The 54,270-nt window shown below is 68.0% G+C and carries 56 protein-coding genes and 1 riboswitch (1 of these 57 cut by a window edge); of the genes, 26 read left to right on the forward strand and 30 right to left on the reverse strand.

All coding sequences use genetic code 11. The annotated features are described in order from the left end of the window. The first annotated feature begins 25 nt into the window (after nt 1–25). Entirely contained in the window at nt 26–478 is a 453-nt protein-coding gene (locus tag S2M10_RS17890) for a hypothetical protein (RefSeq protein WP_168847235.1), read from the forward strand. Nucleotides 479–547: 69 nt separating this feature from the next. Here S2M10_RS17890 and S2M10_RS17895 read toward each other — a convergent pair whose 3' ends face one another. Continuing rightward, nucleotides 548–2,398 carry a cache domain-containing protein gene (locus tag S2M10_RS17895; RefSeq protein ID WP_247650901.1) on the reverse strand — a complete coding sequence of 617 codons (1,851 nt, stop codon included), beginning with the start codon at nt 2,396–2,398 and terminating at the stop codon, nt 548–550. A 179-nt stretch (nt 2,399–2,577) separates the two neighbouring features. Between S2M10_RS17895 and S2M10_RS17900 the strand changes: the two genes are divergently transcribed. From S2M10_RS17900 to S2M10_RS17910, 3 genes are read left to right on the forward strand one after another with little or no spacing between them, the layout of a single operon-like run. Continuing rightward, entirely contained in the window at nt 2,578–3,021 is a 444-nt protein-coding gene (locus S2M10_RS17900) for a GFA family protein (protein WP_168847237.1), read from the forward strand. Next, on the forward strand, nt 3,002–3,763 hold the full coding sequence (locus S2M10_RS17905) for an alpha/beta hydrolase (protein WP_168847238.1): 762 nt from the start codon (nt 3,002–3,004) through the stop codon (nt 3,761–3,763). Before S2M10_RS17900 ends, S2M10_RS17905 begins: the two co-directional genes overlap by 20 nt. 58 nt (nt 3,764–3,821) lie before the next feature. After that, on the forward strand, nt 3,822–5,648 hold the full coding sequence (locus tag S2M10_RS17910) for a M2 family metallopeptidase (RefSeq protein ID WP_168847239.1): 1,827 nt from the start codon (nt 3,822–3,824) through the stop codon (nt 5,646–5,648). 40 nt (nt 5,649–5,688) lie between these two features. On the opposite strand, the gene S2M10_RS17915 is transcribed toward S2M10_RS17910, so the two are convergent. From S2M10_RS17915 to serS, 4 genes are read right to left on the reverse strand one after another with little or no spacing between them, the layout of a single operon-like run. Beyond that, nucleotides 5,689–5,829: a hypothetical protein gene (locus tag S2M10_RS17915; RefSeq protein WP_164521717.1), complete on the reverse strand. Its 141-nt coding sequence runs from the start codon at nt 5,827–5,829 to the stop codon at nt 5,689–5,691. Nucleotides 5,830–5,873: 44 nt separating this feature from the next. Beyond that, the gene (locus tag S2M10_RS17920; protein WP_168847240.1) at nt 5,874–6,221 is read right to left on the reverse strand and encodes a DMT family protein; all 348 of its coding nucleotides are present in this window, start codon (nt 6,219–6,221) and stop codon (nt 5,874–5,876) included. A 6-nt stretch (nt 6,222–6,227) separates the two neighbouring features. Continuing rightward, a complete protein-coding gene (gene surE / locus S2M10_RS17925; RefSeq protein ID WP_168847241.1) occupies nt 6,228–6,995 on the reverse strand; it encodes a 5'/3'-nucleotidase SurE in 768 nt (255 codons plus the stop codon). After that, nucleotides 6,995–8,275, reverse strand: coding sequence for a serine--tRNA ligase (serS, locus tag S2M10_RS17930; protein ID WP_168847242.1), 1,281 nt, complete (start codon nt 8,273–8,275; stop codon nt 6,995–6,997). The genes surE and serS overlap by 1 nt, the downstream gene beginning before the upstream one ends. Before the next feature lie 94 nt (nt 8,276–8,369). On the opposite strand from serS, the gene S2M10_RS17935 reads away from it, so the two are divergent. The 3 genes from S2M10_RS17935 to S2M10_RS17945 all read left to right on the forward strand — a co-directional run bounded on the left by S2M10_RS17935 (nt 8,370) and on the right by S2M10_RS17945 (nt 10,095). Then, nucleotides 8,370–8,825: a host attachment family protein gene (locus S2M10_RS17935; protein ID WP_168847243.1), complete on the forward strand. Its 456-nt coding sequence runs from the start codon at nt 8,370–8,372 to the stop codon at nt 8,823–8,825. A 313-nt stretch (nt 8,826–9,138) separates the two neighbouring features. Further along, nucleotides 9,139–9,606, forward strand: coding sequence for an RNA polymerase-binding protein DksA (gene dksA, locus S2M10_RS17940; RefSeq protein ID WP_168847244.1), 468 nt, complete (start codon nt 9,139–9,141; stop codon nt 9,604–9,606). 114 nt (nt 9,607–9,720) lie between these two features. Continuing rightward, the gene (locus S2M10_RS17945; protein ID WP_168847245.1) at nt 9,721–10,095 is read left to right on the forward strand and encodes a PilZ domain-containing protein; all 375 of its coding nucleotides are present in this window, start codon (nt 9,721–9,723) and stop codon (nt 10,093–10,095) included. A 155-nt stretch (nt 10,096–10,250) separates the two neighbouring features. Here S2M10_RS17945 and S2M10_RS17950 read toward each other — a convergent pair whose 3' ends face one another. Next, a complete protein-coding gene (locus S2M10_RS17950; protein WP_168847246.1) occupies nt 10,251–10,403 on the reverse strand; it encodes a YdcH family protein in 153 nt (50 codons plus the stop codon). 162 nt (nt 10,404–10,565) lie between these two features. Here S2M10_RS17950 and S2M10_RS17955 point away from each other — a divergent pair, with 162 nt between their 5' ends. Further along, on the forward strand, nt 10,566–10,763 hold the full coding sequence (locus S2M10_RS17955; RefSeq protein ID WP_168847247.1) for a DUF465 domain-containing protein: 198 nt from the start codon (nt 10,566–10,568) through the stop codon (nt 10,761–10,763). Nucleotides 10,764–10,836: 73 nt separating this feature from the next. Then, nucleotides 10,837–11,298 carry a DUF1465 family protein gene (locus S2M10_RS17960; protein ID WP_168847248.1) on the forward strand — a complete coding sequence of 154 codons (462 nt, stop codon included), beginning with the start codon at nt 10,837–10,839 and terminating at the stop codon, nt 11,296–11,298. A gap of 4 nt (nt 11,299–11,302) precedes the next feature. Here the strand turns inward: S2M10_RS17960 and S2M10_RS17965 are convergent, their stop codons facing one another. From S2M10_RS17965 to S2M10_RS17980, 4 genes are all read right to left on the reverse strand, one after another. Then, a complete protein-coding gene (locus tag S2M10_RS17965) occupies nt 11,303–12,247 on the reverse strand; it encodes a nitronate monooxygenase family protein (protein WP_168847249.1) in 945 nt (314 codons plus the stop codon). A 114-nt stretch (nt 12,248–12,361) separates the two neighbouring features. Beyond that, the gene (locus S2M10_RS17970) at nt 12,362–12,886 is read right to left on the reverse strand and encodes a gamma carbonic anhydrase family protein (RefSeq protein WP_168847250.1); all 525 of its coding nucleotides are present in this window, start codon (nt 12,884–12,886) and stop codon (nt 12,362–12,364) included. Nucleotides 12,887–12,890: 4 nt separating this feature from the next. Next, a complete protein-coding gene (locus S2M10_RS17975; protein ID WP_168847251.1) occupies nt 12,891–13,121 on the reverse strand; it encodes a hypothetical protein in 231 nt (76 codons plus the stop codon). A 126-nt stretch (nt 13,122–13,247) separates the two neighbouring features. Next, nucleotides 13,248–14,708: an altronate dehydratase family protein gene (locus S2M10_RS17980; protein ID WP_168847252.1), complete on the reverse strand. Its 1,461-nt coding sequence runs from the start codon at nt 14,706–14,708 to the stop codon at nt 13,248–13,250. Between the two features lie 206 nt (nt 14,709–14,914). Between S2M10_RS17980 and S2M10_RS17985 the strand changes: the two genes are divergently transcribed. From S2M10_RS17985 to S2M10_RS17995, 3 genes are all read left to right on the forward strand, one after another. Further along, nucleotides 14,915–15,802 carry a GGDEF domain-containing protein gene (locus S2M10_RS17985; RefSeq protein ID WP_247650895.1) on the forward strand — a complete coding sequence of 296 codons (888 nt, stop codon included), beginning with the start codon at nt 14,915–14,917 and terminating at the stop codon, nt 15,800–15,802. Continuing rightward, nucleotides 15,799–16,311: a GAF domain-containing protein gene (locus S2M10_RS17990; RefSeq protein WP_168847254.1), complete on the forward strand. Its 513-nt coding sequence runs from the start codon at nt 15,799–15,801 to the stop codon at nt 16,309–16,311. The genes S2M10_RS17985 and S2M10_RS17990 overlap by 4 nt, the downstream gene beginning before the upstream one ends. A 92-nt stretch (nt 16,312–16,403) precedes the next feature. Beyond that, on the forward strand, nt 16,404–17,423 hold the full coding sequence (locus S2M10_RS17995; RefSeq protein WP_168847255.1) for an oxidoreductase: 1,020 nt from the start codon (nt 16,404–16,406) through the stop codon (nt 17,421–17,423). Between the two features lie 41 nt (nt 17,424–17,464). On the opposite strand, the gene S2M10_RS18000 is transcribed toward S2M10_RS17995, so the two are convergent. Further along, nucleotides 17,465–19,684 carry a glycoside hydrolase family 3 C-terminal domain-containing protein gene (locus tag S2M10_RS18000; protein WP_168847256.1) on the reverse strand — a complete coding sequence of 740 codons (2,220 nt, stop codon included), beginning with the start codon at nt 19,682–19,684 and terminating at the stop codon, nt 17,465–17,467. Nucleotides 19,685–19,787: 103 nt separating this feature from the next. Then, the gene (locus S2M10_RS18005) at nt 19,788–22,049 is read right to left on the reverse strand and encodes an FdhF/YdeP family oxidoreductase (protein ID WP_168847257.1); all 2,262 of its coding nucleotides are present in this window, start codon (nt 22,047–22,049) and stop codon (nt 19,788–19,790) included. 65 nt (nt 22,050–22,114) lie between these two features. On the opposite strand from S2M10_RS18005, the gene fdhD reads away from it, so the two are divergent. From fdhD to S2M10_RS18020, 3 genes are all read left to right on the forward strand, one after another. Next, nucleotides 22,115–22,864: a formate dehydrogenase accessory sulfurtransferase FdhD gene (fdhD, locus tag S2M10_RS18010; protein ID WP_168847258.1), complete on the forward strand. Its 750-nt coding sequence runs from the start codon at nt 22,115–22,117 to the stop codon at nt 22,862–22,864. After that, entirely contained in the window at nt 22,861–23,391 is a 531-nt protein-coding gene (locus S2M10_RS18015; protein WP_168847259.1) for a molybdenum cofactor guanylyltransferase, read from the forward strand. Before fdhD ends, S2M10_RS18015 begins: the two co-directional genes overlap by 4 nt. Before the next feature lie 73 nt (nt 23,392–23,464). After that, nucleotides 23,465–25,066 carry a response regulator gene (locus S2M10_RS18020; protein ID WP_168847260.1) on the forward strand — a complete coding sequence of 534 codons (1,602 nt, stop codon included), beginning with the start codon at nt 23,465–23,467 and terminating at the stop codon, nt 25,064–25,066. 6 nt (nt 25,067–25,072) lie between these two features. Here the strand turns inward: S2M10_RS18020 and S2M10_RS18025 are convergent, their stop codons facing one another. After that, a complete protein-coding gene (locus S2M10_RS18025) occupies nt 25,073–27,124 on the reverse strand; it encodes an NAD(+) synthase (RefSeq protein WP_168847261.1) in 2,052 nt (683 codons plus the stop codon). Between the two features lie 190 nt (nt 27,125–27,314). After that, nucleotides 27,315–28,034, reverse strand: coding sequence for a murein L,D-transpeptidase catalytic domain family protein (locus tag S2M10_RS18030; RefSeq protein WP_168847262.1), 720 nt, complete (start codon nt 28,032–28,034; stop codon nt 27,315–27,317). Between the two features lie 263 nt (nt 28,035–28,297). On the opposite strand from S2M10_RS18030, the gene S2M10_RS18035 reads away from it, so the two are divergent. From S2M10_RS18035 to mtnA, 4 genes are read left to right on the forward strand one after another with little or no spacing between them, the layout of a single operon-like run. Further along, the gene (locus S2M10_RS18035; RefSeq protein WP_168847263.1) at nt 28,298–28,924 is read left to right on the forward strand and encodes a methylthioribulose 1-phosphate dehydratase; all 627 of its coding nucleotides are present in this window, start codon (nt 28,298–28,300) and stop codon (nt 28,922–28,924) included. Next, a complete protein-coding gene (locus tag S2M10_RS18040) occupies nt 28,921–29,469 on the forward strand; it encodes a cupin domain-containing protein (RefSeq protein WP_168847264.1) in 549 nt (182 codons plus the stop codon). The genes S2M10_RS18035 and S2M10_RS18040 overlap by 4 nt, the downstream gene beginning before the upstream one ends. Before the next feature lie 23 nt (nt 29,470–29,492). Then, nucleotides 29,493–30,125, forward strand: a complete 633-nt coding sequence (mtnC, locus tag S2M10_RS18045; protein ID WP_168847265.1) for an acireductone synthase — start codon at nt 29,493–29,495, stop codon at nt 30,123–30,125. Then, complete coding sequence (mtnA, locus tag S2M10_RS18050) at nt 30,122–31,168, forward strand: S-methyl-5-thioribose-1-phosphate isomerase (protein ID WP_168847266.1); 1,047 nt, start codon at nt 30,122–30,124, stop codon at nt 31,166–31,168. Before mtnC ends, mtnA begins: the two co-directional genes overlap by 4 nt. A gap of 4 nt (nt 31,169–31,172) precedes the next feature. On the opposite strand, the gene S2M10_RS18055 is transcribed toward mtnA, so the two are convergent. Beyond that, the gene (locus S2M10_RS18055; protein WP_168847267.1) at nt 31,173–32,327 is read right to left on the reverse strand and encodes an aminotransferase; all 1,155 of its coding nucleotides are present in this window, start codon (nt 32,325–32,327) and stop codon (nt 31,173–31,175) included. Between the two features lie 99 nt (nt 32,328–32,426). Between S2M10_RS18055 and S2M10_RS18060 the strand changes: the two genes are divergently transcribed. From S2M10_RS18060 to S2M10_RS18070, 3 genes are all read left to right on the forward strand, one after another. Next, a complete protein-coding gene (locus tag S2M10_RS18060; RefSeq protein ID WP_168847268.1) occupies nt 32,427–32,666 on the forward strand; it encodes a hypothetical protein in 240 nt (79 codons plus the stop codon). A 515-nt stretch (nt 32,667–33,181) separates the two neighbouring features. Then, entirely contained in the window at nt 33,182–35,044 is a 1,863-nt protein-coding gene (locus S2M10_RS18065; protein WP_168847269.1) for a methyl-accepting chemotaxis protein, read from the forward strand. 107 nt (nt 35,045–35,151) lie between these two features. After that, on the forward strand, nt 35,152–36,195 hold the full coding sequence (locus S2M10_RS18070) for a DUF2332 family protein (protein ID WP_247650896.1): 1,044 nt from the start codon (nt 35,152–35,154) through the stop codon (nt 36,193–36,195). Here S2M10_RS18070 and pncB read toward each other — a convergent pair. From pncB to S2M10_RS18140, 14 genes are all read right to left on the reverse strand, one after another. Continuing rightward, on the reverse strand, nt 36,192–37,496 hold the full coding sequence (gene pncB / locus S2M10_RS18075) for a nicotinate phosphoribosyltransferase (protein WP_168847270.1): 1,305 nt from the start codon (nt 37,494–37,496) through the stop codon (nt 36,192–36,194). The two genes, S2M10_RS18070 and pncB, sit on opposite strands and share 4 nt — an antisense overlap. A 9-nt stretch (nt 37,497–37,505) precedes the next feature. After that, the gene (locus tag S2M10_RS18080; protein ID WP_168847271.1) at nt 37,506–38,903 is read right to left on the reverse strand and encodes an efflux transporter outer membrane subunit; all 1,398 of its coding nucleotides are present in this window, start codon (nt 38,901–38,903) and stop codon (nt 37,506–37,508) included. Nucleotides 38,904–38,905: 2 nt separating this feature from the next. After that, nucleotides 38,906–39,838 (reverse strand): HlyD family secretion protein, encoded by a 933-nt coding sequence (locus tag S2M10_RS18085; RefSeq protein ID WP_168847272.1) that lies wholly within the window; start codon nt 39,836–39,838, stop codon nt 38,906–38,908. Next, nucleotides 39,835–40,050, reverse strand: coding sequence for a DUF1656 domain-containing protein (locus S2M10_RS18090; RefSeq protein WP_168847273.1), 216 nt, complete (start codon nt 40,048–40,050; stop codon nt 39,835–39,837). The genes S2M10_RS18085 and S2M10_RS18090 overlap by 4 nt, the downstream gene beginning before the upstream one ends. Further along, nucleotides 40,047–42,092: an FUSC family protein gene (locus S2M10_RS18095; RefSeq protein WP_168847274.1), complete on the reverse strand. Its 2,046-nt coding sequence runs from the start codon at nt 42,090–42,092 to the stop codon at nt 40,047–40,049. Before S2M10_RS18095 ends, S2M10_RS18090 begins: the two co-directional genes overlap by 4 nt. Then, complete coding sequence (locus S2M10_RS18100; RefSeq protein ID WP_247650897.1) at nt 42,089–42,541, reverse strand: MarR family transcriptional regulator; 453 nt, start codon at nt 42,539–42,541, stop codon at nt 42,089–42,091. The genes S2M10_RS18095 and S2M10_RS18100 overlap by 4 nt, the downstream gene beginning before the upstream one ends. 159 nt (nt 42,542–42,700) lie before the next feature. Next, on the reverse strand, nt 42,701–43,207 hold the full coding sequence (gene cobU, locus S2M10_RS18105) for a bifunctional adenosylcobinamide kinase/adenosylcobinamide-phosphate guanylyltransferase (protein WP_168847275.1): 507 nt from the start codon (nt 43,205–43,207) through the stop codon (nt 42,701–42,703). Then, nucleotides 43,204–44,661, reverse strand: a complete 1,458-nt coding sequence (locus tag S2M10_RS18110; protein ID WP_168847276.1) for a cobyric acid synthase — start codon at nt 44,659–44,661, stop codon at nt 43,204–43,206. The genes cobU and S2M10_RS18110 overlap by 4 nt, the downstream gene beginning before the upstream one ends. Further along, on the reverse strand, nt 44,649–45,581 hold the full coding sequence (gene cbiB / locus S2M10_RS18115) for an adenosylcobinamide-phosphate synthase CbiB (protein ID WP_168847277.1): 933 nt from the start codon (nt 45,579–45,581) through the stop codon (nt 44,649–44,651). Before cbiB ends, S2M10_RS18110 begins: the two co-directional genes overlap by 13 nt. Then, nucleotides 45,574–46,551: an aminotransferase class I/II-fold pyridoxal phosphate-dependent enzyme gene (locus tag S2M10_RS18120; RefSeq protein ID WP_168847278.1), complete on the reverse strand. Its 978-nt coding sequence runs from the start codon at nt 46,549–46,551 to the stop codon at nt 45,574–45,576. Before S2M10_RS18120 ends, cbiB begins: the two co-directional genes overlap by 8 nt. After that, entirely contained in the window at nt 46,548–47,270 is a 723-nt protein-coding gene (locus tag S2M10_RS18125; protein ID WP_168847279.1) for an adenosylcobinamide-GDP ribazoletransferase, read from the reverse strand. Before S2M10_RS18125 ends, S2M10_RS18120 begins: the two co-directional genes overlap by 4 nt. Continuing rightward, a complete protein-coding gene (locus tag S2M10_RS18130) occupies nt 47,267–47,833 on the reverse strand; it encodes a histidine phosphatase family protein (RefSeq protein ID WP_168847280.1) in 567 nt (188 codons plus the stop codon). The genes S2M10_RS18125 and S2M10_RS18130 overlap by 4 nt, the downstream gene beginning before the upstream one ends. Beyond that, on the reverse strand, nt 47,830–48,846 hold the full coding sequence (cobT, locus tag S2M10_RS18135) for a nicotinate-nucleotide--dimethylbenzimidazole phosphoribosyltransferase (protein ID WP_211091124.1): 1,017 nt from the start codon (nt 48,844–48,846) through the stop codon (nt 47,830–47,832). Before cobT ends, S2M10_RS18130 begins: the two co-directional genes overlap by 4 nt. A 158-nt stretch (nt 48,847–49,004) precedes the next feature. Continuing rightward, a riboswitch (cobalamin riboswitch) is annotated at nt 49,005–49,205 on the reverse strand. A gap of 55 nt (nt 49,206–49,260) precedes the next feature. Beyond that, the gene (locus tag S2M10_RS18140) at nt 49,261–49,626 is read right to left on the reverse strand and encodes a hypothetical protein (protein ID WP_168847281.1); all 366 of its coding nucleotides are present in this window, start codon (nt 49,624–49,626) and stop codon (nt 49,261–49,263) included. Nucleotides 49,627–49,841: 215 nt separating this feature from the next. Between S2M10_RS18140 and S2M10_RS18145 the strand changes: the two genes are divergently transcribed. The 4 genes from S2M10_RS18145 to S2M10_RS18160 all read left to right on the forward strand — a co-directional run bounded on the left by S2M10_RS18145 (nt 49,842) and on the right by S2M10_RS18160 (nt 54,200). Beyond that, the gene (locus S2M10_RS18145; protein WP_168847282.1) at nt 49,842–50,573 is read left to right on the forward strand and encodes a response regulator transcription factor; all 732 of its coding nucleotides are present in this window, start codon (nt 49,842–49,844) and stop codon (nt 50,571–50,573) included. Next, nucleotides 50,570–51,880, forward strand: a complete 1,311-nt coding sequence (locus S2M10_RS18150; protein ID WP_168847283.1) for an ATP-binding protein — start codon at nt 50,570–50,572, stop codon at nt 51,878–51,880. The genes S2M10_RS18145 and S2M10_RS18150 overlap by 4 nt, the downstream gene beginning before the upstream one ends. A gap of 116 nt (nt 51,881–51,996) precedes the next feature. Further along, nucleotides 51,997–52,692, forward strand: coding sequence for a carbonic anhydrase (locus S2M10_RS18155; protein WP_168847284.1), 696 nt, complete (start codon nt 51,997–51,999; stop codon nt 52,690–52,692). Further along, nucleotides 52,689–54,200 (forward strand): SulP family inorganic anion transporter, encoded by a 1,512-nt coding sequence (locus tag S2M10_RS18160; RefSeq protein WP_168847285.1) that lies wholly within the window; start codon nt 52,689–52,691, stop codon nt 54,198–54,200. The genes S2M10_RS18155 and S2M10_RS18160 overlap by 4 nt, the downstream gene beginning before the upstream one ends. 60 nt (nt 54,201–54,260) lie before the next feature. Here S2M10_RS18160 and S2M10_RS18165 read toward each other — a convergent pair whose 3' ends face one another. Beyond that, a protein-coding gene (locus S2M10_RS18165) for a potassium transporter Kup (protein ID WP_168847336.1) crosses the window boundary here: on the reverse strand, nt 54,261–54,270 show its 3' portion. Its footprint extends 1,880 nt past the window's final position; 10 of the gene's 1,890 nt are visible here — the last part of the coding sequence; the start codon falls outside the window, past its right edge — the gene reads right to left on this strand; it ends in the stop codon at nt 54,261–54,263.

Raw genomic sequence — 54,270 nt, forward strand, 5'->3', positions numbered from 1 at the left:
GCCATCGCCGGTGTCGGAGAGGCTGATGCAGCAATGGCGGTACGTAGGATGGATAACGCTCGCGTGCTTCGGGTCGGCCTGCGCGCCCAAGCCGGAAACCGTGGAACAGTGCGCCAGGCGCTTTACCAAACTGTCTGACGACATGCCGGTCTCGGCGGGGCCGGTGCATGGCAGCTATGTGTACGATCTGGCGCGCATGAATCGTGAAAGGATCAACCGGCTGATCAGCGATGGTGTGGGCGGCCATCGGCCACCCATGGTGGTGTACGCGACCCACGATACACGACGGTCGCTGCGCGCGTTCGGCACCGCGCCCGTAGAACGAGACGTCATCGTCTTTCTCGCGCAATCCACGGTTCTTCTCCACGCCGCCAGCGGCGTGCAGACCTCGGCCAAGGCGGCAATCGAAACCGGGTGCAAGTTACTGCCCGGTGCCCGGCTCGAGCATGTCGCGCTGACGGCGGCGCGTACGCGCTAGCGGCGGACGGGGAAACAGATGCCGGCCGAGCCTTGGGCCCAAGCGGAACGAAGGCTCGGATCGGAGAAGTCAGAAGCTCGCCCAGTCGTCCCCGTCGGCCATTGCCTGCACCGGCACCGCGCGGGTAGCCCCGTGCGTCCCCGCGGCGCCGGCGTGCGAGGGCAGCACGGGGCGACGTAGCGGGGCCTGCTGTCCGCCGGTGCGGAAGGTCGAGGCATGCGCATCGAGGCGGGCGACCTGATCGGTGAGCTGGCGCGCGGCTGCCGAGGTTTCCTCGACCATCGCCGCATTCTGCTGCGTCGCCCGATCCATTTCGCTGATCGCGGTGCTGATCTCCCGGATCGCGCTGGACTGGGCGCGGTTGTCTGCCGCCATGCTGCTGAGCAGTTGATGGACTTCGCCGACCGTATCGACGATCGCCGCGAGCGCATTGTCGACCCGCTCGACCGCGCCGCGCGCCACCACGACCTCGGATTGAGTGACGGTAAGCTGGTCGCGCGCGCGCTTCGCCTCTTCCTCGGCGCGCATCGCCAGCGCGGAGACGAGGTCCGCGACGACCGCGAAGCCCCGACCGGCCTCGCCCGCACGACCGGCTTCCACGGCTGCGTTCATCGCGAGAACGCGGGTCTGGAAGGCAATCTTGTCGAGGCCCTCGATGACGCTGTCGATGCCCTTGGCGCTGTCCGAAACACGGGTCATTGCCTGCACCGCCTCGTCGGCGGTCGAGCGACCCGAGCCGACCACGCCGATCGCCTGGTCTGCGCGTTCCACCGTCACGCCCGCGGCGGTGGCGGTGGCATCGATGCGCTGGTTCATCTGGGTGATCGCGGCCGCGGTCTCTTCCAGGCTCGCTGCATTGGCTTCGGTGCGGCGCGCGAGATCCTCGGAGGCGCTGGCGATTTCCTGCGAGCCGGTGCGGATCGAGGCGGTGCCCTCCAGCACCGTGCCGATCAGTTCGCGCAGGCTGCCGATCGCGGTGCGGAAATGAGTGGCGAGCTTCTCGTAATCGGCCGGGAAGTCGTGCCCGATATCGGCGGTGAGATCACCTCCGGCGACCTTTGCCAGTGCCTGGCCGAGCGAATCCATCGCATGTTCGCGCTCCGCCTGGGCCTGGCGGTCGCGGGTTTCGGCCTGCTGACGGGCGATCTCGGAAGTGCGGAAATGCTGCAGCGCCTGCGACATCGCGCCGATCTCGTCGGTGGCGGCATGAGCAGGAATGGCGATGTCGACCTTGCCGGCAGCGAGGGCGCGCATCGCTTCGGTCATCTGCACCATCGGTGAGAACATGCGGCGGCCGGCATACCAGGCGGCGCCAGCGACGAGCAGCGAGATGACGGCCGCGGACAGCGCCAGCGTCCAGCGCGTGCCGCCGATCGCGCCCATTACGTCGCTTTCCGGGATGCCGACGAACAGGATGCCGATCGTCTTGCCCGAAGCATCCTTGATCGGATCATAGGCGGTGAAGAACTGCTTGCCGAGAATGTCGGCCTTGCCGCGATAGGTCTGGCCCTTGCCGAGCACCGTCTCGTACGCGGCGTTGCGGGCGAGCGGCGTGCCGACCGCGCGGCTGCCATCAGGCTTCGTCACGTTGGTGGTCACGCGCATGTCGCCGCGGAAGATGGTCGCGGTGCCGCCGACAAGGCGCTTCACTTCATCGACCGGCGCGTCCCAGGCGTTGAGCTTGCGGTTGCCCACATAGAGGTCATCGCCGTCCAGTCGGAAGTCCCGGCCATACTGATGCAGCACGCTCCAGGCCACGCGCATGTTCACCTCCTGCCGCTCCGCCGCCGTCTGCGCTGCGCGCTGGGTGAGCGCGCGGTCCGCAACGAAGAACGTCGCGATCGCGAGCAGCAGCATGCCGCCGATGGTCAGGATCGTCGTCTTCGAGGCGAGCGGGAGGTTGTTGAATCGCTTGAGCATATTCATCCTGTGACAATGGCCCCGCGACGACTGGCGCGCCTTCAATGCGGTAATCTCCGCATTCATTATAGGGCGGTTGCGGCCCGGGCGGCGGTGGCGCGTTCCCGCATGCGGACAAGTACGGAGGTCGTGCGTTGCGTAGAGGCGGCGCAATCCGCGAAGCGAAAGGATGCGAGGCGATGGGCGAGGACGTCACCGGAGGATGCCAATGTGGGCGGATCCGCTATCGTGTGCGGCTCACGGACGACACTGCCTATCTCTGCCATTGCCGCATGTGCCAGCGCGCGACCGGCGGGGTTTCCATCGCATTCAAGGGCGTGGCCAAGGCGGACGTCATCTGGGAGCGCCAGCCCGACCGCTATCGCTCCTCGCCGATCGCCGAGCGCGGGTTCTGCCGGGAGTGCGGCACGCCGCTGACCTTCGAATTCCTCGACGGCGCAACCATCGACCTGACGATCGGCAGCTTCGATGCGCCGGGCCGCTTCCAGCCGTGCCACCATTATGCAGTGGAGAGCATGCACGAACAGTGGCTCGACACGACCGCACTGCCCCGATACCGGATCGAGGACAACCCGAACGTCGTTAACCGATGGATGGACGCACTTGGCCGACTACCCGACTGAAACGCACCGCTTCGCCAGCTTCGACGGGCAGGAGATCGCCTGGACCGAGATGGGGGAGGGGCGGCCCGTGGTGCTGATCCACGGCTATTTCTCCAACGCCGAGGTCAACTGGATCAAATATGGCCATGCGGGGAAGCTCGCCGCGCGCGGGCGCCGCGTGATCATGCCGGACCTGCGCGCGCATGGGCACAGCGCCAAGCCGCACGATCCCGCCGCCTATCCGCCCGATGTGCTGATGCGCGACAATTTCGCGCTGATCACGCATCTGGGCCTCACCGACTATGATCTGGGCGGCTATTCGCTAGGTGCACGCACCGTGGTGCGGATGCTCGCCAATGGGGCCCGGCCGGACAAGGTGGTGCTCTCCGGCATGGGGCTGGACGGGCTGGTCGCGACCCAGGGGCGCGGCGCCTATTTCCACCGCGTGCTGACCAATCTCGGCAGCTTCGCGCGCGGCAGCTCCGAATGGCTGACCGAGGCGTTTCTCAAGACCACCAAGGGCGATCCGGTCGCGCTGCTGCGCATCCTCGACACCTTTGTCGACACGCCACGCGACGACATCGCGGCGATCCACCAGCCGACCGCGGTGATTTCGGGCGCCGAGGATTATGACAATGGCTCGGCAAAGGAAGTCGCGGACCTGCTGCCCTATGGCCTGTTCGTCGAAATCCCGGGCAATCACATGAGCGCGGTGACCCGGCCGGAGCTGGGTGACGCGATCGCGGAGTTCCTCGCCGGTTGACGCGGGCAGGGAAGGCGCGGCAGGGTCTCGCCTTTCTTGATTCCGGGGACTTAGCATCATGATCCGTACCGGCCTTTCGCTCGCGGCGCTCGCCGCGATGCTGGCGGCGCCCGCCCAGTCGCAGACCAGCACGACGCCCGCCGCCGCGCCGACCGCAGCCGAGGCCGCGGCCTTCCTGACCCGCGCCCAGCAGGAAATGGCGGCGTTCACGCTCGTCTCCTCGCGCGTTGCCTGGGTGAACGCGACCTACATCACCGACGATACCGATGCGCTCGCTGCCGACTACGGCGCCAAGGGCACCGAAATGGCGGTCCGCTTCGCGCTCGACGCCGCGCGGCTCCAGAAGGCGCCCGGCCTCACGCCCGAGCAGCAGCGCCAGCTGACCATGCTCCGCGCCGCGCTGGTGCTCCCCGCGCCGACGACGCCGGGCGCTGCCCAGCAGCTCAGCGACCTCTCGACCAAGCTCGGGTCCTTCTACGCCAAGGGCAAGGGCACGCTGGGCGGCAAGCCGATCAACGGGAGCGACATCGAAGCCGCGATGGGCGACAGCCGCGACCCCAATGCGCTCAAGGAGATGTGGGTCAGCTGGCACGACAATGTCGGCGCACCGATGCGGCCCGACTATACCAAGCTCGTCGGCATTGCCAACCAGGGCGCGAAGGAGCTCGGCTTCGCCGACACCGGCGCGCTGTGGCGCTCGGGCTATGACATGCCCCCGGCCGAATTCGCGGCGATGACCGACAAATTGTGGAACGAGGTGAAGCCGCTCTACGTCGCGCTTCACACCTATGTCCGCCGCAAGCTCAACGAGAAATACGGCGATGCGGTGCAGGCCAGGACCGGCCCTATCCGCGCCGACCTGCTCGGCAACATGTGGGCGCAGGAATGGGGCAACATCTACGATGTGGTCGCGCCCAAGGGGGCCGGCGACCTCGGCTATGACGTGGGCGAGCTGCTCAAGGCAAAGCAGTACGACTGGAAGAAGATGGTTCAGACCGGCGAGGGCTTCTACTCCTCGCTCGGCTTCGCGGCGCTGCCGGGGACGTTCTGGGAGCGCTCGATGTTCCTCAAGCCCGCCGACCGCGAAGTGCTGTGCCACGCCTCGGCCTGGGACATCGACGAGAAGGACGACATTCGCATCAAGATGTGCATCAAGGTGAATTCGGACGATTTCGTCACGATTCACCACGAGCTCGGCCACAATTACTATCAGCGCGCCTACAAGGCGCAGCCGGCACTATACCGCAACGGCGCGAATGACGGCTTCCACGAGGCGATCGGCGATTTCGTCGCACTTTCGATCACGCCCGAATATCTGGTGCAGATCGGCCTGCTCGACCGGGCCCAGGTGCCGAGCGCCGACAAGGATATCGGCCTGCTGCTCCGCCAGGCGATGGACAAGGTGGCGTTCCTGCCGTTCGGCCTGCTGGTCGACAAATATCGCTGGCAGATCTTCGACGGCACCATTCCCGCCAACCAGTATGAGGCGGGCTGGAACAAGCTGCGCCTGCAATATCAGGGGATCGTGCCGCCGGTGGCGCGCGACGAGACCAGGTTCGATGCGGGCGCCAAATATCACGTGGCGGGCAGCGTGCCCTATACGCGCTACTTCCTCGCGCGGCTGCTCCAGTTCCAGTTCTACAAGGCGGCGTGCGACCAGTCGGGCTGGAAGGGTCCGCTGCATCGCTGCAGCTTCTATGGCAACAAGGAAGTCGGCGCGCGGCTGAACAAGATGCTCGAGATGGGCGCCTCCAAGCCCTGGCCGGATGCGCTGCAGACCTTCACCGGCAGCCGCGAAATCTCGGGCAAGGCGATGGTCGAATATTTCGCGCCGCTGAAGACGTGGCTCGACGAGCAGAACAAGGGCCAGCCGCAGGGCTGGTGATCGGAGGCGGGCGGCATCCTCTCCGGATGCCGCCCGAGCTTCACGCTTCCGGATCCTGATCCGGGATCATGTTCTCGTCGGCAATCTCGGCATTCCATTCGGCCGAGCTGTCGGTGCCGTCCGGCTGATGGGCGGTCCCGGGCTGGGTGTCGGGGGTTTCGCGGGTCGGTTCGGGGTTCATGGCGCTCTCCTTGTCGAGGAGAAACGCCCCGGCGGCGCGCGGGTTCAGCTCGGCGTGCGGAACAGGAAGAACGCGCCCGCCGCGATCAGCGCGAAGCCGATCAGGTGGTTCAGCGTGATCCGCTGCCCCAGATACAGCACCGAGAAGGCGGCGAAGACGGTGAGGGTGATCACCTCCTGCATGCCCTTTAGCTGTGCGGCCGAATAGACCGCGCTGCCCAGCCGGTTGGCCGGGACCGCGAAGCAATATTCGACAAAGGCGATGCCCCAGCTGGACACGATCACCAGCAGCAGCGGCGCGCTCTTGTATTTCAGGTGGCCGTACCAGGCGAAGGTCATGAACAGGTTCGAGACGAACAGCAGCCCGATCGGCAGCAGGCGATCTACCGACATCGCCGCTCAGGCCGAATAGGCCCCGCGCAGCCGATCCATCGACTCGCGGTGGGTGAGATCGAGATGCAGCGGCGTGACGGTGACGAACCCCGCCTCGATCGCGTCCAGATCGGTATCGGGCGCCGCCTGGTGCGGCATCCGCCCCATCGCCAGCCAGTAATAGGGAAAGCCGCGCGGATCGAGCCGCTTGTCGAGCGCGACCCGGCCATAGTCGCGAAAGCCCTGAGAGACGACCTTGATCCCCTGCACGGCGTCGGCCGCGATCGGCGGGAAGTTGATGTTGACCAGCGTGCGCGGCTCCATCGCGACATCGAGCAGCGGCCGCAGCGCGCGCTCGCCCCAGGCCTCGGCAGTGTCGAACGGCACCGCGTCGCCCATGCCGCTGCGCGCATAGCGCTGGCTGAGCGCGATCGAGCGGATGCCCGCCAGCGCGCCCTCCATCGCCGCCGAGACGGTGCCGGAATAGCTGACGTCCTCGGCAAGATTGCCGCCGCGGTTGACGCCCGACAGGATCAGGTCGGGCTTGGCATCGGCCATCACCTCGGCGAGCGCGAACATCACGCAATCGGTCGGCGTGCCCTTCACCGCATAGCGGTTGTCGGCGTGGCGGCGAACGCGGAACGGCTCGGTGAGCGTCAGCGAGCGGCCCTTGCCCGATTGCTCCTCCGCCGGGGCGACGACGGTGATGTCGTCGGACAGCGTCCGCGCGATCCGCTCCAGCACGGCCAGGCCACGCGCGTGATAGCCGTCGTCGTTGGTGAGAAGGATCCGCATCAGCCGCGCGGTTCGAGCAGGGTGAGCCCGCCCAGATAGGGCTGGAGCACCGAAGGGACCGCCACCGCGCCATTCTCCTGCTGGTAATTTTCCAGCACCGCGACCAGCGTGCGGCCCACAGCGAGGCCCGAGCCGTTGAGCGTGTGGACGAAGCGCGTGCCCTTCTCGCCCTCGGGGCGATAGCGCGCGTTCATCCGCCGCGCCTGGAAGTCGGCGCAGGTCGAGCAGGACGAGATCTCGCGGTAGCGGTCCTGACCCGGCAGCCACACTTCGAGGTCATAGGTGCGTGCGGCGGTGAAGCCCATGTCGCCGCTGCACAGCTTCATCCGGCGGAAGGCGAGGCCGAGCCTGGTCAGCACGTCCTCGGCCGCGTCGGTCATCCGCTCATGCTCGGCTTCGGACTGGTCGGGGGTGGTGATCGACACCATCTCGACCTTCTCGAACTGGTGCTGGCGGATGAAGCCGCGCGTATCGCGCCCGGCCGCACCGGCTTCCGAGCGGAAGCAGGCGGTGAGCGCGGTGAGGCGGAGCGGGAGTTCCTCCTCGCTCAGGATCTTCTCGCGCACCGCGTTGGTGAGGCTCACCTCGGCGGTGGGGATCAGCCAGCGGCCGTCGGTAGTCTGGAACAGGTCCTCCGCGAACTTGGGCAGCTGGCCGGTGCCGAACAGCGCCTCGTCGCGCACCAGCAGCGGCGGCACGCATTCCTCATAGCCATAGCTGCCGGTCAGCGTGTCGAGCATGAACTGGCCGAGCGCGCGGTGCAGCCGGGCGGCGGTGCCGCGCACGAAGGTGAAGCGGGCGCCGGACATCGCCGCGCCGGTCTCGAAGTCGAGGCCGAGCGCCGGGCCGATCGCATCATGCTCCTTCGGCGTAAAGGCGAACGCGGGAACGGTGCCGCGCTCGTGCACGAACACATTGTCATTCTCGTCCGAACCGAGCGCCACGTCCGGATAGGGCAGGTTGGGCAGGGCGGCGAGCCGGCCTTCCAGGTCCTCGCCCACCGCCTTTTCCTCGGCCTCCAGCGCCGGCATCCGCTCCTTGAGCGCGGCCACTTCCGCCATCAGCGCGGCGGCGGTCTCCTCGTCCTTCTTCGCCTTGGCGGCGCCGATCGCCTTGGAGGCTTCGTTGCGGCGGGCCTGCCCCGCCTGCAGCTCGGTCACCAGCGCGCGGCGGCGCTCGTCCAGCGCCAGCAGCGCCTCCGATTGCGGCTCCAGGCCGCGCTTGGCCAGGCCCTGGTCGAAGGCTTCGGGATGTTCGCGGAGGAAGCGGATATCGTGCATGGCGCGAACCTATGGCCGGGGCCCGTGCCCCGCGCAACCCCGCCGCCTCCCACCCGTTGGTTGCTTCCAACCGAACAGCGAGAAGGAGAGCGCGATGCTGGTTCCCCATGATGCGATGGTGGTGGTCGCCGATGGCCGCAAGCTGCTGATGCTGCGCAACCAGGGCGACACAGAGTATCTGAACCTCGAAGTGGTGCGCAAGGAACTCCACCCGAATCCCAAGGACTCCGATCAGAAGACCGATTCGTCGGGCGCAGCGTCGTCCACCCGCGGCGGCGGGCAGTTTGCCCCCGCCGGCGGAACGATGGGCGAGACCGATTTCCACCAGCTGGAAGAGGATCGCTTCGCCGCCGAAGTTGCCGGTATGTTGAAAGAGGCGGCACTCCGCAACAGCTTCGAGTCGCTGATCATCGTCGCCCCGCCGAAGACGCTGGGCGAAATGCGCAAACATTATCACAGCAGCGTCAGCGAGCGGCTGAAGGGCGAATTGGCCAAGGACCTGACCGATCATCCCGTGCCCGACATCGAAAAGGCGCTGCAGGCGGCGTGAACCCGGCGGCGGGCGGGGTATGCCGCCCCGCCCGCCGTCGCTGTCCGAAATAGTTGTTGTGAACGCCGCATCTTGTTCGAATTCAGGACAAGGATCGTTGCGGGACAGCCGCGCCGGTACATCTGTCTCGACCCGAAACTGAAAAAGGTGCAAGCGGTTCAGGCGGGGCTAATTTCTACCGAACTATAGGGAATTCCCGCCAAAAAGCTTTCGCGGCATTGGCTTGTTAACGGCTGCTTGCGAAAGTATAGCGCCTGCGGGCAATGCGGTTTCCTGGCGGCACGCCACCGGGGGACTGGTGTGGAGAGTGGGAATGGCAACTGTTTTGGGCCGTTTTGACGAGCACGATAAAAGCGTTCCTCCGGCCGCGAATGACGGCGACGACGGATACCGGCCGAGCGACGACGAACCCTTCATGAACCCGCGGCAGCAGGAATATTTCCGCGGGAAGTTGAATGCCTGGAAGGACGCGATCTATCGCGAGGCGGCGGGCACGCTGAACCAGCTGCAGTCCGAGCCGCTGCGCGAGGCGGACCTTACCGACCGTGCCTCCAGCGAAACCGACTGGTCGATCGAATTGCGTACGCGCGATCGCCAGCGCAAGCTGATCGCCAAGATCGATGCGGCGCTCCGCCGGATCGAGGAAGGCGAATATGGCTATTGCGAAGTGACGGGTGAGCCGATCCCGCTCGGGCGCCTCGAAGCACGTCCTACCGCGACGATGACGGTCGAGGCGCAGGAGCGGCACGAGCGCAACGAGAAGATCAGCCGGGACGAGTGAAAACTACGTCGGAATCCGCTCCGGCATTTTACCAGGGCGGATTCCGGTTAATCCTTTCGTTAAGAGTTGTTGGTCTACTCCCTTCGGGTGCGAATCCGCGTTTGAGAGCCAACAATGGACCAGCAGTCTTACATCCCCGACAGCACGCTTTCCGCCGATGATTTCGCGGGCAAGCGCAGCGGTGTCCGCGACAGCCTGTTGCTGACCGCACAGTTTCGTGTGGATAGCGAGGACGTCGGCACCGTACGGGTCCGCAATCTTTCCGCGGGCGGGCTGATGGCGGAATATAGCGGCCCGGTAGGGCTGCGTACGCCTGTAGAAGTGGAAGTTCGCGGGGTCGGCTGGGTCAAGGGCAAGATCGCCTGGGCCGCTGAAGGACGTGTGGGCGTGGCGTTCGATAACGAGATCGATCCCAAGCTGGCGCGAAAGCCGGTGGGCGGCGGCACCCAGACCCCCGCCTATGTGAAGCCGATCTTTACACGCCGCTGAGCGACGGGGCGGAATTTTCGAACGGGAAGAAGGGGAGCGGCGGCGGCCGGCCTGGAGCGTGCCTTGGCCCTTCCGTCGCTGCCCGAACCGGGCCCGCGCAACAGGTTGGGTCGCGCGAGTCCAAGTTCAGGCCAAATAATCTGTGGATGATACGGCTAGCGCTGCATCTCTTCCTTGACGCGCAGTTTCTCTTTCTTCAATTGCGCTAACAGCATCTGGTCGGGGAGGGGGCGTTGCGTTTCGGTGGCGATTCGCTGGTCCAGCTGTGAATGCTTGGCGCTAAGTGCCGAAAGATGCCCGGTGTGCATGAAGCAGTCCTCCTACAATGACTCTGAGGGGCTCCAACTACATCATGTTTTGCCGCCGATGTCGCGTGCAGAATCATCACTGATCGACAGATTGCGGAAAAGCCGCGATGGTTCGTGCGGCAGGGTACGGACCGCTGAGTCGGGCGCAATTGAGGGCAGGGAATGGACGAGAGCGAGATCCGGCGGCGGCTGGAGCCACTGCGTGCCGAACATCGCGACCTGGACGCTGCCATCGCCGCTCTGGTTGAAAGCGGCCAGGGTGATCAGCTGCAGATTGCGCGGCTGAAGAAGCGCAAGTTGAAGCTTCGCGACGAGATTTCCCTGCTGGAGGATCAGTTGATCCCGGACATCATCGCTTGATCGTTTCGTTTTGTTGCACTGCTGCGCAATTCGGGCATTTCGCCGCACCTGCTCCTGTGGCAGCTAGAAGGGCATGAAGGGTCAGGACGCCATCACCTTGCATCGCCGACTGGTCGACTCGCTGTATGTCGAGGCGATGGTGCTGGCGGATGAGGCGCGCGGCTATTTCGACCAGCTGGGGCGCGATGAGCGCGATGCCTTGGCGGCATTGAGCCGGGTGGCCTTTTCCTGTGAATCGCTCAAGGTGACGACGCGGCTGATGCACGTGATCGCCTGGCTGCTCACCCAGCGCGCGGTCGACGCGGGGGAACTGCAGGTGGACGACGCGCGCGCCCCCGGGCGCCGGCTGGGCCCGGCACCCGAAACCGACGCCGCGCTGCTGGAGGACATGCCGATCCAGGCGGTAGCCATTGTGCGGGCCAGCATGGATCTTTACCGCCGCGTCGCCCGGCTGGATTCCGCGTTCGACGTGCCGGTCGTGGCGGTGCCGAGCCCGGCGCGCCGCATGCTCGATCGGCTCGCCGGCGCCTTCTGAACGGTCAGAGCGCCAGGCGGGCCCGCGCCGCCGCATATTCCTCGCGCATGCGCTCGATGCGGGCGCCCGCCGGCTCGATGGCATGGACGGCGCCGATGCCCTGGCCGGATCCCCAGATGTCCTTCCACGCCTTGGCGCCACCGAAATTCATCGCGCTCGGATCGCTTTCAGGAAGGTTTTCCGGATCGAGCCCGGCGTTGACGATCGAGGCGCGGAGATAGTTGCCGTGCACGCCGGTGAAGAGGTTGGAGTAGACGATGTCCTCCGCCCGACCATCGACGATCGCCTGCTTATAGGCCTGAACCGCGTTCGCCTCCTCGGTGGCGATGAAGGGCGAGCCGATATAGGCGAGGTCGGCGCCCATGGCCTGGGCCGCCAGCACGGCGCCGCCGGTGGCAATCGAGCCCGAAAGCGCGACCGGCCCGTCAAACCATGCGCGGACTTCCTGGACAAGCGCGAACGGGCTCAGCCGTCCGGCATGGCCCCCGGCGCCCGTCGCGACCAGGATCAGCCCATCCGCGCCCTTTTCGATCGCCTTGTGCGCGAACCGATCGTCAATTACGTCGTGCAGCGTGATCCCGCCCCAGCTATGCACCGCGTCGTTCAGTTCCGGTCGCGCGCCCAGCGAGGTGATCACGATCGGCACCTTCCACTTGGCGCAGCTCGCGACATCCTCTTCCAGCCGCGGGTTGGAGCGGTGGACGATCTGGTTGACCGCGAACGGCGCCGCGGGGGTGTCCGGATGGTCGCGATCCCAGGCCGCCAGTTCCTCGGTGATCTGGTGCAGCCATTCGTCGAGCTGGCTCTGCGGCCGCGCGTTAAGCGCGGGGAACGAGCCGACGATGCCTGCCTTGCACTGGGCGATCACCAGTTCTGGGCAGGAAATGATGAACAGCGGCGAGCCGATGACGGGAAGCCGCAGACGATCGAAGAGTGCCGGTAGCGCCATGGCTGCCAGTGATACCGCAGCTACGAAGCGTGTCTAGGCAGGGGACGCCGACGCTACGGCAACGGACGGCGGGTCAGGCAGCGGCGCACGACTCGAAATCGGAAATGCCGCGACTCAGTCGATTCGCGTGAGACCCGCGGCATATTCACGCTGCTTGGCGGCGTAGAGCGCGGCGCTTGCGCGGAGCATCGCGCGCTGTGCCGCGTCGAGCGGGCGCACCGCCCGCGCCGGGCTGCCGACGATCAGATGGCCTGCCGGAAATTCCTTGCCCTCGGTGACGAGCGCGCCGGCACCGACCAGGCATTCGGCCCCGATCACCGCGCGATTGAGGATGATGGCGCCCATGCCGATCAGCGTGCCGTCGCCGATCGTGCAGCCGTGGAGCACCGCGCGGTGCCCCACCGTGACCTCCTCGCCGATCGTCAGCGGGGCGCGGGGATCCGAATGGAGCACGGCGCCTTCCTGGATGTTGCTGCGTGCGCCGATCCGGATCGGCGTGTTGTCCGCGCGCACCACGGCGCCGAACCAGATGCTCGCGCCGGCCCCCAACTGCACGTCGGCGATCAGGTCGGCGCTGGGTGCGACCCACGCATCGGCAGCAAGCTGCGGGGCCTTCCCGCCAAAGGCATAGAGCGGCATGTGGTTAGAGCGTGAAGCTTTCGAAGCCTGCGGGGAGCGGCATCTGCATGCCCAGTGCCAGCGCGAGGGCGACGGCGCCGAGGAGCAGCGCCAGCGTGGACGAAAGCGAGAACAGGCCCCAGCCGACCAGCGTCACGATCGGAGCGTCGGCGCGCTGCTCGCGACGGTTCCGCTGCATCGTCAGCAGCACGAAGCCGGCAGCCATTGCGTACATGAACACGAAGAATTCAGCCATCATACCCACCCGATCTCTGCTCGCTTGCAGGGCTAAGCCTTTCAGCTTCCAGCATCAATCCAGGGGAATTGCGGATCGCCGCGATGCAGCAAGGACTCGCCGCATTTTTTGGGAACCAATTGCGCCTTAGAGCGTGACCCCGCGCTTCCAGATCGCGATTTCGCGTTCTCCGTTGCGTTCCGCCGCCGTGACGCTGCCGGATGCGATCGCGACGATGCGATCGAGCAGGGCGTCGCTGGCCGCGTCCATGCCCTCCGCAAGCACCTGGCCGGCATCGAAATCGATCCAGCCCGGCTTGCGCGCGGCAAGATCGCTGTTGGAGGCGATCTTCACGGTCGGCACCGGGAAGCCTAGCGGGGTGCCGCGGCCGGTGGTGAACAGGATCACCGTCGCCCCGGCGGCTGCAAGCGCCGTGCTCGAGACGGCGTCGTTTCCCGGCGCTTCGAGGAGTGCCAGCCCGCGATGCCCGACGCGCTCACCATAGCCAAGGACGTCGGTGATGGTGGCATGCCCGGCCTTTTGCACCGCGCCCAGCGACTTTTCCTCCAGCGTGGTGATGCCGCCGGCCAGATTGCCCGGGGAGGGGTTCTCCGACACCGGTTCGCCATGCCGGGTGAAATAGGCCTTGAAGCCGTTGACGAGGCCGACGATGCGAGTGAACACGGCTTCGCTTTCCGCGCGCGCCATCAGAAGCTGTTCGGCACCGAAAATTTCCGGAATCTCGGTAAGGATGGCCGTGCCGCCGGCGGCCGTGACCGCGTCGCTCATGCGTCCGACCAGGGGGTTGGCGGTCAATCCTGAAAATCCGTCTGAGCCGCCGCACTTCACCCCAAGCACCAGCTGCGAAAGCGGTTCGGCTGTTCGCACGGATTGTTCAGCGACGGCGACAAGTTCCTCAACAAGGGCGATTCCCTCCTCGACTTCGTCGCCGGCGGACTGGGCGCCGATCGTTCGGAGATTAGGGTGCGAAATACCCGCAAGCATGTCCCGCATCTGATTGGATTCGCAGCCAAGACCCACGAGCAAGACGCCGCCGGCATTGGGGTGGTTGGCCAATGCGGTGAGGATCGCGCGGGTTCCCCGAAGATCGTCGCCCAATTGCGAGCAGCCAAAGGGATGCGCGAAGGCATGGATGCCGTCGATTCGCCCGGCCAGGCGCTGCGCCGCCCGTTCCGCGATCTTCTCGGCCGTCCGGCCAACGCAGCCGACCGTCGGCAGGATCCAGATTTCGTTGCGCGTGCCGACCCGGCCGTCCGGGCGGCGATAGCCGAGAAAGCTTGCTGGCCGGGCAGCGCCCGCGGCTTCCAGCGCGGGACGATAGGTATAGCTGCCGCTCGTTTCCAGGGCGGTGCCGACATTGTGGGTGTGGACATGCTCGCCCGGCGCGATCGGGCGCGTCGCGCGGCCGATCGGGAAGCCGAACTTGTGGACCGCGTCGCCCGCCGCGATCGGCCGCAGCGCGACCTTGTGCCCCTGCGGCACGTCGCTCACCACGGTGACGCCAAGCGCTTCCTCTCCGGCCTGGAGGGGACGGAGCGCGGTCGCCACGGGGTCGCGCGGGTCGATCTGGAACAAAGCTGCGGTCATCGGCATCGGTATAGGCCCGCTCGGCGGCGGCTCCTAGAGGGCGCCGCTGCCGGCTCATGAGGGTCGACTGTAGTTTTCCGGAGCGGCGAGTTGCGGCTGCTTGTGTTTCGGGAGCGTTAAGCCATTGGGGCGTACGGGGGAATCTGGCAGTGGGGGAGATGGATCGCGTGATGGCACCGCCGCCGCAATCGGCCTTGATCAAGGCGATGATGCGAAGTTTCCGATGGACGATGCGGCTGCACACCGCACAAGCGTGGATCGTGGTCTGCGTGGCCCTGTTCATGACCGTGTTCGCCGACTGGATCAGCGGGCCCAGGGTTTCGCTCACCATCGGCTATCTGTTCGTTGACGTTCTCGCCGCGTGGACGCTGCGCGAACGTGCCGGCATCGCCATCGTGGTGTTGTCGATCGCGCTTGGCTCCGCGGTGAACGGGTTCGGCACGGTACCCGCGGCGGACCAGAGCGGCCTGTCGACCACCGTGGCCATCTGGAACACCACGACTCGCGCGGCCAGCGCGATGATGATCGTGGTGATGGTGGCGACGCTGCGGCACACGATCGACGGCGAGCTGTGGCGCGCCTCCACCGACTATCTCACGCGATCGCTGAACGGCGGCGCGTTTCGCAGCAGGCTCGAGCGCGTGGCGCAGATCGGCCGCCGCCGGGGTTCTACCTTGTTGCTGCTGTACATGGATCTGGACGGCTTCAAGGCGGTCAATGATCGGCATGGCCATGCCGCGGGGGACATGGTGCTGCGGCGCTTCGCCGACGAGGCGCGGGCGCGCATGCGACCCGACGACCTGTTCGCCCGGCTGGGCGGCGACGAGTTCTGCGCCTTTCTCGCGATCGAACGCGGCGTGGCGCCCGAGCAGGTGGCCGAGAGCCTGCATGCCCGGCTGAGCGAGGCGCTGCGCTCGACGGGCCATGCCGTCACCTGCAGCATGGGTGCGGTGGTGATCGACCCGGCGGTCGCGCACGATACCGAGCGGATGATAGCACTGGCGGACGAGGCGATGCTGGAAGTGAAGCGCAACGGCAAGAACGCAATTCGCATCGCCTTCGATGCGCCGGACCTGGTGCGGCGGGCAGCATGACGCTGCATTTCTTCTCCGCCGCCTTCAGGCCCGAGGACGAGAGCGATCGCCAGCGCGCAGTCGATCGGCTGCCCTCGATTCCGGCCGACGACCCGGTGTTGCAGATGCTGCTCGGCGCGACGTGCGAGCTGCTGCGGACGCCGATCGCGATGGTTACGGTAAGCGATGGCGACATCCAGCGGATTATCGGCGCGGTGGGAATCGAGCCGGGATCCCTGCCGCGATCGGTGGCCTTCTGTTCCCATACCATCACCGCCGCCGAGGGGTTTTTGAGCGTGCCGGATCTTCGCGCCGATCCGCGTTTTCGCGCGAACCCACTGGTGCGTGGCGGACCGCAGGCGCGACATTATACCGGCGCGGCAGTGCGGATCGGGTCCTTCCCGATCGGGGCGCTTTGCGGCATCGATCTGCGGCCGCATGGCCCCGCCTCGTTCCGGCAGCGATCGGAACTGCACCGGCTGGCGAGCGCCGTGGCCGATCGCATCGAGGCAACGCAGCGAATGCATTGAGGCGCGGGATTTTTGCGCGGCGCGCGTGGGCGTCGCTTGGAAACGAAGCCGGTTGCCGGTAGGCCGCAGCCTCACGGCAACGGGAGACCCGCATGATCCGCACCGGCCTTATCGGCTTCGGCCTAGGCGGCACCGCCTTTCACGCACCCCTGATCGACGCGATCGACGGGCTCGAGCTTGCCGCCATCGGCACCTCGCGCCGGGACGCGGTGGCGGCGGCCTACCCGCAGGTTCGGGCCGTGACGGCCGAGGCCCTGATCGCCGATCCCGAGATCGAACTGGTGGTGGTGTCCACGCCCAACCCGACGCATTTCAGCCTGGCGCAGGCGGCGTTGGCGGCGGGCAAGCATGTCGTGGTCGACAAGCCGCTGACCCCGACCACGGCCGAAGCCGAGACGCTGATCGCGACGGCCAGGACGCGGGGGCGGTTGCTCGTGCCCTTCCACAATCGCCGCTGGGACAGCGATTTCCTTGCTGTGCAGGCGCTGGTCGGCAGCGGCAGGCTGGGCGAGATCCTGCTGTTCGAGGCGCATTGGGACCGGTTCCGTCCCGAACTGTCCCAGGCCTGGAAGGAAGCGGACGGGGCGGGGCAGTTGCTCGATCTGGGCCCGCACATGCTCGACCAGGCGCTGGTGCTGTTCGGCATGCCGGAGGCGGTGCAGGGCGATGTCGTCGGCCAGCGCGGCAACAGTCCGGTCGACGATTACTTCACGCTCACCCTGTTCTACGGAGCGCGGCGGGTGGTGCTGGCAAGCTCGCGGATGATCGCGGCGGCGCGGCCGCGCTTCGCGCTGCACGGACGCGGCGGCAGCTTCGTCAAATACGGGCTGGATCCGCAAGAGGCGGCGATGCGCGCCGGCGGATCGGTGCAGGATCCGCGTCATGGACTGGAAGATCCGGCGCAGCACGGCGTGCTGACGCTACCGGACGGCTCGACCGACACCATCGCGTCGGAGCGGGGTGATTACCGACGCTTCTATGCCGGGGTGGCTGCGGCAATCCGCGAGGGCGCGGCACCGCCGGTGGCGGCCGCCGATGCGCTGGCCGGACTCCGGCTGATCGAATTGGCCCGTCAGAGCGCGGCCGAGGGGCGCCGTCTCCCGGTCGGATAAGGGCGTCCCCGCACGCCTGTGCCGGCGTGCGGGGGCTCCGATCAGGGATGCCAGCTGACCGGCAGCGTCCGCGCGGGCACGCTGACGGTGGTGGTGGCGACGATGTCCTCGGACGACTGGCCGAGCAATATCTTGTAGCTGCCGCCGGCGATCTTCCACTGGTGCGCCGCACCGTCGAACATGGCGAGCAGGCGCGGATCCACGGTCACCGTCACCGTTTTCGACGCGCCCGGCGCCAGCGTCACCTTCTGGAAGGCACCCAGCCGCTTCGGCGCTTCCCAGCCCGCGCCCGAGACATAGACCTGTGCCACGTCCGCGCCGGCGCGGGTTCCGGTATTGCGCAGGGTGAAGGTCACGGTCACCCGGCCCTTGGGCGCGCTGGCCTTCAGGCCGGAATAGGCGAAGCGGGTGTAGGAGAGGCCATGGCCGAATGCGAATTGCGGCTTGTCGCCCTTCGCATCATACCATTTATAGCCGACCGCTGCGCCCTCCGCGTAGCGCGTCTCGCCTTCGTTCGGCGCGCTGGGCTTGGGCAGCTGGGAGACGCTGCGCGGAAAGCTGGCGGGCAGGTGGCCCGAGGGGTTCACCTTGCCGGTGAGCACATTGGCGATCGCCTCGCCGCCGGCCGTCCCCGAATACCAGGCCTCGAGGATCGCGGCCGTCTTGTCGGCCCAGGGGGTGAGCACCGGCCCGCCGGTTTCCAGCACCACCACCGTCTTGGCGTTGGCACCGGCGACCGCCTCGATCAGCGCGTCCTGGTTGTCCGTGAGGCTGAGCGACACGTCGAACGCCTCGCCCGCCCACTGGGTGGCGAAGATCAGCGCGACATCGGCCTGCCTGGCGGCAGCGGCTGCAGCGGCAGGATCCTTGCCGTCCACATAGCTGATCTGCGCGCCCGGCAGCTGGCGGCGCAGCGCCTCCAGCGGCGAGGAGGGATGGTACATCACCGGCCCCGGCCAGACCTGCGGCTCGAGACCCGGCACGGCATTGCCGCCGACCGGGTAGACCAGCGACGAGCCGCCGCCCGCCAGCACGCCCTTGTCGGCACGTCCGCCGATGACGACGATTCGCCTGGCGCTGGCCACCAGCGGCAGCACATCGCCCTTGTTCTGGAGAAGGACGATGCCCGCTTCGGCATCCGCCCGGGTCACGTCTGCATGCGCCTTCAGCATCGCCGGGGGGAGATCCAGCGGCGCGGCGGTGATCGGGTGATCGAACAGGCCGTTCGCGAACATCGAACGGAGGATGCGGTGTGCCATCTCGTCGAGGCGCGCCTTGCTCACCTCACCCTTGGCGATCGCGGCCTTGAGCGGCTCGCGGAAATAGGGCTGCTCGTCGAACGGCCAGCCGGATTGCTGCTCGAGGCCGGCATTGGCGGCGGCGACGGTGGAGTGGGTGGCACCCCAGTCCGACATCACGAAGCCCTTCCAGCCCCAGTCGCGGCGCAGCACATCGGTCAGCAGCCAGGGCTGCTCGCAGGCCCAGAGCCCGTCGACCTTGTTGTAGCTGCACATCACCGAGCCGGGATCACCCTTCTCGATGGCGATGTTGAAGGCGAGCAGATCGCTCATCCGCGCGGCGGTGCGATCCAGCACCGCGTTCATCTTGTTACGATCGGTCTCCTGGTCGTTGATCGCATAATGCTTGACCGTGGAGATGACGTGGCTCGACTGGATGCCCGCAATCTGCGCGCCGACCATCGTGCCGGCCAGCAGCGGATCCTCGCCGCCATATTCGAAATTGCGGCCGTTGCGAGGCTCGCGCATCAGGTTGACGCCGCCGGCGAGCATCACGTTGAAGCCCGAGGCACGCGCCTCCGCGCCGATCATCGCGCCGCCCTCGAACGCGAGCGCGGGATCCCAGGTCGCGGCGGTGGCGATGCCGGCGGGAAGCGAGGTGCGGCCGCGCTTGCGCTCGGCCCCGCCCTGGGTCGCGACGCCCACGCCGGCATCGGTCTGCCACTGGGCCGGGATGCCAAGGCGCGGAATGCCGGGAATATAGCCCGCCGAGCCGGGGCGGGCTTCCGCCGGAGTCTTGAAGTTTTTCGGCGCGAAATCGGTGCCGAACAGGCCGAACACCAGAGTGAGCTTCTCGTCCTCGGTCATCTGCGCGAGAATCGCTTTGGCGCGCGCATCGGGCGAGAGCTTGGCGTTGGTCCAGGGGCGCGAAGCCTGCTGCTGGGCAAGTGCGGGTGCGGTAATGGCGGTGGTTGCGGCAAGCGCCAGCAGCGGCGCGGCAAGGGCCAGGGTGTGTCGCTTCATGTCGTCCTCTCCTCCCGGATCGTTTGTCAACGTTGTCGTCGACTAAGCACAAGCACGGCCGCCGACAAGAGCCGGCGACCGTGTTTGTTGCCCGCGCGTTATATCAGGCGAGGATGCGGACCGGCACCGATTTCGCCGCGGGCGTCTTGGAGGCGCTGTCGTGGTGGCGGAGCGCGATCAGCGGGTTGAGCTCGGGATAATAGCCGGCAATGCAGCCGTCGGGCAGGTTGAAGGGCAGCACTTCCAGATTCGCGACCCGGCGGTCGACACCGTCCGAATCATCGCCCACCAGCGACACCCGCTGGCCTTCCTTCAGGCCGGCGCGCTCCATCTCCCTGGGGTTGATCAGCAGCACGTCCCGCTTGCCCTCGATGCCGCGCAGGCGATCCGAATAGCCATAGACGGTGGTGTTGAACTGATCGTTCGAGCGCAGCGTCATCAGCCGGTACACGCCCTCGGCATCGGCGAAGCCGGTGGCGTTGAGGTGGCTCGGCACGGTGAACTCGGCCTTGCCGCTCTTCGTCTGCCAGTCGCGCTCGCGCGCGGCGTTGCCCTTGAAGAAGCCGCCCGGGGTGAACAGCCGCTGGTTGAAGTCCTTGAACTTGTCCGGATAGGTCGTCTCGATCGCGTCGCGGACCAGCGCATAATCATCCGCCCAGGCGTCCCAGGGCACATTGGGGTTGGGATCGAGGGTCGCCTGCGCGATGCCGGCCACGATCGCCATTTCGGGCTGGAGGTGCGGGGAGGCGGGCTTGGCCTCACCGATCGAGCCGTGGATGCAGCTGAGGCTGTCTTCCATCGTCACCACCTGCGGGGTGCCATTGCGCACGTCCCGTTCGGAGCGGACCAGGGTGGGCAGCAGATAGCCGGTTTCGCCGCAGAACAGATGGCCGCGATTGAGCTTGGTGGCGATCTGGACGGTGAGGCCCATGCCGGTCCAGGCATGCTCCATCACCCGGTGATCGGGAATGGCGCGCAGGAAATTGCCGCCCAGGCCAAGAAAAGCGTTGATCTCGCCCTTGGCGATCGCCTCGCAGGCGGTGACGGTGGTGTGACCCTCGTCGCGCGGAGGCTGAAAGCCATATTGCTCCGAAAGCTGGTCCAGCGGCACCAGCTCCGGCTTCTCCGAAATGCCGACGGTGCGCTGGCCCTGGACGTTGGAATGCCCGCGTACCGGAGACACGCCCGCACCCAAGCGCCCGATATTGCCGCGCAGCAGCATCAGGTTCACCACGCCGGCGACATTGTCATAGCCGCCGACATGCTGGGTGAGCCCCATGCCCCAGATGCCGATCGCGCTTTCGGCGCCGATGTAGATTTCGGCCGCTTCAATCAGGTCGGCGCGGGGCAGGCCGGTTTCGGCCTCGATCGTCTCCCAGCTGGTGCCGCGGACCTTGTCGGCGAATGCTTCGAAGCCGTGCGTGTGCTCGGCAATGAAAGCGCGATCGATCACACCCCCGCGACGATCCTCCTCGGCCAGCACATGCTTGGCGATGCCGAGCATGGCCGAGATGTCGCTGCCGGCCTTGAGCTGGTAATAGTGATTCGAGATCTTGGTCTTGCCGCCCGTGATCATCTGGATGCTCTGCGGGTCGCGAAATTCGATCAGACCCTTCTCTCGGATCGGGTTGAAGGTCACGATCTTCGCGCCGCGCTTGCGGGCGGCGGTCAGCGTGTGGATGAAGCGCGGGCTGTTGGTGCCGGTGTTCTGGCCGAAGAAGAAGATCGCGTCGCAATGCTCGAAATCCTCGAGCAGGCAGGTACCGACCGGCGCCCCGATCGTCGACTTGAGCGCGACCGAGGTCGTCTCGTGGCACATGTTCGAGCTGTCGGGCAGATTGTTGTGGCCATAAAGGCGCGCGAACAGCGCCCAGGCATAGCTGGTCTCGAGGCTGGCCCGGCCCGAGGCGTAGAAGATGGTGCTCTTGGGCGCATAGCCGCGAAGCTTCTTGCCGATGTCCCGATAGGCCTCTTCCCAGGTGCAGGGCAGATATTTGTCGGTCGCGCGATCGTAGCGCATCGGGTTGGTCAGGCGACCGGCCTGTTCAAGATCATAATCGCTCCAGCTGCGCAGTTCGGTGAGCGTGTGCTGGGCGAAGAAGTCGGGCGCGGCGCGCCGGGAGGTGAGATCCCACAGCGTTGCCTTGGCGCCGTTCTCGCAGAATTCGAACATGTGCGGCTTGGCCGGCTTGGTCCAGGCGCAGGAGGTGCACATCATGCCGCCGGGCTTGTTCTGGCGGGCGAGCGTCTTCAGCACCTCGGGGCTCGGGCGCTCGGCGCCGGCGACCAGCGCCATGCCGCGCATCGAGCCCCAGCCGCCTTCAGCGCCCGAATAGTGAATCGTTCCGTCTTTCGCCCGGGCCATCGCCACGCTCCTTGCAACTTGCGTTTCCCCTATACCCGCCATCGGCGCCCGCCTATCCTGAACCCATGGATATGTGGTTCGATCGCGTGACGCCGGACGGGTCGGAGACCCGGCTCCAACGCAGCTTGGTGGCGGAAGTGCCGGTCGCGATTGAAATCAACGGCCTGGGCTATGCCGTGATGATGGCGACGCCCGCCGATCTGGAGGATTTTGCGGTCGGTTTCGTGGCGGCCGAGCGACTGGGCGCGGCGATGGACGTGGAAAGCCATGCGGCGGAGCGCGGCATCGTGCTGCGGGTGACGCTGGCGGACCCGACGGTAGTGATCGAGCGCGTCCGCCACCGCACCACGGATTCGAGCTGCGGCCTGTGCGGAATCGACAATCTCGACGCCGCGCTGCGCCCCCTGCCGCCGATTCAGGAACGAAGCGATGCCGCGCCGACGGCCATCTTCCGTGGCGCGGCAGCGCTGCGCGATCACCAGCCGCTCAATCGCGCGACCGGCGCCGCCCATGCCGCGGCGCTCTGTTCGGCGGACGGCGAGATCCGCCTCGTCCGCGAGGATGTCGGCCGGCACAATGCCTTCGACAAGCTAGTGGGCGCAATGGCGAGGCAGCGGATCGGCTGGGATGGCGGATTCGCGTTGATCAGCTCGCGATGCTCGTTCGAGCTGGTCGAAAAGGCGGTGCTGGCCGGCTGTCCGTTGCTCGCCGCGATCTCGGCACCGACGGCACTCGCCGCCGAGCGCGCGCGCGAATCCGGGCTGCGACTGGCCGCGCTGGTGCGCGCCGATGCACTGCTGCACCTGGTGCCATGAAACCGCTGGGCGCCATTCTCGCCGGTGGGCAAGCGCGCCGGTTCGGATCGGACAAGGCGCTGGCCGAGTTCGCGGGGCGCACGCTGATCGACCATGTCGCGGCGCAGCTCGCCCCCCATTGCGACGGGCTGCTGCTGTGCGGTCGTATCGGGGAGGATGGCATCCCCGATCGGCCGGCGCCGGGGCGTGGCCCGCTGGGCGGGCTCAACGCGGCGCTGCATGCGGCGGCCGAACGCGGCGTCGCACGCGTCCTGCTCGCCCCATGCGATACGCCGGTGCTGCCCGAGGCGTTGCTGGCGGCGCTGGCCTCCGGCGGCGGATCACGCTTCGTCGCGTCCCTGCCGGTGCTCGGCATCTGGGAAGCGGCGCTCGCCCCGATGTGCGACGCCTATCTTGCTGCCGGCGGACGCGCCTCGATGCGGGCCTGGGCAGCGCATGCCGGCGCCGAGGCAATCCTTTGGCCAGCACCCATCGCCAACATCAACTCTCCCGCTGATCTTTCGGGCCTTACCGGGTTTTTTCCTTAGTTCCGCTTCTCATTCGCATCCGCTACACCCGTCCGCAATTTTCTGTCGGCTGCGGCCGGCGGCAGGGGGACGGATGGACAGCCTGTTTGCAGCCTTCTGGAGCGGCGACTATGCGCCGCACGGCTATTGCCTGTTGTGGCAGCCGCAGTTGCTGTGGACGCATGTCCTTGCCGATACGCTGATCGCACTTTCCTATTTCTCCATCCCGCTCGCGCTGGTGGCGCTGGTCCGAAGCCGCCGGGACCTGGCGTTTGGCTGGGTGTTCTGGTGCTTCGCGCTGTTCATCCTCGCCTGCGGGATGACGCACGTGATGGCGGTGGTGACGCTGTTCTATCCGGTCTATGGTGCCGAGGCGCTGGTCAAGCTGGTTACCGCCGGCGCTTCGGTGGTGACGGCGGCGCTGCTCTGGCCGTTGCTGCCGATCGTTGCGCGGCTCCCCTCTTCGGAAAAGCTGCAGGAGGCGAATGGCGAACTCGCCGCCATGGTGGCGGAGCGGGACGCGGCGCTTGCCGAGCTGAAATCCGAAGTCGCCCAGCGCGAGACGGTCGAGGCGGCGCTGCTCCAGGCGCAGAAGCTTGAAGCAGTGGGGCAGCTGACCGGCGGGATCGCGCATGACTTCAACAATCTGCTTCAGGCGATCGCGGGCAATCTGGAACTGATCGCGCGCAAGCCCGACGATGCGGACCGGGTGATCCGCTGGACCTCCAGCGCGCTGGATGCGGTGGAGCGCGGGCGGCAGCTGACCGGTCAGTTGCTCGCCTTTTCGAGCAAGCAGCGCCTCGACGTGAAGTCGGTTCGGCTCGCAGAGCTGATCGACGGCATGGCCGGGCTGGTGGAGCGCGCGGTCGCGCCGCTCAGCCGCGTCCGCATCGAGCGGATCGACCCGGTGTGGAACGTCCAGACCGATGCGCTGCAGCTCGAGCTGGCGGTGCTGAACCTGGCGTTCAATGCGCGTGACGCGATGCCGGAGGGCGGCGTGCTGACGCTGTCTGCGGAATTGTGCAGCGGCAAGGTTGCGCCCGACCTTCCGGCGGGAGACTATGTGGCGTTGCGCGTTGCCGATACCGGCACCGGGATGCCGGTCGACGTCGCGGCACGGGCGGTGGAGCCGTTCTTTTCGACCAAGGGCGTCGGCCGGGGCACCGGCATGGGGCTTTCGATGGCGTTTGGCGTCCTGCGCCAGTCGGGCGGTACCCTGCTGATCGACAGCACGCTGGGCGAGGGTACGGTCATCACGCTGCTGCTGCCGCTGGCGACGGTGGAGCCGCGGCGCGGCGTGCAGGACGATTCCGCCCGCGACGAACGCGTCAGCCTCGCCGGACGGACGATCGCGCTGGTCGACGACGATCCCCATGTCCGCGCATCGCTGGCGGAAATGCTGCGTACCGCGGGTGCGACGGTGGAGGAAGCCGCCGACGGCAGCGCCGGTGTCGCGCTGGTGCAGACCCGCCGCTTCGATGCGCTGGTGGTCGATTTCGCGATGCCCGAGCTGAGCGGCAGCGAAGTCGCGGTGCAGGTCGCCGCTTCGGATCCGCAGCTGCCGGTGATCCTCATCACCGGCTTCGCAGATTCGACCAAGCTCGACGCGATGGCCACACCCAATGTCACTGTGCTGCGCAAGCCGTTCGAATCGCAGGAACTGCTCCGCAGGATCCGCGAGGTCGCCCGCCGCTGACCGCGATCAGGGCAGGGCGGCGCGCAATTCCTCGATCCAGGCGGTCGCCACGCTGTCCGACGGCGCCCGCCAGTCCCCACGCGGACTGAGCGCCGCCGCGCCGGAAACCTTCGGCCCGTTAGGCAGGGCCGAGCGCTTGAACTGGCTGATCTGGAAGAAGCGGAACAGGAAGGTCTCCAGCCATTTCGCGATCGTCGGCAGGTCGTACTGGTTGCGCCCCTCCGCCGGGAAGCCGATCGGCCATAGCCCCGCCTCCGCATCCTTCCAGGCGTGCCAGGCCAGGAAGGCGACCTTGGACGGCTTCAACCCGAAGCGCGCGATATGGTGCAGGAAGAAATCGTGCAGTTCGTAGGGCCCGATCCGGTCCTGCGTGCTCTGCATCTTGCCGTCGGCATCGGCGGGAACAAGTTCGGGCGAAATTTCGGTGTCGAGGATCGACAGTAGAACGGTGGCCGCCTCGCCGTCGAACTGGCCGCTCTCGACGCTCCAGCGGATCAGATACTGGATCAGCGTCTTGGGCACGCCGGCGTTGACGCCGTAATGGCTCATCTGATCGCCGACACCATAGGTCGACCAGCCCAGCGCCAGCTCGGACAGATCGCCGGTGCCGAGCACGAAGCCGCCATGCTGGTTGGCGAGACGGAACAGATAGTCGGTGCGCAGCCCTGCCTGCACGTTCTCGAAGGTGACGTCATAGACCGGCTTGCCCTGCGCGAACGGGTGATCGAGATCCGCGAGCATCTGGCGCGCGGCAGGGCGGATGTCGATCTCCGCCGCGGTGATCCCGATCGCGCGCATCAGCGCCCAGGCATTGGACCTGGTGCCTTCGCTCGTCGCGAAGCCGGGCATGGTGTAGCCCAGAATGTCGGTGCGCGGCCGCCCGAGCCGGTCCATCGCCTTGGCGGCGACGATCAGCGCATGGGTGGAATCGAGCCCGCCCGAAATCCCGATCACCAGCGTCTTGCTCCCGGTAGAGGCAAGGCGCTGGCGCAGGCCCTCCACCTGGATGTTGAACGCCTCGTAGCAATCCTCCTCCAGCGCCGCGGGCGCATTGGGTACGAAGGGAAAGCGGCGGAGCGGCCGCAGCAGGCCGCGATCGGCGAAATCCGGCTGGTGCGAGAAGCCGATACGGCGGAAGCGGGTTTCCGGCAGGCCGGCATTGCGGGCATTGTCGTTGAACGTCCCGTCGCGCATCCGCTCGAGCCGCAGGCGCTCGAGGTCGAGATCGGCATAGGTGATCGCGTCGGCCAGCTCGAAACGCTGCGAGGCGGCGAGCTTCTCGCCGAACTCGTAGATCAGCCCCTGGCCGTCCCAGGCGAGGTCGGTGGTGCTTTCGCCGGGGCCGGACGCCGAATAGAGATACGCCGAGATCGTCCGCGAGCTCTGCGCCGCGCACAGCATTTCGCGCTCGCGGCCCTTGCCGATCACGATGTTCGAGGCGGAGAGATTGCACAGCACCACCGCACCGGCCATCGCGCCTTCAGTGGAGGGGGGCTGCGGCGCCCAGTAATCCTCGCAGATCTCGATATGGAAGACGAAATCGGGCAGGTCCTCGGCAGCGAAGATGAGATCGGGGCCGAAGGGCACTGTCTGGCCGGCGATCGTGATTTCGAGATCGCGCAGGCCCGAGCCCGAGGCGAACCAGCGCTTCTCATAATATTCGCGGTAGTTGGGCAGATAGGTCTTCGGCACCACGCCGAGGATGCGGCCGCGCGCGATGGCGACGGCGCAATTGTACAACCGTCCGTTCCGGGCGAGCGCGGCGCCGACCAGCAGTACCGGCTTCAGGTCACGGCTCGCTTCGGCGATCGCGGCGATACCGGTTTGCGTGGACGCGAGGATCGCATCCTGCAGATGCAGATCGTCGATCGCGTAGCTGGTGACGTTGAGCTCGGGGAAGACGAGGATGTCGGCACCGGCGGCATCGCCCTGCTGCGCCAGCGCGATGGTCGCGCGCGCATTGGCCGCGGGGTCGGCGACCGTGCCCACGGGCGTGCAGACACCCGCGCGGATCATGCCATGGCGGTGGAGCGCGAAGAACGGGTGCGGATCGGCCATGCGTGTCTCCTACTGCCGGGGACCATGGCCTGCCAACCCCGTGCCGGCGGCATGCGGGAAGGGCCGGAGGGCATATTCCTCCCGCTGCAGGGCCGGTGAGACCGGGCAGCGTCTGGTAGAGATCAGCCGATGTCGTGGAAACCCTCCGCCACCCCCGCCTCGAGCGAGGAGGGGCTTGGAAAAAGGGTGCTTACGCCTTGGTCGCGTAGATCAGGCGGCCGGGGCCGAGGCGATCGAACACCTTGGCCAGTTGCCGTTCGCCGACCGCGAAGCAACCTTGGCTGCGGCCGAGCTTGCCGTGCTTCGACACCATGTCCGGATTCGCGTACCAGGCGGAGTGCACGACGATGGCACGGGCGAGCGCGTTGTTATTGGTGGGATCCAGCCCGATCAGGCGCTGCGAATCCCCATGCTTGCCGACATAATAATCGGCGGTGAGGAACGCGCCTTCGCATGTCGCTTCCGAATTGATCTGGTTCGAGAAGCGCTGCAGCAGGCCGGTATGCCCCGGATCGGAGCCGATGCCGTGTGCGACGAGCAGCGGCTCGACTTCGCCCGTGCCCATGTTGACCAGGAAGAAGCGGGGCTGCGACGAGGGCAGCGAGAAATCCGCGATCGCGATCCGGTCATGCGTGTCGACGTGCATGGAGTGGCGATCCAGCGCCGCCGTCGCGCGCTTGAACAACTCGGGGCGAATGCCCGCCGGGACGATCCGCGCCTGCGCGGCGACCTTGGGTGCAGGGTTCAGCGACGCGACCGGCGCCGGCTGGATGCGCGGCGGCGGCGGTGCCGCTGCCAGCGTGGTTCCGATCGTGCGCGAGGCGCAGGCCGAAACCGCCGCGCCGCTCGCCATCACCAGTGCCGATTTGAGCAGAGCTCGACGCGTTTGTACCGAAGCGTTCGAATCCATGATCTTTGTTCTGCGCCCGCAAATTTCTGTCATTGCCCGGAAACCGTATAGCAGAAGCATCGTTAATGATGGTCCGGCTTCTGCCCGAATATGGCGCGTTTCGGCGCGGCTGCTGCCCGGTTCGCCGAGCGGTCATGTCGTTTCGGGACGATGCGCGGTCACGATTTCCGAATCGCCGGCGCGGCGGAACAGAAGCGTCGCGATCCCGCAATCCGGAAAAAATGGGTGTCGCGCGGGGCCGGCAAAGCGCTAGAGGCGCGCCCATGACCATGTCCTATGAACAGGCCGTCACGGCGCTGATCGAGGCCGGCCGGCGGCTCGACGCACGCGGCTGGGCGCCCGCCACCTCGGGCAATTATTCGGCGCGGCTGGACGATGGCAGCGTCGCGCTGACCGTGTCGGGCCGGCACAAGGGGCGGCTGACCGGCGACGGCATCATGCGGGTGGACCTGGGCGGGCATCCGCTGACGCCGGGCAAGCCGTCTGCGGAAACCGATCTGCATCTGGCAATTTACCGCCTGTTCCCGGAGACGGGGGCTGTGCTGCATGGCCATTCGCCGCAAGCCGTGGGGCTGAGCCGCGCGACCGACGCCGCGAGCTGGACGCTTTCGGGGCATGAGATGCTCAAGGCCTATCCGGGCCACAGCACGCACGAAGCCGAGGTCCGACTGCCGATCGTCGACAACAGCCAGGACATGGCCGTGATCGAGGCAGCGATCCTTCCGGCGCTGCTGGCGCCGGGCGCCATTCCGGCCTATCTGATCCGCAGCCACGGGCTCTACGCCTGGGGCAAGGATGTGGACGAGGCCGAGCGGGTGCTGGAGGCGACCGAGTGGATGATCGCCGCCGAACTCGCCGAGGCCGGTTTCAGGCAGGCATGGGCACGATGAGCCGACTTCGTATCTTCGCCGAGAACGGCGCGACGCCGCTGCTCGACACCAGCGATCCGATCACGATCGCCGAGACGCTGGCGATGCAGGGCGTGCGTTTCGAACGCTGGCCGTCGCGCCCGATATCCGGCGATGCCGATCAGGAGGCGGTGCTGGCCGCCTTCGCGCCGGAAGTGGCGCGGCTGAAAGCGGAGCGTGGGTATCTGTCCGTCGACGTGATCCGGATGGTCCCCGATCATCCCGAGCGGGACATGCTGCGAACCAAGTTCCTGTCCGAACACCGCCATGCCGAAGACGAGGTCCGCTTCTTCGTCGAAGGCGAGGGGCTCTTCACACTGCATCTGAACGACCGCGTCTATGCGGTTCTGTGCGCGGCGGGTGATCTGATCTCGGTGCCGGCGGGGACGCCGCACTGGTTCGACATGGGGCCGAGCCCCCGCTTCACCGCGATCCGGCTGTTCACCAACCCAGATGGGTGGATCGCGCAGTTTACCGGCGATACAATCGCCGATCGCTTTCCGCGCCACGAGCCCGTCGCGGCCTGACGCGCGACGTATCGAGAGAAACCATGACCCAGCCCAAGGCCGTCCTGCTCGACATCGAGGGGACCACCAGCAGCATCGCCTTCGTGGCCGACGTGCTTTTCCCTTACGCTGCCAAGCACTTGGCGGACTATGTTGCCGCACATCCGGAAGCAGTGGCCCCGATCTTGGTCGAGGTGCCCGGCGACGACAAGGTGGCGACCCTGCATGCGTGGATCGCCGAGGATCGCAAGGCCACGCCGCTCAAGACGCTGCAAGGGCTGATCTGGGAGCAGGGCTATGCCGACGGCACGCTCCAGGGCCATGTCTATCCGGACACGCCGGAGGCGCTGCATCGCTGGTACACGGCAGGGGTGGCGATCTACATCTATTCCTCGGGTTCGATCGCGGCCCAGAAGCTGATCTTCGGCCATTCGATTGCCGGGGACCTGACGCCGCTGCTTTCCGGCTATTTCGACACGACCACGGGCCCCAAGCGCAACGCTGAGAGTTATGCGAAGATTTCCGTCGCGATCGACTTGAATCCCGAAAAAATCCTGTTCGTCTCCGACGTGCAGGCCGAGGTGGATGCAGCGCGCGCGGCGGGGCTGGGCGCCTTGCTGATCGATCGCGATGGCGGACCCGCCGACATTCACTCGCTCGCGGAGATACGGTTGTGATTCTGGAAGGACGGCCCACCCGTTCGATCGTACGCACGGAAGACGGGAAGGGGATCCGCATCCTCGACCAGCGGCAATTACCCTGGGAGATACGCTGGGTCGAACTGCGCGACCTGGAGGCGGCGGCCGTCGGCATCCGCGAGATGTGGACGCGCGGCGCCCCGATGATTGGCGCGACCGCCGCCTATGGCCTTGCCATGGGACTGGCGATCGATGCGTCGGATGCGGCGCTCGATACGGCCTATGCGGTTCTGGTCGAGACCCGGCCCACCGCGATCAACCTGCGCTGGGCGCTCGACCAGGTGCGTGCGGCGGTGCAGGATCTGCCGGAGGCGTCCCGCGCCGAGGCCGCCTTTGCGCGCGCCGATGCGATCTGCAACGAGGACGCGGCGCTCTGTCGCGCGATCGGCGAGCATGGCCTGGCACTGCTGCGCGATCTGCACGCGCGCCGCCCGGATCGGCCGCTCAACATCCTCACCCACTGCAACGCAGGCTGGCTCGCGACCGTCGATTACGGCACGGCCACCGCACCGATCTATCTCGCCCATGATGCGGGCGTCCCGATCCATGTCTGGGTGGACGAGACCCGCCCGCGCAACCAGGGTGCGCTTCTCACCGCATTCGAGCTCCGCAACCACGGCGTTCCGCACACGGTGATCGCCGACAATGCCGGCGGCTTGCTGATGATGCAGGGGCAGGTGGACGCCGTGATCGTCGGCACCGATCGAGTGACCGCCAATGGCGACGTCTGCAACAAGATCGGCACCTATCTGAAGGCGCTGGCGGCGCACGACAACAACGTGCCCTTCTACGTCGCGCTTCCCTACACCACCTTCGATCCGGCAACCGCGAGCGGCGCCGACATCCCCATCGAGGCGCGAGCGGCGGAGGAGATCACCCGCCTGACCGGTCCGGACGAGGACGGGCGCATCGCGACCATCCGCGTGACCGACTCTCCGGCGCTCAACCCCGCGTTCGACGTGACTCCCGCGCGGCTGGTGACCGGCTACATCACCGAACGCGGCGTGCTGGACAGCATCTGAGGGGTCAGGCGCGCGCGTCGCGCCATGCGCCAACGCGCGCGATCGCCTCGTCCAGCACCGCGTCCTCCTTGACGAAGCAGAAGCGGACGATGTTGGTCACCGGATCCTCGGCATAGAAGGCGGAAACCGGGATCGTCGCCACCTTTGCCTCCTCGACCAGGCGCTCGCTGAAGGTAACGTCGTCCATGGTCAGCCCGGAGGCGGCGAGGTCGACCGAAAGGAAATAGGTTGCGGCGCTGGGCAGGACGGTGAGGCCGGCCGCGGCAAGGCCGGTGGAGAGCCGGTCCCGCCCTGCCTGGAAACGGTGTCGAGCCTCCTGCACCCAGGCGTCCTGCGTGGCCATGCCTTCCGCCACCGCCCATTGCAGGTTCGGCGCTGTGGTGAAGGTGAGGAACTGGTGAGCCTTGGCGAGCCCCCGCGCGATCGATGGCGCGGCACACATCCAGCCGACCTTGAAGCCGGTGAGCGCGAAGATCTTGCCCGCGCTGCCGATCTTGACCGTGCGCTCGCGCATGCCGGGAAAGCCGATCAGCGGCAGATGGCGCGCGCCGTCAAAGGTCACATGCTCCCACACTTCGTCGCAGATTGCGATCAGGTCGTGCGCGACGCAGAAATCCGCCAGCATGGCGAGATCCTCGGCGCTGGTCATGGTGGCGGCAGGGTTGAGCGGGTTGTTGAGCAGGATCAGCCGGGTCTTCGCCGTCACTGCGGCTTCCAGCGCCGCGCGCTCGATCCGCCATTCGGGTGGCCGGAGCCGGACGAAGCGCGGAACGCCGCCGGCGCGCCGGATCAGCGGCACATAAGCGTCGTAGAGCGGCTGGAAGCACAGTACCTCGTCGCCTGGTTCGATCAGCGCGAGCAGCGCGGCGGCGAGCGCCTCGGTGGCGCCGGAGGTGACGATCACTTCCTCGGCGGCGAGGTTCAGGCCCTGATGCCGGGCGTAATGGTCCGCCACCGCCTGGCGGAGTTCGGGCAGTCCGGCCATGGGGGGATATTGGTTGGACTTGTGCAGCACGGCGTCTGCGGCGGCGGCGAGCACCGCCGCAGGCCCGCTACCGTCGGCGAAGCCCTGGCCGAGATTGATCGCGCCGTTCGCGCGGGCGCGGGCGGACATGGCTTCGAAGATGGTGGTGCCCATCGAAGAATAGATCGGGTTCATCGCAGACAGCTATTGCGGAGGATGGATGCGCCTTGCAAGCCAAGGGGTAATCGCCGCATGGTGCGGGCGGTTGATGACCGCGTGTGTCGAAGGAAGAAGATGAGCAAGAATCCGCCCGTGCCCGCTGAATCGCAGTCGCCCTATCCCATCGCCGAAGCGCCGCATACGGGCGAGGGGGAAGGGGAGGCGCTCGCCGTCGCCAAGGAAATGGCCGATGCAGCGCGCCGGCGCATGCCCAGCACCCGCCAGATCGGCATGGGCGCAGCGATCGGCATCGGCTCGGCGGCGATTGTTGCGGGACTCCTCTACTGGAAGGGCGGTCGCAAGGACCGCAAGTAACAGGTTACTCTTTTTCGGCAGCACGGCGGTGTCAGTGGCACCATGCTGCCGGTAGCGCACTCCCTGCGTACGAGCATCGGCTTGACGCATGTACCACCGTGCGCCGATGCTGCTGGCGTGGCGATCCTCTCCGCCAGTGCGCGATTCGTCCCGTCGGCAAGATGCGATGCATGCCCCCGCGGGCTGCCGCTACCAATGTCGCTCGCCTGCGCTATACGCGGTTCTACGGTGGATTGTTTCTGCGCTCGGTGACCGATCGGTAAGAGATCGTTCCTATAATGCGATAAACCACAGACCGGGAACGGGATTGGGAATGCGCATGGGTCATCGTCTTCTTGCCATTGTCGGCACCGTCGCGGCGCTTTCTGCCGCGGCGTCTGCGCGCCCGGCAACGGCATCGCGATGCGCCTGATCCCCTCCCTCCTCTTCATTTCGGCGATCGGTTCGGCTCCAGCGCAGGCCGCGATCGACACCAGCATGTTCGGGCGCGCCAAAAGGTATCGGAAAGACCAGCAATGATTGCATCGATGAAAATTCCGAGGAAGCTCGCACTGTCGTTTCTGCTGATCTGTGCATCGGCGGCGATCGTGATGATCGTGTTCTTCATGAACATCTCGATGATCCGTTCGGTTACCGACAAGAACAACCTCAGCCAGCAGATCCATTCGAAGGCGCTGACGCTGGAAACCGCGTTGCTGCGCCAGAACAGCCAGTTGCGTGGCTTCCTTGTCACCGCCGATCCGACCTACCTGAAGTCGTATGACGAAGGTCGCACGGAGTATGACGAGACCTCGGCCGAACTGGAGAAGCTGCTCACCGATCCGGCGCTGCTGGAAGCGCTGCGCAAGTCGCGTACCGAAACGCTGTCGTGGCGCGAGAAATGGGGCGACCGGCTGATCGCGGACGTCAAGGCCGGCAGGCGCGAGGAAGCGCAGGCGCAGGTTCGCGGCGCCGGCAAGGCGGTGCTGGTCTCCGCCGCGGTGCTGCCGCTGCGCGCGATCAAGGATGCGCAGGCCGAGGCGATCGAAAAGAATTCGGAGCGCCAGGAGGGCGCGATCGCTACGGCGACCACCGTGCTGATCATCGGCGCGATCGCGCTGATCGGCATCGCGATCGGCCTTGCCGTCACGCTCAGCAGCATCATCGCCCGTCCGATCAGCCAACTCACCCGCACCATGGCGGATCTGGCCGCGGGCCGGAACCATGTCGAAGTGCCGGCCACCACGCGCGGCGACGAACTGGGCGACATGGCCCGCGCGGTGCTGGTGTTCCGCGACGCGGCGCTCGCCAAGGAAGCATCGGACGCTGCCAGCGCCAAGGCCGAGGCTACGCAGAAGATGGTCGTCGAGACCGTGTCCTCCCACCTCGCCGAGCTGGCACAGGGCAATCTGACGGCGCAGATCACCGCGGAGTTCCCGGGTGAGTACAGCGCCGTGAAGACCAACTTCAACGGCGCGCTGACCAGCCTGCGCGAGCTGATCGCCTCCGTCATCGAGGCGACCACGTCGATCCGCACCGGTTCGAACGAGATCGCCCAGGCCAGCGAGGATCTTGCCCGCCGGACCGAAGCCAATGCCGCCAGCCTGGAAGAGACGGCCGCCGCCGTCACCCAGATGGACCAGCGCCTGAAGGCGACCGCTGCGGCCGCCGGCCGCACCGTCGAGCGCGCCGACGGGACGATGGCGACGGTCGACAACGGCCGCTCGACCGCCGACGAAGCAGTGCAGGCGATGACCCGCGTGTCGGACAGCGCCAAGGGCATCGACAGCGTCATCGAGGGCCTCGACAAGATCGCCTTCCAGACTCGCGTTCTCGCGATGAACGCGGCGGTGGAAGCCGGTCGTGCGGGCGAGGCCGGTCGCGGCTTCGCGGTCGTCGCCGATCTCGTTTCCGCCCTGGCCATGCGCGCCGAAGAGGAAGCCGGCCGCGCGCGCGACCAGCTCACCGCGACGCAGAGCGACATCGTCACGGCGGTGCAGGCCGTGCAGCGGGTAGATGGCGCGCTGGCCGACATTTCCAATGGCGTCGGCGAAGTGCACCAGCTGCTCGGCAACATGGCGTCGGACAACAATGCCCAGTCCAGCGCCGTCACCGAGATCAGCGCCGCCCTCGGCTCGATGGACCAGTCGACCCAGCAGAATGCGGCGATGGTGGAAGAAACCTCGGCGGCTGCGCGCAATCTGGCGAGCGAGGTCAGCGTCCTGTCGGAGCAGGCCAGCCGCTTCAACGTGGGCACCGGCGGCGGCATGCCGATGGCGACCTCGCGCGTGGCGGCGTCGCGGTTCAATGGCGGCAGCGTGAAGCCGCTGCCGGCCGCCGCGGTCTCCGCGCTGGTGCGCAGCAACGGCGCGGCCGACGACGACTGGCAGAGCTTCTGAGACCAGAAGTACCGGAAGCTCCGGTGCGGCCGTTCGATCCGATTGCGAATCGAACGGCCCTCGGGCGACAAGATGCGACGCGGCAATTTCTGCCCGGGAAAATGGTAATGAACATGATCGCTCCCCGGACGGGCATTGCGGAGATAGCGCGCATGGCGCGGGTGGCGGTGGATCTGGGCTCGCCCTTCATCGGCGCGGTACTAGCCGCCGGCCTCCGCCAGCTGGGCCGTGGTCCCCACAGCGAGGCGGTGATCGCTCACTGGGAAGGCGACCCTGCTTCGGCGGCCCTGGCGATGCGCTTCAACGCCGCGCTGCACTTCCTTGCCCGCCGCGGCAATCCGCCGGCGCTGGCGGCGCTCTATCGCCACGAGCATGATGATTTTGACAGGGCGATCGGCGAGGCGCTGGCCGCCGAGGACGACCTGATCGCGGGCTTTCTTCGCCGCACGCCACAGACCAACGAGGTCGGACGCTCGGGCGCGATCGTCGCCGCGCTGATGCAGGTCCGCCGCCGCTTCGGCTTGCCGTTCGAGCTGCTCGAGATCGGCTCGAGCTGCGGCCTCAACCTCAATCTCGGCCGCTACGGCTTCGATCTCGGCGGGGTTCTTGCGGGCGACCGCCAGTCGCCGGTGCAGGTCGCGCCGGATTGGCACGGCCCGGCGCCGCAGCCCGCCCCGCTGGAAGTCGTTTCCGCGCGCGGCGTGGACCTGAATCCGCTCAGCGCCGCGGATCCTGCGACTTGCGAGCGGCTGATGGCCTATATCTTCGCCGACCAGCCGGCACGGCTGCACCGGCTGGAGGAAGCGCTGGGCATGGCGCGGCGGCATCCGCCCGAAATCGAGAAGGGGGACGCCTCGGAATGGCTCGCCCGCCAGCTGGCCGAACCGCAGACGGCGGGGGTCTGTCGCGTGGTTATGCACTCGATGGTGCTACAGTATCTGCCGCCGCGCGACCGCGCCGCGGTGGTGGCGATGATCCAGGATGCCGGCCGGTACGCGACCCCGGAACGTCCGCTCGCCTGGGTCGGCTTCGAGTGGACGGAGACGCGCAGCGAGGTGCGGCTGTCGCTCAGCTGGTTTCCCGGCGGCGAGGAACGTCGCGTGCTGGCTACCTGCCACCCCTATGGCAATTCGGTGGATTGGCGCGGCTAGACCTGCACCGCCTGTTCGGTACGCCCCGCGTCGCCGAACACGCGGAGGTAGCGTGCGATCTCGGTCGGTTCTCCGGTTGCCTTGGCCGGATTGTCCGACAGCTTGACCGCCGGCCGGCCGTTCGCCGCCACCACCTTGCATACCAGCGAGATCGGCTCGAGCCCGGCCTCGCCATCGGGATCGCAGCCGCGGAAATCGTTGGTGAGGTTGGTGCCCCAGCCGAAGCTCATCCGTACGCGGCCATTGAAGTGGCGATAGGTCGCCTCGATGGATTCGACGTCCATCCCGTCCGAGAAGATCAGCAGCTTCTCGCGCGGGTCGCGGCCATGCGCCTGCCACCAGCGCAGGATCTGCTCGCCGCCGGGAATGGGCGGCGCGCTGTCCGGGCGGAAACCGGTCCAGTCTGCAACCCAGTCGGGCGCGCGGGCGAGGAAGGAGGTGGTGCCGAACGCATCGGGCAGGGCGATCAGCAGGTTGCCGGCATAATGCGCACGCCATTGCTCGAGCACGCGGTAGGGCGCGTCGGCCAGGCTCGCATCATCGGGCGCAAGCGCGGCCTCCACCATCGGCAGCTCGTGCGCGTTGGTGCCGATCGCCTCCAGATCGGCATCCATCGCCAGCAGCACGTTGGAGGTGCCGATGAAGCGATGGCCGAGCCCCTCCTTCAGCGCCTCCACGCACCAGCGCTGCCAGAGGAAGCCATGGCGGCGACGGGTGCCGAAATCCGAAAGCACCAGGTCGGGCAGGTGGCGCAGCCGCTCCACCTTGTCCCACAGCTTGGCCTTGGCGCGGGCATAGAGCACATCGAGCGCGAACCGGTCGCGACCCCGCATCGCCGCGCGCGAGCGTAGTTCGTTGACGATGGTGAGCGCCGGGATCTCCCACATCGTCGTGTGGGTCCAGGGGCCGTGGAAGTGCAGCACGAACTGGCCGTCGCGGCGCTCCAGTTCATAGGGCGGCAGCTGGAAATCCGCGAGCCAGGCGATGAAATCGGGCGCGAACATCTGGGTCTTGCCGTAAAAGCTGTTGCCGGCGAGCCAGATGCGCTCCTTCTTGGTGAAGCGCAGCGTGCGGGCATGATCGAGCTGGGCGCGCAGTTCGCCCTCGTCGATCACGTCGGCCAGCCGCACCGACCTGGTGCGGTTGATCAGCGAGAAGGTAACCTGCGTCTCGGCATGCAGCCGCCGGATCATCTGAAGCATCAGCAGCTTGTAAAAATCGGTATCGAGCAGGCTGCGGACGATCGGGTCGAGCCGGAAGTTATGATTGTAGGTCCGGCTCGCAATGTCGGTGAAGGTCATGAGCGCCCCTTATTCCCAACCGCCGCCGAGCGCGAGGAAGATCGCGATCTGATCGTCGGGCAGGCGGGCCTGCGCGGTGGCGTAGCTCGCCTCCGCCTGCGCGAGGCTGCTCTGCGCTTGGAGCAACGCGAGGAAATCGCTGCGCCCGAAGCGGAACAGCCTGCCCGCCTGGTCCGCCGCCGTCGCCGCGCTGTCCCGCGCCTGGCGGAGCGCTTCGGCCTGGTCGCGGTCCCGCGCATAGGTCTCCAGCGCGATTTCGGTATCGCGTAGCGCGCCGAGCACGGTAGAATCGAACCTGGCGACATCGGCTTCCACCTGCGCGCCGGCGGCATCGATCCGGGCACGGACGGCAGGGCGATTGGGGAAGCTCCAGCTGATCAGCGGGCCGAGGCTGAAGCCGAACGCGCTGGGGCTGCCGAGCTTGTCGAGCGCGCCGCTGAGCCCGGCCGAGCCGCCCAGGCTGATCTGGGGGTAAAGGTCCGCGGTGGCGACGCCGATGCGGGCGGTATCGCCGGCGATCACGCGCTCGGCCTGGCGAATGTCCGGCCGGCGGCGGATCAACGCGGCGCCGTCGCCCACGGGCATCGGCCGGGGCAGGCTGGGCAGCGCAGCGCAGCTTTCGACCTCGCGCGGATAGTCCGCGGCGGGGCGGCCGAGCAGGGCCGCGAGCGTGTAGAGCCCGGCGCGGCGCTGGGCGGCGAAGACCGGCAGATTTGCCTCACTGGTCTGCACCGCGGCCTGCGCGCGGGTGACGTCGAAGGCGGTGCCACGCCCGGCGCGCTGCAGCCGCTGGGTCGCGCCGAAGGTCTGGCGCTGGATCGCGACAATGCGCTGGGTGGCGGCAAGCCGGAAATTGGCGGCACAGACATCGGCATAGGCGCGGGCGGTGGCGGCGGCGACGCTGATGCGGACGGCGTCGCGCGCGGCGGCCACCGCATCCCGGTCCGCCAGGCTTGCCTCGATCGCGCGGGCGATCTTGCCGCGCACGTCGAGCGGATAGCCAACCGAAATGCCGAGATCGTAGCCGAGCGTGCCGGGCAGGGTGGCGCCGGTGCCCGACGGCCGCGCCAGCGTGCCGCCGCCGGACAGGTCGGTGGTCAGCTGGCGTTCGGCCTCGGCCTGGCGGACCACGGCCTCGGCGCGGCGAAGATTTGCGTCGGCGGCGCGCAGGTCGGCATTGGCGCCGAGCGCCTCCGCGACCAGCGTGTCGAGCCGCGGATCGGCATAGAGGCGCCACCAATGATCGGGGAGTGGCGCATCGGAGAAGGCGGCATTCCGCGCCGACAGGAAGGCGCCGGTGGCCGACGGCGCGCTGGCCGGACCGTTGACCGGCGGGTGATAGTCCGGGCCGGCGCGGGTACAGCCGGCGATCAGCGCAAGTGCGGCGAGAAGCGGGAGCCGGCGCATGATCAACGCGCCTCGGCGGAGGCGGACGGCGCCGGCGCTGTCGGGCGAACGGCGAGCGGCTGTGCGGTGGCGTTCGGCTGTACCGTCACCGTCGCCGTGCGGCCCGCGATCAGGCGGACGTCGGGCGGCACCCGGGTAAGCTTCACGCGCACCGGGATGCGCTGCGCCAGGCGCACCCAGGTAAAGGTGGGATCGACGTTCGGCAGCAGATTGCCCGCGTCGCTGCGGGTGGTGTCGTTGATACCGGCAGCGATGCTCTCGACGACGCCGTAGAGCATCCGCGGCTCGCCCATCAGCTGTACCGTCACCGGCGCGCCGATCCGGATGCTGGTCAGCTTCGTCTCCTCGAAATAGCCTTCGACGCGGATGCTGTCGGCATCGATCAGCGCCATCGCCTGCTGACCGGCCGCGACATAGTCGCCGGGGTGCAGATCGAGATTGGTCACCGTGCCGTTGACCGAGGCCTTCACCCGGGTGCGCGCGACGTTCAACTCGGCGCTCTGCACCGTGGTGAGCGCCTGGGCCAGCGCGGCCTGGGCGGTGGCCACGCGTGCGACATTCTGCTCGTGAGTCTCGGCGGCGACGAGATTGCCGAGCGCAAGGTCGCGTCGTGCCTCGCGCTGCGCCTGATGGAGCGTCGCACGGGCGCTTGCCACGCTGGCACGCGCCTGGGCGAGTGCCAGCGCATAGCGCGGCTGGTCGATCACGAAGAGCAGATCGCCCGCCTTCACCTGCTGGTTGTCGCGTACTGCTACCGCGGTGACGAGGCCGGCGATATCCGGCGTCACGCGCACCACATCCGCCCGCACGCGGCCGTCCCGCGTCCACGGGCTGCGCGCATAATGCTGCCACAACCACAATGCGACGAAGGCGGCGACGACCACGATCAGGATCGTCGCGGCACTGCGGCCAAGGGCAGGGAGGTAGCGTTTCATGCGTGGAATCCGATCGAGGGGGTGGCCCAGGCGAGCAGGCCGAGCAGGAGGATGAAGAGGCACAGGTCGACAAGCGCGCGATAGGCAACGAAGCGATACAGCCCGAAGGCGTTGAGCAAGCGTGACAGCGCGATGGTCAGCAGCATGGCGAGGACGCCCAGCAGCAGCAGCGTGGGTACATAAACGCCATCGATCGCGACCTCCCCCGTCACAGCACGGCCTCCGATGCGGGATCGGCATGGGGGAAGAGGTTGCGACGCAGCCCCAGCAGGCCCAGCGCGCCGGTGCGGCGGACGGCCGCATCGTCATCGCGCGCGATGACATGCAGCGCTCGATCGATATGCGCGAGCAGGGCAGGATCCTCCGGCTTCTCGGCGTCGGGTTCGAGGCGACGATAATAATTGCCGACGTCGCGCAGCACGTCGGTGAGCGGGGCGGCGCGCTCGGGCGGCAGTTCAAGGCGGAGCGCACGCAACTCGGCGATGGCCACGCCGGTGCGCAGGTCGCGCAGCGCGTCGTAGAGCGGCTTGCCGGGAGCCCGGCCGGCCAGCGCCAGGCGCGGCGCGAGCAGCGCGATCCGGTCCAGCATGCGGTTGATCCAGCCGCGCACGTCGGGCGGGGTCATCAGGTTGCTCCTTTCGGCGATGTCGGCCCAGCCCGCACGAACCGTCCGCCGGATCGCCTGTTCGATGCCCGCCGATTGCAGCAGCCGCGCCATCAGGATCGCGAAGGCCACCCCCATCAGCTGCGCTATCGCGCCGTTGACGAAGCTGGCGAAGGCGCTGGTGTAGCGCGCGGAAATCAGCAGCGGGCTGCCCAGGCCGAGCAGCGTCGGCAGTGCCAGGCCCATCCATTTCGGCGAGTGCATCATCGCGCCCAGGATCAGCAGCGGCGGTGCCATGGCGGCGGCAAGCTGGCCGAATCCGTCCAGTCGCGGCATGATCGCATAGCCATAAAGGGCGCCCAGCATCGTCGCGACCAGCGTGCCCCAGAAAAAGGAGCGCAGCGGCAGCAGCGGATCGGGGGCGGCGGCGAACAGCGCCAAGAACACGCCCGCGAGCATCACCGCCGTCGAGCCTTCCGCCCAGCCGCTGGCGATCCAGATCGCTGAGCCTACGGAAAGGGTGAGAAACGCGCCGATCGCGCCGCGCAGGGCGCCCACCCAGTCGATATGGAGCTCACGACCGCGGCGCCCCTCCAGCAGCTCTGCGACGCGGGGGCTCACCGGGCGGCGATCCAGCGTGGCGAGCTGGTCGGCGAGATCCCGGCAGTCGCGGTGCGCGGCGATGAGAGCAGCGAGCCGCGAAAGCAGGCTGAGCAGCAGCAGGTCTTGCCACGAACTGCCGGCATGCACATCGGGCTCCAGCGCGGTGCAGCGGGCCTCCAGCGCAGCGGCCTGTGCGGTGCGCGTGTCGCGGTCGCCGTCCAGCGTCTTGAGCCACGCCTGTGTGTCGGCGAGCAGCGTCGCCACTTCAGGAGGCAGGCCGCCATGCGCCTGCAGTCCCCTGGTGCGATCGTCGACCGCCGCGCCCAGCGGCATCAGCAGCGACAGCTGGTCCTGCAACGCGCGGACAGTGCGCACGCGCGGGGTGGTGCGCGCAGTCTCGTAGGGCAGGTGAATGGAAAGCTGGTGGAGTTCGGTGATGTCGGCTGCCAGTCGCCGGCGCTCCGCGTCGACGCCGGGCACCGTTTCCAGCGCGAGCGAGTCGTGCGACCAGCGTTCGGCGTCCTTGAGGATCGTCGACACGCGCGTCAGCAGGAAGGCCGCCACCGATCGGGGAAAAACGACGCCGTGCACCAGGCTGCCGCACAGGATGCCCAAGGTGATCTCCTGCACGCGCAGGCTGGCAACGGTAAAGATGGTGCCCGGCGCGTCCACGCTCGGCAGCACGATCAGCACGGCGCTATAGCCTGCCAGCACGAACATGTAGGAGCGGGGCGTGCGATCGAGCAGCGATACGAACACGCACAGCGCAAGCCAGCCCGAGATGGCGATCACCAGCAGTTCCGGCGTGTTGATCAGCGGGGGAACCATCGCCACCGCCGCGGCCGCGCCGACGACCGTGCCGATCACGCGGAACAGCGCCTTGGAGAAGACCGCTCCGGCCAGCGGCTGCGCGACGATATAGGCGGTGAGGAACGACCAATAGGGCCGGTCGAGCCCGATGGACAGCGACAGATAGACCGCCAGCATGGCCGCTGCATAGGATTTCAGCGAGAAGACGGCCGCATCGATGCCCCAGCGATCCTTCATGACCGCGGCTGTCGTTCGGCGAGACGTGCAGCCAGATGCTCCATCACTTCCAAGGTGGTCTCCAGCGCCGCATCGCTCACGCCTTCGAGCAACGCGCTGCGCAATGTGGCAAGCCGCGCGTCGATCCGTACCGCGAGCGAAATGCCGGTTTGCGTCAGCCGCAGCCGGTTCGCGCGGCGATCGCTTGCGTCGACGACGCGCTGCACCAGCCCGGCATCCTCCAGCGCGTGCAGCGTGCGGACGAGCGATGCCTCGGTTACACCCACCGCACGGGCCAGATCTGCCTGGCGCGTCTCCTCACCCAAGCGCTGGAGGTAGACGAGCGCCCATCCGGTCGAGTTGGAGATATCGAGCGAGGCAAGCGTCGCGTCGGCCAGGCGTTGCCACGCCCGCGACGTGGGGTTCATCCGCGTCGCAAGCGCGCGTTCCAGAGTCTGTCGATCCGCCATGCGATGCTTAGTTAGAACGCTAACTAATTTGATCAAGGCCTTTCGGAGCGGCCAGCCGGTTTTTTCAAGCGATATGCTGCCAGCCGCCTGGATGCGGTGCTTGCATCGTGTCGCGCCAGGGCAGGCCCGGCGTCGGCCGTCCTGCCGCGTTGACGTCCTCTACTTGAGCTGCAGCGGCAGCCCTGCGGCGATGAATTGCACCTCATCCGCCACGGCGGCGATCGCCTGGTTCAACCGGCCTGCCGCGTCGCGGAAACGTCGGGCGAGCGCATTGTCCGGCACGATGCCGAGGCCGACCTCGTTGGCGACGAGGATCACCGGACCGGTCGCCCCCGCCACCGCCCTTGCCAGCGCCTCGGTTTCGGCATCGAGGTCGCGCTCGGCGAACATCAGGTTCGACGTCCACAGAGTCAGGCAGTCGACCAGCAGCACGCGTTCCGGCGCGGCATCGGCGAGTATCGCGGCGGGGAGGTCCAGCGGCACGTCCCGTGTCGACCAGCGCGGGCCGCGATCCGCGACATGGCGCGCGATGCGATCCTCCATCTCGGCGTCCAAGGCCTGCGCCGTGGCGATGTAGAGCAAGGCTCCGCCATGGGCTTCGGCGCGCGTCTGCGCATAGCGGCTCTTGCCGGAACGGGCGCCACCAAGGACGAGCAGGCTGGTCATTGCGGGGCCTCCCCGGCAAGCGCGATCAGCGCGGGGATGTCGACATGGGTCTCGAGCTCGGCTGCGATCGCGTCCAGCGCAGCGTCGACCGAGGCGGCATAGTCGATGTCAGACCCAGCCACGCCGATCCGCGCCAGCAGTGCGCGCCGCAGCCCGGTGCTGGCGAACAGGCCGTGCAGATAGGTGCCGAGCACCCGTCCGCCGACTGCCACCGCGCCGTCCGGGCCGCTATCCAGCAGGGCGAACGAGGCGGCGGTGTCCGGGCCGGTCGTCACGCCCATATGCATTTCATAGCCGCGAATCTCCGCCCCCAGCGCCGTGCCGCGCGCGGGCCGCAGTGCCTTGTCGCGCGTGAGTTCGGTTTCCACGTCCAGCAGGCCGAGGCCGGGCGCGCTGCCGGCGGGGCCTTCGATTCCGTGCGGATCGGCGATGGTGCGGCCGAGCATCTGATAGCCGCCGCAAATCCCCAGGATCGCACCGCCGCGTCGGTGATGGGCGCGCAGGTCGATATCCCAGCCCTGCTCGCGAACAGCGGCGAGATCGGCGATCGTCGCCTTGGAGCCGGGCAGCACCACCAGCGCCGCGTCGCCGGGCAGCGGCCGTCCCGGCGGGATCATCGCCACGGTCACACCGGGTTCGAGCTTCAGCGGATCGAGATCGTCGAAATTGGCGATGCGCGGCAGCATCGGGCAGGCGATCAGCGTATCGCCGCCGGGCTTCCGCGGGTTTCGCTCGAGCACCACGGCATCCTCGCTCGGCAGTCGCGCGGCGTCGCGCAGCCACGGGATCAGGCCAAAGCCGCGCCAGCCGGACCGTTCCGCGATCTGGGCATAGCCATCGGCGAACAGCGCGGGATCGCCGCGGAACTTGTTGATCAGGAAGCCGCGGATCATCGCCGCATCCTCGGCCTCGAGCACCGCGCGGGTGCCGACGATCGCCGCGATAACGCCGCCGCGATCGATGTCGCCGACCAGAATCACGGGCACGTTCGCCGCGCGGGCAAAACCCATATTGGCGATGTCGCCGGCGCGCAGGTTGATTTCGGCGGGCGAGCCCGCGCCTTCCACCAGCACGAGGTCGCATGTCGCGCGGAGGCGGCGGTAGCTGGCCATCACGTCGCCGAGCAGCGCCTTGCGGGCCTCGCGGAAATTGCCGGCGTTGAGCGTGCCCCGCACCTTGCCATGGACCACCAGTTGCGAGGTGCGGTCCGCCTGCGGCTTCAGCAGCACCGGATTCATGTCGGTATGCGCGGCCACCCGGCAGGCAAGCGCCTGGAGCGCCTGGGCGCGGCCGATCTCGCCGCCGTCCTCCGTCACCGCGGCATTGTTGGACATGTTCTGCGGCTTGAAGGGGCGGATGCGAATGCCGCGGTTCGCCAGCGCGCGGCAGAGCCCGGCGACCAGCACCGACTTGCCCACATCCGATCCGGTTCCTTGCAGCATCACCGCAGCCATGCGACTCCTCCCGCGATCAGCCATAGCAACCCGCAGGCGCGGACATAGAGGCCGAGCGCCCGGCGGATGTCGCACGCATCGGCATCGGGGCGGCCATCGCCGATCCAGGGCTTGGCGTGCACCGCGCCGTCATAGGCGATCGGCCCGGCCAGCCGCAGCCCCAGCGCGCCGGCCATCGCCGCCTCGGGCCAGCCGGCGTTCGGGGAGGCGTGGTTTCCGGCATCGTGCCATAGCGTCCGCCAGCCGCGCCCGGCTGCGAGGCACAGCAGCAGGCCCGAGACGCGGGCCGGCAGCAGGTTGAGGAGATCATCGGTGCGTGCCGCCGCCCATCCGAACGCACGCCAGCGCGGCTCGCGGTGTCCGATCAGGCTGTCGGCGGTGTTGATCGCCTTGTACGCCCACAGCCCCGGAAGGCCGCCGACCAGCAGCCAGAAGAGCGGCGCGACGATCCCGTCGCAGAAGCTTTCGGCGAGGCTCTCGATGGCGGCGCGCGCCACGCCGGGCGCGTCCAGCCGCGCCGTGTCCCGCCCGACAATATAGCCGACCGCCCTCCGTGCGGCGGCAAGGTCGCCGCAGGCCAATGCCGATGCCACGGGGCGAACATGCAGGTACAGGCTGCGCTGGGCCAGCCCCGGGGCGGCGGCCAGCACGACAAGCAACCATCCGAGGGAAGCGCGTGCCGCAGCCGCTTCGATCGCCAAGCCTGCGGTGACCGCGGTGGCCAGCAGCAGGCCGACGGTTACCACCCCCAGGATGCGGCGGCGCCGCGCGGGCATCTCCGGTCGGTTCCAGCGCCGCTCGCAGGCGGCGATCAGCCGCGCAAAGCCGCCGACCGGGTGACCGACACGGGCGTAGAGCCAGCCCGGCCAGCCCACGGCCGCCTCGACCACCAGCGCGGCGAGCGCCACCGGCTCAGCCATGGCGAAGCACGCGATCGAGGCGGTCCAGCGCCTGCGGGTCGGCCGGTACGCCGAAGCGCAGCCAGTGCGGGGCATTTTCGAACGGCCGGACGAGAATATGAGCGCGTCCCAGGCGCTCAAAGAGGGCAGCGGCATCGGGGTGTGCGACCAGCCGGAACAGCGGCGACGCGCCGACGGGCACAAGACCATGGGCGCGCAGCAGGGTGTCGAGGGCGGTGGCGCGACGCGCAAGGGTGGCGCGTGTCGTCGCGATCCAAGTGCCGTCCCGATAGGCGAGGGTGCCGATCGCCAGCGCCGTCGCATCGATCGGCCAGTCCCCGAGCAGGGCGCGGTAGCGGGCCACGATCTGCGGCGGCGCCAGGACGAAGCCCAGCCGAAGCCCGGCGAGCCCAAAGAACTTGCCGAAGGAGCGGAAGACGATCAGCTTGCGTCCCTCTCCCACCAATGGGGCGATGCTTGCTTCGGGATCGGTATCCATAAAGGCTTCGTCGACGATCAGCCAACCGCCTGCGGCGGTGCGCTCCGCCAGCAGCGCCTCGATTTCCGTTCGATCGAGCAGCGTGCCGCAGGGATTGCCGGGATTGGCCAGCAGCAGGGCGGCATCGCCCGGTACCGGCGCCGCGGGGGACAAGGGCAGGCTGTCGGCGAAAGCGGCGCCGTGGGTGCGATAGCCGGGCACGCGGTGGCAGGCGCGTCCCCCCAGCAGCGGACCGAGCAATCTCAGTCCGATCTCGCTGCCCGGCACCGCGCAGACCAGCGCGGGCGAGACTCCGAAATGCGATGCCGCCGCCGCTTCGAGCCGTGCCAGCGCGGCCGGATCGGGCAGCGGTCCGAGATCGGCGACCAGCTCCGCCGGCACCGGCCAGGGAAGGGGGTTGATGCCGGTCGAAAGATCCAGCCACGGGCCATCGCCGAAGCGGGCGCGGGCGGCGGCGAGATTGCCGCCATGGTAGCGCAGCGGGTCGCTCATCCCAGGTGCGCCGCGACCGCGAGCGCGAGCAGCAACCCCGTTTCGACCAGCTCGATCCCGGCGCCGTGCGCGTCCCCGCAGATGCCGCCGAGCAGGCGCCGGACGCGCCATCCCCAGCCCGCGATCAGCGGCAGCGCCACGAGCAGCGCAGGCGCCGCGAGCAGACCCGCGAAGGCGAGCATCACCAGCCAGACGATCAGGTCCGCCGGGCGGACGGCGTTGCGGAAGCGGCTTGCCAGCCCCGCGTGCAGCGGCGGCAGCCAGCGGGTCCAGACCAGCGGCCCGAAGCGCGCGGCGGCGGGCACGAACAGCACGACCCACCAGGCCGGGACGGCAAGCACGGCGTGAAGCAGCACCAGCTTGGCGAGCAGCTGCAGGCCGATCGCGACGACGCCGAAGCTGCCGACATGCGGATCGGCGAGCACCGCCTGAAGCCGCTCGCGCCCCTTGTGCAACGCCCCGCCGGCATCGGCGAGGTCGGCCAGACCGTCCAGGTGCAGCGCGCCGGTGACGGCGACCCAGGCGACCAGTCCGAACAGCGCGCCCGTCCAGGGATCGAGCAGGCTGCCCAGCCACAGGCCCAGCACCACCAGCAGCCCCACGGCCAGGCCCGCCGCAGGAAACCAGCGCATCGAACGCGCGAAGGTGGCGTCGTCCGCCACCACCGGCGGCAGCGGCAGACGCGTCAGGAACTGGAGGGCGAGGAGCAATTCTTTCATGTTAAAAGTCCGATGATCTGGCCGATGCGGGGTGTGCCGGGCCAGATCCGCAGGCTGAGCAGCGCGGCATGCGGCAGGGCGATGTTCCACAGCTGGGGGAAGTCGATCGCGCACAGGCTGGCGAGCGCCGCGCGCATCGCCCCGGCATGGGTGAGCACCAGCGTCGGGCGATCGATCGTGGCCAGCGCGGCCGTCACCCGATCGACCAGCGCCGGCCAGGCTTCGCCGCCGGGGGGCAGGTGGCGGGCGGGGTCCGCCTGAAAAGCGGCGAGCGCGGTCGCGTCGATCGCGTCCAGCGCCATGCCGTCCCAATCACCGAAATCCAGTTCGCGCCAGCGCGCATCCTGGAGCGCCGCGAGTGCCAGCTCCCCTGCGATCTGCTGCGCGGGAACGCGGGCGCGGGCGAGATCCGAGCTTTGCACCGCATCCACGGCCAGCCCGGCGCCGCGCGCGATGCACGCCGCCACGCCTGCGGCCAGCGGCTGCGCATCGGTGCGGCCGATCAGCCGCCCCTCGGCCTCGGTGGCGCCGTGGCGGAGCAGATGCACCAGGATCCCGCTCATGCGCCGCCGGCGACGCCTGCTTCGGCGAAGGTCGCCATGCCGTTGTGCGCGGCCAGCGCCGAGCGGAGCACCGCCGCCGCAACGGCGGCCCCGCTGCCCTCGCCGAGCCGCATGCCCAGGTGCAGCAGCGGCTCCAGTTTCAGCCTTTCGAGCAGGCGAGGATGGCCGGGCTCCAGCGAGCAATGGCCGGCGATGCAGTGATCGACGATCCCCGGCGCCGCCGCCGCCAGCGGCGCGATCGCCGCGCAGCAGATAAAGCCGTCGAGCAGTACCGGCACGCCCGCGTGGCGCGCGGCGAGCACCGCGCCGGAGATTGCCGCCAGCTCGCGTCCGCCGACGCGCCGCAGCGTCTCGAACGGCGTCGTCGGTGCCGACTCATGCCGCGCGATCGCCCGCTCGATCACCGCAGCCTTGTGGCTGACACCGGCGCTGTCGAGCCCGGTGCCGGGGCCGCTCCAGTCGACAGCGGTTCCGCCGAAGCTGCGCAGGCACAGCGCCGCCGCCGCGGTCGAATTGGCGATGCCCATCTCGCCCAGCAACAACAGGTCTGTGTCCGGCGTCACCACCGCCGCCCCGCGCATCAGCGCGGCGAGGCAGGCTTCCTCCGCCAGCGCGGGAGCTACGGTGAAATCCTCGGTCGGCCGGTCGAGATCGAGCGCCACGACGTCGAGCGGCATCCCGATCGCACCGGTAAGGGCGTTGATGGCGGCTCCCCCGGCCGCGAAATTGGCGACCATCTGTACCGTGACCTCGGGCGGGAAGGCGCTGACACCCTGTGCCGCGACGCCGTGATTGCCGGCGAAGATCACCGCTTTCGCGCTCGCCATCGAGGGGCGCACGCGGCCCTGCCAGCTTGCCAGAAAGATCGCGAGATCCTCCAGGCGACCCAGCGATCCGGGCGGCTTGGTCAGTTGCTGCTGGCGGTCCCTGGCGGCGTCCGCGGCGGCCGTGTCCGGGGCCGGCAGCGCGGCGAGGGCGCGATCGAAGGCCGCTACGCTCGAAAGGTCGATCATGCCCGGGCGCTCCCGTGGCCGAAGAAAACAAGAATGTGCACGTCCGGCTGCTCCGCGGTCCCGCAATGACAATCGGCCCGGACGCACGATTGCGCGCCCGGCCCCGTTCCTGTCGCTCGCACGGACGATACCGCACCATGGCCGCACCCTGGGCCCGGTGTGAGCGACCCCTTGCCGGCAGGTCTCCTGGCTCGCGGGTCGCTGCGGCTCGGACGCCTTCTCGGGATCGCTCCCAATGGCGGTTGTCCGGCCGCTCTCCGCACACAGTTGCAGGGGCAGCTGCGGCATGGGACGCGCAAACGTCCGCACCGCATTCCCTTTTTCGCCCGCGAACGGGCACCGGCATGGGTTTGAAGGAGAACCTTCGCGCCCGCTCTAGCCTCGGCGGCGCCGGCGCGCCAGAGGCGCCGTGGCTTATTGGTAGAGCTGGGCGCTGCGCGGCAGCAGCTGGTCGATCCGGACGATCAGGTCAAACAGCAGCTGGATCGCCGCGCCGCCCTCGCCGAGTTCCTGCACGCCCCGCAGCTCGTAGGTGGCAGAGACGACCGCGCGCGTCGTGCCGGCGATATCGGATGCATGGGCGATCCCCGCCTCGTTGCGGTTCACGCGCACCAGCAGCCAGGCGAGCTTGTGCGCCGCGTCGATCAGCTGGATCCGCTCTGCGGTGAGGAAGGCCCCGCTTCCGGTGGCTTCGATCACCGCCGCGGAAAGCCCGTCCAGTGCCGCGAGCAGGTGACGCGGTCCGAACCCCTCATCCTGCGCCGGTGTCAGATCCTGCATCGGACCTTCGAGCTGGATGGCTGCCAGCGTGCCCCGATTCGCGCGGGAGCGTCCGGGCACAACGGAACGATTGAGGCGCGGCATCTGCATGAAAGGTCCCCCACGATGGCCTGTCTTGTATCGTGCCCGAGTCGCGCCGCCCGTGACGCCCGTCACGCCCGATCCCGCCGCGCCGCCGTTGACCCTCCGCATCCTCGTCCCTAGGTTTCGCGACGATGTACGCAGGTGAACCCACGCTTAGCCTCCCCACGATCGTTCTGGTCGAGGACGATCCCCAGCTGCGCACCCTCACGGCGCGCGCGCTCCAGGAAAATGGCTACACGGTGCGTCCCGCCTCTTCCGCGCCCGAGATGTGGCTGGCGCTGGAGCAGGGGCCGGTGGACCTGGTGCTGCTCGACGTGATGCTGCCGGGCACCAGCGGGATCGATCTGTGCCGGGCGATCCGGCAGAAAAGTTCGGTGCCGATCATCTTCATCTCGGCCAAGGGCAGCGAGACCGATCGCGTCGTCGGACTGGAACTGGGGGCGGACGATTATCTGGCCAAGCCGTTCGGCACGCGCGAGCTGGTTGCGCGGGTGCGCGCGGTGCTCCGCCGCGGCGCCGGCGAGCGGGATACCGCCGAGCGGCCCAAGGGCGAGATCCAGTTCGACGGCTGGACGGTCAACCTGCCGCGCCGCGAGCTGCTGTCGCCGACCGGCGCGGTAGTGGACCTGACCGGCGCCGAGTTCGACCTGCTGGTGACCTTGTGCGATCATTCGGGCCGGGTGATCTCGCGCGAGCGGCTGATCGAGTTGTCGCGCACCCGGCTGGGCGACAGTTCGGATCGCAGCATCGACGTGCTGGTGAGCCGGTTGCGGCGCAAGCTCTCCGACGCGGGCCATCAGGCGCCGATCGTCACCGTGCGCGGCATCGGCTATACGCTCAACGTGCCCGTGACACGAAGTTGAGCGCCTTTCTCAAGCGACCCTCCGGGCTGATCGGGCAGGTTTTCGCGATCCTGCTGCTCACGATCCTTATCGAGTTCGCCGTTTCCACCCTGCTCTACGAGCGGGCGAGCCAGTTCGCGGTGCGCGACGACGAGGCGCGGCGGCTGGCCGAGCATCTGGTGATCGCGCGCAAGCTGCTTGCCGAACAGCCGCCCCAGCGGCGGGAGGAACTGGCGGGTGAATTCACGACGTCGCGCTACGAAGTACGCTGGATGCCGCGACTGCCCAACGGTCTGCGCGAGCAGCCCGATCTCGATCGGCTCTACGAGCAGGTGGTGTTGTGGGAGCCGACGCTCGCATCCCAGGGATTGCGCCTGAGACTGACTTCGCAGGGCAGCAAGGCGCTGATCGTCGGCGCGGTCCCGATGTCGGACGGCAGCTGGATGTATTTCCGCACACGCGAGCACGTCCACGCGGCGGACCTCGGCCTGTCGCGGATCCTGCTTGCACTGGCCCCTGCACTGGCGCTGATCCTGATCAGCGGCATCCTGGTGCGCCGGATGCTGCTGCCGATGCGCCGGCTGGCGCTCGCTGCCGACCGTTTCGGCACCGGCGGTATCCTCGAGGTGGAGGAGGCGGGGCCCAAGGAACTGCGCCGCGTGATCAGTGCCTTCAACCGCATGCAGGAACGTATCCAGCGACTGATCGCCGATCGTACCCAGGCGCTCGCCGCGGTCGGCCACGATATGCGCACGCCGCTTGCCCGGCTGCGGCTCCGCGCCGATGCGATCGCCGATCCGGACGTGCATGCTGCAGTGGAAACCGACATCACCGAGATGGAGGCGATGATCGCGTCGCTGCTCGCCTTTCTGGGCGGAGAGGGGGACAAGGAGACGCCCGCGCGCGTCGATCTGGCCGTGCTGTGCGCGACGATCGCCGACGACAATGCCGACCATGGCCGCGATGTCGAATATGATGGGCCGAACCATTTCGAGCATGTGCTGCGGCCGCTGATGCTCAAGCGGGCGCTCAACAACCTCGTCGACAACGCGGTGCACTATGCCGGCCAGTGCTGCATCCGGCTCGTGCCGGAGGACGGGATCGTCGCGATCCGGGTCGAGGACAAGGGGCCGGGCATCCCGGAAGAAGATCTGCAGCGCGTGATGCAGCCTTTCGTCCGGCTGGACGATGCACGATCGCGCGACACGGTCGGGTTCGGGCTCGGTCTCTCCATCGTCGCGCGCGCCGCGGAGGCGGAGGGCGGAAGCTTTCTGCTGGCCAACCGCGACGGAGGCGGGCTCTGCGCGGAGATCCGCTTGCCCCGCTAGACGCCAGGCGCTTAGCAACGTTTCCTTACGAACGCGCCGCGATGCAGCAAACGGCGACCAGTAGTTTGCAATCCTGAAGAGATGCCCGCGCCGCGGGTCTGTTACAGGAGCAAGCCGTGAACGAAGTGATCGGACGCGTCGTCGATTTCGAGAAGCAGGTCTTCCCGAACCAGCACGCCCTCTATTCCAAGCTCGCCACCCATGGGCAAAGCCCGAAGGCGCTGATGATCTCCTGCGCCGATTCGCGTGTCGTGCCCGAACAGATCATCCAGGCGAACCCCGGCGACCTCTTCGTATGCCGCAACGCCGGCAACATCGTGCCGCCCTTCGCCACCCAGAATGGCGGCGTGTCTTCGACGGTCGAATATGCCGTGGCGGCGCTTGGGGTGCGCGACATCATCGTGTGCGGCCATTCGGATTGCGGCGCGATGAAGGCGCTGATGAACCCGGAAATGCTGGAAGGCATGCCGAACGTCACCGCCTGGCTGCGCCACAGCCACGCCGCCAAGTGCGTCGTCGATGGCGGCTATGACAATCTGGAAGGCGCCGATGCGGTCCGCACGGCCGCGCTCGAGAATGTTGTCGTCCAGCTTGCCCATCTTCGCACCCACCCCTCGGTCGCCGCCGGCATCGCCCGCGGCGAGATCGCGCTGCACGGCTGGTTCGTCGATATCGGCGCCGGCGTGGTGCTAGGCCTCGATGGCGAGAGCGGCCGCTTCATGCCGATCCGCGAGGATCGGCCGATGCCGGTGGCGCTGCCGGCCGGCCAGCGGCTGGCACGCGACATCGCCTATGCGGAGGCAGCGGAATGAGCACGGTCGCGGAAGCACCGAAGCCCAAGAGCTTCGTGCGCGACTTCACGGCGTCGATCGTCGTGTTCCTGGTGGCGATGCCGCTTTGCATGGGCATCGCCATCGCCTCGGGTGTCCCGCCCGAGAAGGGCCTGGTCACCGGCATCATCGGCGGCCTGGTCGTCGGCCTGCTTGCCGGCTCGCCGCTTCAGGTGAGCGGCCCGGCGGCGGGCCTCGCGGTGATCGTGTTCGAGCTGGTACGCGAGCAGGGCCTTTCGGCGCTCGGGCCGATCCTGATCCTTGCCGGCGCCATCCAGGTGGTCGCGGGCGTGCTGCGCGTCGGCGGCTGGTTCCGCGCGATCTCGCCGGCCGTGGTGCACGGCATGCTCGCCGGCATCGGTATCCTCATCGTGGTCGGCCAATATCACGTCCTGTTCGACGCCAAGCCGCTGTCGAACGGCCTCGCCAATCTGGCTGCGATGCCGGGCCGTCTTCTGGGCCTCTCGACCGACCTGGCCGCAGCCGAAATGGCGCTGGGGCTGGGCCTGCTGACCATCGCGACGATGCTGGGCTGGGACAAGTTCAAGCCGGCCGCGGTCAAGCTGGTGCCCGGCGCGCTGGTCGGCGTGGTCGCGGCGACGTTGGTCGCGTTTAGCCTGGGCCTCGATGTTACCCGCGTTGCGGTGCCGTCCAACATCGTGTCCGCCATCGCGCTGCCGGAGAACGGCTTCCTCGCCAAGTGGATGGACCCGAGCGTCATCACGGCCGCCGTTGCACTCGCCTTCATCGCCAGCGCCGAGACGCTCCTGTCGGCCGCGGCGGTGGATCGCATGCATGACGGTGTGCGAACCAACTACAACAAGGAACTGCGCGCGCAGGGCATCGGTAACCTGCTGTGCGGCGTCGCCGGTGCGCTGCCGATGACGGGCGTTATCGTTCGCAGCTCGGCCAATGTGCAGGCCGGTGCACAGACCCGGCTTTCCGCCATCCTGCACGGCGCGTGGATCCTCGGTTTCGTGGCGCTGCTGCCCTGGCTGCTGCGCGAGATCCCGATGGCGGCACTTGGCGCGGTGCTGGTGGTGACCGGTGCGAAGCTGGTCAATCTCAAGCATGTTCGCCACCTGTTCGCGAATTACGGCCTGCTGCCGGCGGCGATCTGGGCGGTGACCTGCCTGCTGGTCGTGACCGAGGACCTGCTGACCGGCGTGCTCGTCGGCATCGCGCTCTCGCTGCTCGAACTGGTGCCGAACCTCCGCCGCTTGGGTCTGAAGGTCGATCAGCAGGAAGAAGCGGGCGAACATCGCATCGCGCTGGCCGGCTCCGCAACCTTCATCACGCTGCCCAAGCTTTCGGACCGGCTGGAGTCGGTACCGGGCGGCAAGTCGGTGCTGCTCGACGTGTCGCGGCTCGACGCGGTCGATCACAGCTGCGCCGAACTGCTGAAGGACTGGCTGCAGCGCCGCCGCGCGGGCGGCTCGCCGGTCGATGTCCAGGGTGCCAGCGGCAAGACGGCTGTCCTCGCCGGCTAACGGGGCACACCCCGAAGACCTGGGGCGGCTTCCCAAGCGGAAGCCGCCCCATTTTTTTGCTCAGATTTCC

Origin of the sequence: Sphingomonas sp. S2M10 (assembly GCF_012650175.1) — a bacterium.
GTDB lineage: Bacteria > Pseudomonadota > Alphaproteobacteria > Sphingomonadales > Sphingomonadaceae > Sphingomonas.

Excerpts from the sequence above, each read along its gene's own strand:
- cobU (WP_168847275.1), bottom strand. The coding sequence starts at position 43,207 with ATGACCAGCCTGCTCGTCCTTGGTGGCGCCCGTTCCGGCAAGAGCCGC.
- pncB (WP_168847270.1), bottom strand. The coding sequence starts at position 37,496 with ATGACCTTCACCGACATTGCGAGCCGGACCTACAATCATAACTTCCGG.
- S2M10_RS18070 (WP_247650896.1), top strand. The coding sequence starts at position 35,152 with ATGAACATGATCGCTCCCCGGACGGGCATTGCGGAGATAGCGCGCATG.
- S2M10_RS18025 (WP_168847261.1), bottom strand. The coding sequence starts at position 27,124 with ATGGCCGATCCGCACCCGTTCTTCGCGCTCCACCGCCATGGCATGATC.
- mtnC (WP_168847265.1), top strand. The coding sequence starts at position 29,493 with ATGACCCAGCCCAAGGCCGTCCTGCTCGACATCGAGGGGACCACCAGC.
- surE (WP_168847241.1), bottom strand. The coding sequence starts at position 6,995 with ATGCGGATCCTTCTCACCAACGACGACGGCTATCACGCGCGTGGCCTG.
- S2M10_RS17900 (WP_168847237.1), top strand. The coding sequence starts at position 2,578 with ATGGGCGAGGACGTCACCGGAGGATGCCAATGTGGGCGGATCCGCTAT.
- S2M10_RS18130 (WP_168847280.1), bottom strand. The coding sequence starts at position 47,833 with ATGAGCGGGATCCTGGTGCATCTGCTCCGCCACGGCGCCACCGAGGCC.
- S2M10_RS18035 (WP_168847263.1), top strand. The coding sequence starts at position 28,298 with ATGACCATGTCCTATGAACAGGCCGTCACGGCGCTGATCGAGGCCGGC.
- S2M10_RS18055 (WP_168847267.1), bottom strand. The coding sequence starts at position 32,327 with ATGAACCCGATCTATTCTTCGATGGGCACCACCATCTTCGAAGCCATG.
- S2M10_RS17960 (WP_168847248.1), top strand. The coding sequence starts at position 10,837 with ATGAAGGGTCAGGACGCCATCACCTTGCATCGCCGACTGGTCGACTCG.
- S2M10_RS18040 (WP_168847264.1), top strand. The coding sequence starts at position 28,921 with ATGAGCCGACTTCGTATCTTCGCCGAGAACGGCGCGACGCCGCTGCTC.
- S2M10_RS17915 (WP_164521717.1), bottom strand. The coding sequence starts at position 5,829 with ATGAACCCCGAACCGACCCGCGAAACCCCCGACACCCAGCCCGGGACC.
- S2M10_RS17955 (WP_168847247.1), top strand. The coding sequence starts at position 10,566 with ATGGACGAGAGCGAGATCCGGCGGCGGCTGGAGCCACTGCGTGCCGAA.
- S2M10_RS18100 (WP_247650897.1), bottom strand. The coding sequence starts at position 42,541 with ATGGCGGATCGACAGACTCTGGAACGCGCGCTTGCGACGCGGATGAAC.
- S2M10_RS17995 (WP_168847255.1), top strand. The coding sequence starts at position 16,404 with ATGATCCGCACCGGCCTTATCGGCTTCGGCCTAGGCGGCACCGCCTTT.
- S2M10_RS18145 (WP_168847282.1), top strand. The coding sequence starts at position 49,842 with ATGTACGCAGGTGAACCCACGCTTAGCCTCCCCACGATCGTTCTGGTC.
- S2M10_RS17935 (WP_168847243.1), top strand. The coding sequence starts at position 8,370 with ATGCTGGTTCCCCATGATGCGATGGTGGTGGTCGCCGATGGCCGCAAG.
- S2M10_RS18095 (WP_168847274.1), bottom strand. The coding sequence starts at position 42,092 with ATGAAGGATCGCTGGGGCATCGATGCGGCCGTCTTCTCGCTGAAATCC.
- S2M10_RS17965 (WP_168847249.1), bottom strand. The coding sequence starts at position 12,247 with ATGGCGCTACCGGCACTCTTCGATCGTCTGCGGCTTCCCGTCATCGGC.
- S2M10_RS17985 (WP_247650895.1), top strand. The coding sequence starts at position 14,915 with ATGATGCGAAGTTTCCGATGGACGATGCGGCTGCACACCGCACAAGCG.
- S2M10_RS17910 (WP_168847239.1), top strand. The coding sequence starts at position 3,822 with ATGATCCGTACCGGCCTTTCGCTCGCGGCGCTCGCCGCGATGCTGGCG.
- S2M10_RS17990 (WP_168847254.1), top strand. The coding sequence starts at position 15,799 with ATGACGCTGCATTTCTTCTCCGCCGCCTTCAGGCCCGAGGACGAGAGC.
- S2M10_RS18085 (WP_168847272.1), bottom strand. The coding sequence starts at position 39,838 with ATGAAACGCTACCTCCCTGCCCTTGGCCGCAGTGCCGCGACGATCCTG.
- S2M10_RS18120 (WP_168847278.1), bottom strand. The coding sequence starts at position 46,551 with ATGAGCGACCCGCTGCGCTACCATGGCGGCAATCTCGCCGCCGCCCGC.
- S2M10_RS18160 (WP_168847285.1), top strand. The coding sequence starts at position 52,689 with ATGAGCACGGTCGCGGAAGCACCGAAGCCCAAGAGCTTCGTGCGCGAC.
- S2M10_RS17970 (WP_168847250.1), bottom strand. The coding sequence starts at position 12,886 with ATGCCGCTCTATGCCTTTGGCGGGAAGGCCCCGCAGCTTGCTGCCGAT.
- S2M10_RS18060 (WP_168847268.1), top strand. The coding sequence starts at position 32,427 with ATGAGCAAGAATCCGCCCGTGCCCGCTGAATCGCAGTCGCCCTATCCC.
- dksA (WP_168847244.1), top strand. The coding sequence starts at position 9,139 with ATGGCAACTGTTTTGGGCCGTTTTGACGAGCACGATAAAAGCGTTCCT.
- S2M10_RS17895 (WP_247650901.1), bottom strand. The coding sequence starts at position 2,398 with ATGCTCAAGCGATTCAACAACCTCCCGCTCGCCTCGAAGACGACGATC.
- S2M10_RS17890 (WP_168847235.1), top strand. The coding sequence starts at position 26 with ATGCAGCAATGGCGGTACGTAGGATGGATAACGCTCGCGTGCTTCGGG.
- S2M10_RS18005 (WP_168847257.1), bottom strand. The coding sequence starts at position 22,049 with ATGGCCCGGGCGAAAGACGGAACGATTCACTATTCGGGCGCTGAAGGC.
- S2M10_RS18125 (WP_168847279.1), bottom strand. The coding sequence starts at position 47,270 with ATGAAAGAATTGCTCCTCGCCCTCCAGTTCCTGACGCGTCTGCCGCTG.
- serS (WP_168847242.1), bottom strand. The coding sequence starts at position 8,275 with ATGCACGATATCCGCTTCCTCCGCGAACATCCCGAAGCCTTCGACCAG.
- S2M10_RS17950 (WP_168847246.1), bottom strand. The coding sequence starts at position 10,403 with ATGCACACCGGGCATCTTTCGGCACTTAGCGCCAAGCATTCACAGCTG.
- S2M10_RS18140 (WP_168847281.1), bottom strand. The coding sequence starts at position 49,626 with ATGCAGGATCTGACACCGGCGCAGGATGAGGGGTTCGGACCGCGTCAC.
- S2M10_RS17945 (WP_168847245.1), top strand. The coding sequence starts at position 9,721 with ATGGACCAGCAGTCTTACATCCCCGACAGCACGCTTTCCGCCGATGAT.
- cbiB (WP_168847277.1), bottom strand. The coding sequence starts at position 45,581 with ATGGCTGAGCCGGTGGCGCTCGCCGCGCTGGTGGTCGAGGCGGCCGTG.
- S2M10_RS17980 (WP_168847252.1), bottom strand. The coding sequence starts at position 14,708 with ATGACCGCAGCTTTGTTCCAGATCGACCCGCGCGACCCCGTGGCGACC.
- cobT (WP_211091124.1), bottom strand. The coding sequence starts at position 48,846 with ATGATCGACCTTTCGAGCGTAGCGGCCTTCGATCGCGCCCTCGCCGCG.
- S2M10_RS18015 (WP_168847259.1), top strand. The coding sequence starts at position 22,861 with ATGAAACCGCTGGGCGCCATTCTCGCCGGTGGGCAAGCGCGCCGGTTC.
- S2M10_RS17920 (WP_168847240.1), bottom strand. The coding sequence starts at position 6,221 with ATGTCGGTAGATCGCCTGCTGCCGATCGGGCTGCTGTTCGTCTCGAAC.
- S2M10_RS18020 (WP_168847260.1), top strand. The coding sequence starts at position 23,465 with ATGGACAGCCTGTTTGCAGCCTTCTGGAGCGGCGACTATGCGCCGCAC.
- S2M10_RS18030 (WP_168847262.1), bottom strand. The coding sequence starts at position 28,034 with ATGGATTCGAACGCTTCGGTACAAACGCGTCGAGCTCTGCTCAAATCG.
- S2M10_RS18065 (WP_168847269.1), top strand. The coding sequence starts at position 33,182 with ATGATTGCATCGATGAAAATTCCGAGGAAGCTCGCACTGTCGTTTCTG.
- S2M10_RS18080 (WP_168847271.1), bottom strand. The coding sequence starts at position 38,903 with ATGCGCCGGCTCCCGCTTCTCGCCGCACTTGCGCTGATCGCCGGCTGT.
- fdhD (WP_168847258.1), top strand. The coding sequence starts at position 22,115 with ATGGATATGTGGTTCGATCGCGTGACGCCGGACGGGTCGGAGACCCGG.
- S2M10_RS17975 (WP_168847251.1), bottom strand. The coding sequence starts at position 13,121 with ATGGCTGAATTCTTCGTGTTCATGTACGCAATGGCTGCCGGCTTCGTG.
- S2M10_RS18000 (WP_168847256.1), bottom strand. The coding sequence starts at position 19,684 with ATGAAGCGACACACCCTGGCCCTTGCCGCGCCGCTGCTGGCGCTTGCC.
- S2M10_RS18110 (WP_168847276.1), bottom strand. The coding sequence starts at position 44,661 with ATGGCTGCGGTGATGCTGCAAGGAACCGGATCGGATGTGGGCAAGTCG.